The sequence below is a fragment of the Cryobacterium sp. PH29-G1 genome (genome assembly GCF_030063365.1).
Taxonomy (GTDB): Bacteria; Actinomycetota; Actinomycetes; order Actinomycetales; family Microbacteriaceae; genus Cryobacterium.
Window position 1 is genome coordinate 1 of record NZ_JASISY010000006.1, and the last position, 57,671, is coordinate 57,671.

The 57,671-nt window shown below is 63.1% G+C and carries 55 protein-coding genes and 1 rRNA gene (1 of these 56 running past the window's edge); 37 read left to right on the top strand and 19 right to left on the bottom strand.

Features of this window, described 5'->3' with window-relative positions:
* The 18 genes from rrf to QMK22_RS09600 form a co-directional block, all read left to right on the top strand.
* A 5S ribosomal RNA gene (gene rrf / locus QMK22_RS09515) occupies positions 1-96 on the top strand; the annotation flags it as partial.
* A gap of 1,273 nt (positions 97-1,369) precedes the next feature.
* Positions 1,370-2,338 (top strand): hypothetical protein, encoded by a 969-nt coding sequence (locus tag QMK22_RS09520; RefSeq protein WP_283497399.1) that lies wholly within the window; start codon positions 1,370-1,372, stop codon positions 2,336-2,338.
* On the top strand, positions 2,316-3,344 hold the full coding sequence (locus QMK22_RS09525) for an HAD-IIA family hydrolase (RefSeq protein ID WP_283497400.1): 1,029 nt from the start codon (positions 2,316-2,318) through the stop codon (positions 3,342-3,344). The genes QMK22_RS09520 and QMK22_RS09525 overlap by 23 nt, the downstream gene beginning before the upstream one ends.
* Positions 3,345-3,354: 10 nt before the next feature.
* Complete coding sequence (locus QMK22_RS09530) at positions 3,355-3,528, top strand: hypothetical protein (RefSeq protein ID WP_283497401.1); 174 nt, start codon at positions 3,355-3,357, stop codon at positions 3,526-3,528.
* A gap of 122 nt (positions 3,529-3,650) precedes the next feature.
* Positions 3,651-4,451, top strand: coding sequence for a TlyA family RNA methyltransferase (locus QMK22_RS09535; protein ID WP_283497590.1), 801 nt, complete (start codon positions 3,651-3,653; stop codon positions 4,449-4,451).
* Positions 4,452-4,455: 4 nt separating this feature from the next.
* Positions 4,456-5,376 carry an NAD kinase gene (locus QMK22_RS09540; protein WP_283497402.1) on the top strand — a complete coding sequence of 307 codons (921 nt, stop codon included), beginning with the start codon at positions 4,456-4,458 and terminating at the stop codon, positions 5,374-5,376.
* On the top strand, positions 5,373-7,109 hold the full coding sequence (gene recN / locus QMK22_RS09545; RefSeq protein WP_283497403.1) for a DNA repair protein RecN: 1,737 nt from the start codon (positions 5,373-5,375) through the stop codon (positions 7,107-7,109). Before QMK22_RS09540 ends, recN begins: the two co-directional genes overlap by 4 nt.
* Before the next feature lie 32 nt (positions 7,110-7,141).
* Entirely contained in the window at positions 7,142-8,839 is a 1,698-nt protein-coding gene (pyrG, locus tag QMK22_RS09550) for a CTP synthase (protein WP_283497404.1), read from the top strand.
* On the top strand, positions 8,832-9,467 hold the full coding sequence (locus tag QMK22_RS09555; protein WP_283497405.1) for an NUDIX domain-containing protein: 636 nt from the start codon (positions 8,832-8,834) through the stop codon (positions 9,465-9,467). The genes pyrG and QMK22_RS09555 overlap by 8 nt, the downstream gene beginning before the upstream one ends.
* A gap of 17 nt (positions 9,468-9,484) precedes the next feature.
* Complete coding sequence (locus QMK22_RS09560) at positions 9,485-10,498, top strand: site-specific tyrosine recombinase XerD (RefSeq protein ID WP_283497591.1); 1,014 nt, start codon at positions 9,485-9,487, stop codon at positions 10,496-10,498.
* A gap of 161 nt (positions 10,499-10,659) precedes the next feature.
* A complete protein-coding gene (locus QMK22_RS09565; RefSeq protein ID WP_283497406.1) occupies positions 10,660-11,547 on the top strand; it encodes a ParA family protein in 888 nt (295 codons plus the stop codon).
* Positions 11,531-12,355: a segregation and condensation protein A gene (locus QMK22_RS09570; RefSeq protein WP_283497407.1), complete on the top strand. Its 825-nt coding sequence runs from the start codon at positions 11,531-11,533 to the stop codon at positions 12,353-12,355. The genes QMK22_RS09565 and QMK22_RS09570 overlap by 17 nt, the downstream gene beginning before the upstream one ends.
* Positions 12,345-13,007, top strand: a complete 663-nt coding sequence (gene scpB, locus QMK22_RS09575) for an SMC-Scp complex subunit ScpB (RefSeq protein ID WP_283497408.1) — start codon at positions 12,345-12,347, stop codon at positions 13,005-13,007. Before QMK22_RS09570 ends, scpB begins: the two co-directional genes overlap by 11 nt.
* Positions 13,008-13,087: 80 nt before the next feature.
* On the top strand, positions 13,088-13,831 hold the full coding sequence (locus QMK22_RS09580; protein WP_283497592.1) for a pseudouridine synthase: 744 nt from the start codon (positions 13,088-13,090) through the stop codon (positions 13,829-13,831).
* A gap of 25 nt (positions 13,832-13,856) precedes the next feature.
* A complete protein-coding gene (locus QMK22_RS09585) occupies positions 13,857-14,939 on the top strand; it encodes a prephenate dehydrogenase (protein WP_283497409.1) in 1,083 nt (360 codons plus the stop codon).
* 5 nt (positions 14,940-14,944) lie between these two features.
* Positions 14,945-15,652 carry a (d)CMP kinase gene (gene cmk / locus QMK22_RS09590; RefSeq protein ID WP_283497410.1) on the top strand — a complete coding sequence of 236 codons (708 nt, stop codon included), beginning with the start codon at positions 14,945-14,947 and terminating at the stop codon, positions 15,650-15,652.
* Positions 15,649-17,160: a ribosome biogenesis GTPase Der gene (der, locus tag QMK22_RS09595; RefSeq protein ID WP_283497411.1), complete on the top strand. Its 1,512-nt coding sequence runs from the start codon at positions 15,649-15,651 to the stop codon at positions 17,158-17,160. Before cmk ends, der begins: the two co-directional genes overlap by 4 nt.
* 232 nt (positions 17,161-17,392) lie before the next feature.
* The gene (locus QMK22_RS09600) at positions 17,393-18,715 is read left to right on the top strand and encodes a right-handed parallel beta-helix repeat-containing protein (protein WP_283497412.1); all 1,323 of its coding nucleotides are present in this window, start codon (positions 17,393-17,395) and stop codon (positions 18,713-18,715) included.
* Positions 18,716-18,968: 253 nt separating this feature from the next.
* Here the strand turns inward: QMK22_RS09600 and QMK22_RS09605 are convergent, their stop codons facing one another.
* Positions 18,969-19,361, bottom strand: coding sequence for a RidA family protein (locus QMK22_RS09605; RefSeq protein ID WP_283497413.1), 393 nt, complete (start codon positions 19,359-19,361; stop codon positions 18,969-18,971).
* An 88-nt stretch (positions 19,362-19,449) separates the two neighbouring features.
* A complete protein-coding gene (locus QMK22_RS09610; protein ID WP_283497414.1) occupies positions 19,450-19,650 on the bottom strand; it encodes a hypothetical protein in 201 nt (66 codons plus the stop codon).
* Positions 19,651-19,737: 87 nt separating this feature from the next.
* Between QMK22_RS09610 and QMK22_RS09615 the strand changes: the two genes are divergently transcribed.
* The 5 genes from QMK22_RS09615 (at position 19,738) to QMK22_RS09635 (ending at position 25,040) form a co-directional block, all read left to right on the top strand.
* Positions 19,738-22,527 carry a winged helix-turn-helix domain-containing protein gene (locus QMK22_RS09615; protein WP_283497416.1) on the top strand — a complete coding sequence of 930 codons (2,790 nt, stop codon included), beginning with the start codon at positions 19,738-19,740 and terminating at the stop codon, positions 22,525-22,527.
* Positions 22,528-22,656: 129 nt separating this feature from the next.
* Positions 22,657-22,884, top strand: coding sequence for a DUF8691 family protein (locus tag QMK22_RS09620; protein WP_283497418.1), 228 nt, complete (start codon positions 22,657-22,659; stop codon positions 22,882-22,884).
* Positions 22,885-22,895: 11 nt separating this feature from the next.
* Complete coding sequence (locus QMK22_RS09625) at positions 22,896-23,591, top strand: DUF4386 domain-containing protein (RefSeq protein WP_283497419.1); 696 nt, start codon at positions 22,896-22,898, stop codon at positions 23,589-23,591.
* A 59-nt stretch (positions 23,592-23,650) separates the two neighbouring features.
* Complete coding sequence (locus QMK22_RS09630) at positions 23,651-24,040, top strand: ribosomal maturation YjgA family protein (RefSeq protein WP_283497593.1); 390 nt, start codon at positions 23,651-23,653, stop codon at positions 24,038-24,040.
* A gap of 166 nt (positions 24,041-24,206) precedes the next feature.
* A complete protein-coding gene (locus QMK22_RS09635; RefSeq protein WP_283497421.1) occupies positions 24,207-25,040 on the top strand; it encodes a pseudouridine synthase in 834 nt (277 codons plus the stop codon).
* Between the two features lie 96 nt (positions 25,041-25,136).
* Here the strand turns inward: QMK22_RS09635 and catA are convergent, their stop codons facing one another.
* The 9 genes from catA to QMK22_RS09680 form a co-directional block, all read right to left on the bottom strand.
* Entirely contained in the window at positions 25,137-25,988 is an 852-nt protein-coding gene (gene catA / locus QMK22_RS09640; protein ID WP_283497422.1) for a catechol 1,2-dioxygenase, read from the bottom strand.
* A 165-nt stretch (positions 25,989-26,153) separates the two neighbouring features.
* The gene (locus QMK22_RS09645; protein ID WP_283497423.1) at positions 26,154-27,440 is read right to left on the bottom strand and encodes an NAD(P)/FAD-dependent oxidoreductase; all 1,287 of its coding nucleotides are present in this window, start codon (positions 27,438-27,440) and stop codon (positions 26,154-26,156) included.
* Positions 27,441-27,445: 5 nt separating this feature from the next.
* Positions 27,446-27,766 carry a 2Fe-2S iron-sulfur cluster-binding protein gene (locus QMK22_RS09650; RefSeq protein WP_283497424.1) on the bottom strand — a complete coding sequence of 107 codons (321 nt, stop codon included), beginning with the start codon at positions 27,764-27,766 and terminating at the stop codon, positions 27,446-27,448.
* 88 nt (positions 27,767-27,854) lie between these two features.
* Complete coding sequence (locus tag QMK22_RS09655; RefSeq protein ID WP_283497425.1) at positions 27,855-29,363, bottom strand: glutamine synthetase family protein; 1,509 nt, start codon at positions 29,361-29,363, stop codon at positions 27,855-27,857.
* A gap of 196 nt (positions 29,364-29,559) precedes the next feature.
* Complete coding sequence (locus QMK22_RS09660) at positions 29,560-30,195, bottom strand: type 1 glutamine amidotransferase (protein WP_283497426.1); 636 nt, start codon at positions 30,193-30,195, stop codon at positions 29,560-29,562.
* Positions 30,196-30,281: 86 nt separating this feature from the next.
* Positions 30,282-30,572 (bottom strand): hypothetical protein, encoded by a 291-nt coding sequence (locus QMK22_RS09665; RefSeq protein WP_283497427.1) that lies wholly within the window; start codon positions 30,570-30,572, stop codon positions 30,282-30,284.
* A 9-nt stretch (positions 30,573-30,581) separates the two neighbouring features.
* Positions 30,582-31,175, bottom strand: coding sequence for an aromatic-ring-hydroxylating dioxygenase subunit beta (locus QMK22_RS09670; protein ID WP_283497428.1), 594 nt, complete (start codon positions 31,173-31,175; stop codon positions 30,582-30,584).
* Complete coding sequence (locus QMK22_RS09675; protein WP_283497429.1) at positions 31,172-32,497, bottom strand: aromatic ring-hydroxylating oxygenase subunit alpha; 1,326 nt, start codon at positions 32,495-32,497, stop codon at positions 31,172-31,174. Before QMK22_RS09675 ends, QMK22_RS09670 begins: the two co-directional genes overlap by 4 nt.
* Before the next feature lie 149 nt (positions 32,498-32,646).
* A complete protein-coding gene (locus QMK22_RS09680) occupies positions 32,647-33,435 on the bottom strand; it encodes an IclR family transcriptional regulator (RefSeq protein WP_283497430.1) in 789 nt (262 codons plus the stop codon).
* Between the two features lie 131 nt (positions 33,436-33,566).
* Here QMK22_RS09680 and QMK22_RS09685 point away from each other — a divergent pair, with 131 nt between their 5' ends.
* The 11 genes from QMK22_RS09685 (at position 33,567) to QMK22_RS09735 (ending at position 47,551) form a co-directional block, all read left to right on the top strand.
* On the top strand, positions 33,567-34,751 hold the full coding sequence (locus QMK22_RS09685) for a M24 family metallopeptidase (RefSeq protein WP_283497431.1): 1,185 nt from the start codon (positions 33,567-33,569) through the stop codon (positions 34,749-34,751).
* Positions 34,735-36,492, top strand: coding sequence for a hydantoinase B/oxoprolinase family protein (locus QMK22_RS09690; RefSeq protein WP_283497432.1), 1,758 nt, complete (start codon positions 34,735-34,737; stop codon positions 36,490-36,492). The genes QMK22_RS09685 and QMK22_RS09690 overlap by 17 nt, the downstream gene beginning before the upstream one ends.
* A gap of 22 nt (positions 36,493-36,514) precedes the next feature.
* Positions 36,515-38,611, top strand: a complete 2,097-nt coding sequence (locus QMK22_RS09695) for a hydantoinase/oxoprolinase family protein (RefSeq protein ID WP_283497433.1) — start codon at positions 36,515-36,517, stop codon at positions 38,609-38,611.
* Positions 38,612-38,722: 111 nt separating this feature from the next.
* Positions 38,723-39,748, top strand: coding sequence for a sugar ABC transporter substrate-binding protein (locus tag QMK22_RS09700; protein WP_283497434.1), 1,026 nt, complete (start codon positions 38,723-38,725; stop codon positions 39,746-39,748).
* A complete protein-coding gene (locus QMK22_RS09705) occupies positions 39,748-41,241 on the top strand; it encodes a sugar ABC transporter ATP-binding protein (RefSeq protein ID WP_283497435.1) in 1,494 nt (497 codons plus the stop codon). The genes QMK22_RS09700 and QMK22_RS09705 overlap by 1 nt, the downstream gene beginning before the upstream one ends.
* Positions 41,225-42,259: an ABC transporter permease gene (locus QMK22_RS09710; RefSeq protein ID WP_283497436.1), complete on the top strand. Its 1,035-nt coding sequence runs from the start codon at positions 41,225-41,227 to the stop codon at positions 42,257-42,259. The genes QMK22_RS09705 and QMK22_RS09710 overlap by 17 nt, the downstream gene beginning before the upstream one ends.
* Positions 42,260-42,487: 228 nt before the next feature.
* Complete coding sequence (locus QMK22_RS09715) at positions 42,488-43,891, top strand: styrene monooxygenase/indole monooxygenase family protein (RefSeq protein WP_283497437.1); 1,404 nt, start codon at positions 42,488-42,490, stop codon at positions 43,889-43,891.
* A gap of 62 nt (positions 43,892-43,953) precedes the next feature.
* Complete coding sequence (locus QMK22_RS09720; protein ID WP_283497438.1) at positions 43,954-45,108, top strand: LuxR C-terminal-related transcriptional regulator; 1,155 nt, start codon at positions 43,954-43,956, stop codon at positions 45,106-45,108.
* Positions 45,105-45,908, top strand: coding sequence for an SDR family oxidoreductase (locus tag QMK22_RS09725; protein WP_283497439.1), 804 nt, complete (start codon positions 45,105-45,107; stop codon positions 45,906-45,908). The genes QMK22_RS09720 and QMK22_RS09725 overlap by 4 nt, the downstream gene beginning before the upstream one ends.
* Positions 45,909-45,940: 32 nt before the next feature.
* Positions 45,941-46,492 carry a flavin reductase family protein gene (locus QMK22_RS09730; protein ID WP_283497440.1) on the top strand — a complete coding sequence of 184 codons (552 nt, stop codon included), beginning with the start codon at positions 45,941-45,943 and terminating at the stop codon, positions 46,490-46,492.
* A 180-nt stretch (positions 46,493-46,672) separates the two neighbouring features.
* Positions 46,673-47,551, top strand: a complete 879-nt coding sequence (locus QMK22_RS09735; RefSeq protein WP_283497441.1) for a hypothetical protein — start codon at positions 46,673-46,675, stop codon at positions 47,549-47,551.
* 46 nt (positions 47,552-47,597) lie between these two features.
* On the opposite strand, the gene msrA is transcribed toward QMK22_RS09735, so the two are convergent.
* The 4 genes from msrA to QMK22_RS09755 form a co-directional block, all read right to left on the bottom strand.
* The gene (msrA, locus tag QMK22_RS09740; RefSeq protein WP_283497442.1) at positions 47,598-48,113 is read right to left on the bottom strand and encodes a peptide-methionine (S)-S-oxide reductase MsrA; all 516 of its coding nucleotides are present in this window, start codon (positions 48,111-48,113) and stop codon (positions 47,598-47,600) included.
* A gap of 133 nt (positions 48,114-48,246) precedes the next feature.
* Positions 48,247-48,870 carry a LysE family transporter gene (locus QMK22_RS09745; RefSeq protein WP_283497443.1) on the bottom strand — a complete coding sequence of 208 codons (624 nt, stop codon included), beginning with the start codon at positions 48,868-48,870 and terminating at the stop codon, positions 48,247-48,249.
* A 117-nt stretch (positions 48,871-48,987) separates the two neighbouring features.
* Positions 48,988-50,835, bottom strand: a complete 1,848-nt coding sequence (locus tag QMK22_RS09750) for an AMP-dependent synthetase/ligase (protein ID WP_283497444.1) — start codon at positions 50,833-50,835, stop codon at positions 48,988-48,990.
* Between the two features lie 62 nt (positions 50,836-50,897).
* On the bottom strand, positions 50,898-51,554 hold the full coding sequence (locus QMK22_RS09755; RefSeq protein WP_283497445.1) for a hypothetical protein: 657 nt from the start codon (positions 51,552-51,554) through the stop codon (positions 50,898-50,900).
* Positions 51,555-51,623: 69 nt separating this feature from the next.
* Here QMK22_RS09755 and QMK22_RS09760 point away from each other — a divergent pair, with 69 nt between their 5' ends.
* Positions 51,624-52,295 (top strand): TetR/AcrR family transcriptional regulator, encoded by a 672-nt coding sequence (locus QMK22_RS09760; RefSeq protein ID WP_283497446.1) that lies wholly within the window; start codon positions 51,624-51,626, stop codon positions 52,293-52,295.
* Between the two features lie 54 nt (positions 52,296-52,349).
* On the opposite strand, the gene QMK22_RS09765 is transcribed toward QMK22_RS09760, so the two are convergent.
* The 3 genes from QMK22_RS09765 to QMK22_RS17570 form a co-directional block, all read right to left on the bottom strand.
* A complete protein-coding gene (locus tag QMK22_RS09765; RefSeq protein WP_283497447.1) occupies positions 52,350-53,006 on the bottom strand; it encodes a M23 family metallopeptidase in 657 nt (218 codons plus the stop codon).
* A 426-nt stretch (positions 53,007-53,432) separates the two neighbouring features.
* Entirely contained in the window at positions 53,433-53,795 is a 363-nt protein-coding gene (locus QMK22_RS09770) for a hypothetical protein (RefSeq protein WP_283497448.1), read from the bottom strand.
* Positions 53,788-53,913 carry a DUF8730 family Cys-rich protein gene (locus QMK22_RS17570; RefSeq protein WP_502857443.1) on the bottom strand — a complete coding sequence of 42 codons (126 nt, stop codon included), beginning with the start codon at positions 53,911-53,913 and terminating at the stop codon, positions 53,788-53,790. Before QMK22_RS17570 ends, QMK22_RS09770 begins: the two co-directional genes overlap by 8 nt.
* Positions 53,914-54,263: 350 nt before the next feature.
* Between QMK22_RS17570 and QMK22_RS09775 the strand changes: the two genes are divergently transcribed.
* A complete protein-coding gene (locus QMK22_RS09775) occupies positions 54,264-55,088 on the top strand; it encodes a hypothetical protein (RefSeq protein ID WP_283497449.1) in 825 nt (274 codons plus the stop codon).
* A 16-nt stretch (positions 55,089-55,104) separates the two neighbouring features.
* The gene (locus QMK22_RS09780; RefSeq protein WP_283497450.1) at positions 55,105-55,245 is read left to right on the top strand and encodes a hypothetical protein; all 141 of its coding nucleotides are present in this window, start codon (positions 55,105-55,107) and stop codon (positions 55,243-55,245) included.
* Between the two features lie 32 nt (positions 55,246-55,277).
* On the opposite strand, the gene QMK22_RS09785 is transcribed toward QMK22_RS09780, so the two are convergent.
* Positions 55,278-57,671, bottom strand: partial view of an FAD-dependent oxidoreductase gene (locus QMK22_RS09785; RefSeq protein ID WP_283497451.1) — the 3' portion only. 135 nt of this gene lie beyond the right edge of the window; 2,394 of the gene's 2,529 nt are visible here — the last part of the coding sequence; its start codon lies off the right edge, out of view — the gene reads right to left on this strand; the stop codon is at positions 55,278-55,280.

Genomic DNA, 57,671 nt, shown 5'->3' on the forward strand with positions numbered 1-57,671 from the left:
GAAACGCCCGGTCACATTCCGAACCCGGAAGCTAAGACTCTCAGCGCTGATGGTACTGCAGGGGGGACCCTGTGGGAGAGTAAGACACCGCCGGACTTAACTTAGAAACACCAGAATAGCCACCCCCAGGGGTGGCTATTCTGCTTTAACACCACCCCACGCGCGACCGCATGCCCCACCACGGCCACCCACGGGTGGCCTTTTCTCGTTAACCCGACACGCATCCTCCAACGCACACTGCAACGCATCCAGCCGGCCAAGTCCACGACCAGGACTCCACCAGCGTGGGATCGCCACAGTCAGCGCACGGGCTGGAAGCGCGTGGGCGCGGCATCCTGTTTGCTGAGCACTCAGCGGGGTTCTGCGTAAAGGTTTAGGCTGGGTATGTCTGTCGAAATGGCGGACTAATTACACAGGAGATACAGTGAGCCCTTCAGGACCCCGCGACGGCGATTCCCGTAACAACGGTCAGGATGACCGTCGTTCGAACCAGAGCGGCCGACCCTCGAACGGGCGACCTTCCGGCGGTCGTGATGGCGCTAAGCCTCCGTACCGTGGCAATTCTGATCGCCCGCAGCAGGGTGGTGAGCGCCCTCCGTATCGGGGTAACCCGGATCGTCCTTCGCAGGGTGAGCGCCCTCCGTATCGTGGCAATTCCGACCGACCGCAGCAGGGTGGTGAGCGCCCGCCGTACCGTGGCAATTCCGACCGACCGCAGCAGGGTGGTGAGCGCGCTCCGTACCGTGGAAATTCTGATCGTTCTTCGCAGGGTGAGCGTCCTCCGTATCGGGGAAATTCTGATCGTCCTTCGCAGGGTGAGCGTCCTCCGTACCGTGGCAATTCCGACCGACCGCAGCAGGGTGGTGAGCGCCCTCCGTATCGGGGAAACTCGGATCGTCCTTCGCAGGGTGAGCGCCCGCCGTACCGTGGCAATTCCGACCGTCCTTCGCAGGGTGAGCGCCCTCCGTACCGTGGCAACTCTGACCGTCCTTCGCAGGGTGAGCGCCCTCCGTACCGTGGCAACTCTGACCGTTCCGCGCAGGGTGAGCGTGCTCCGTACCGTGGCAATTCCGACCGCCCGCAGCAGGGTGGTGAGCGTGCTCCGTACCGTGGTAACTCCGATCGCCCGCAGCAGGGCGGGGACCGCAAGCCTTGGGCCAAGGATGGGGCGCGGCCTGAGCGCAGCGACCGGCCCAGCAGCGACCGGCCCAGCAGTAACCGGCCCAGCAGCGACAGCAAGCCGTGGACCCAGCGGGGCGGCTCGCCGAACCGCGCCGGCGCTCCGCGCCCCGATGCCGGCAAGAAGCTGTGGACCCGCGATGGCGCTCCGGCCCGAAACGATCGTGATGCCCGCGTCGTCGAAGAGGAGATGACCGAAGAGCAGCGCATGCAGCGGGAGCTGCGTTCGGTGCGTCCGCGTCATGACGACCCGGAACTTCCCGACGATATTACGGCTAACGACCTTGACCGCATCGCGCGCAACGAGCTCAAGACTCTGACCAAGGAGAACGCCGAAACCGTGGGTCGCCACCTGGCCATGGCCGCTCGTGTCATCGACGAAGACCCGCAGCTTGCCCACCGGCACGTGATGAGCGCCGCCCGTCGCGCCGGCCGCATCGGAGTGGTGCGCGAAAGCCTCGCTATCACCGCGTACGCGACCGGCGACTTTGCCTTGGCCCTTCGTGAGCTGCGCACCTACCGTCGCATTTCTGGTTCGAACGACCAGCTGCCGCTCATGGTCGATAGCGAGCGTGGCGTGGGTCGTCCCGACCGTGCCCTCGAGCTTGGCCGTTCCGTTGACCGCAGCACTCTGCCGCCCGCCGTGCAGGTGGGCCTGGCCATCGCGATGTCCGGTGCACGTCTGGACCGTGGCGAAACGGATGCTGCACTCGTCGAGTTGGAAATTCCGCAGCTCAACCCCAATACGGCTTTCTCGTACAGCCCCGAGCTGTTCGCCGCCTACGCGGAGGTGCTAACCGAACTCGGCCGTGAGGATGAAGCCGACGAGTGGCTCGAGCGAGCCTCCCGTGCCGATGCAGCCCTCGGAGCCTCCGGCGACGATGACGAAACCATCGAGATTGAAGAGATGGACGAGGACGACGACTCTCTCGCCTACTTCGCCGCGGACGCCGGCGACGGCGTCGACGCGGAGGAAACCGTTGCCGCCGGGGAAGCAGCGCGCGTCGTTGCTGCCGCCGGACTGGCTCCGGTCGTTCAGACGCCGGCTGATGCTGATGATGCCGACGACATTGTCACTGAAACGGTCGACACCGCGGAGACCGATGACGAGTCCGACGCCGACGAGACGGAGCCGGATGCTGCATCGCCGAAAGCCTGAATCGGCGACGCCGCTCGAGGGCGTTGATGTTCTGCTGGCTGATCTGGATGGCGTGGTGTACGCGGGCCCGACGGCAATTCCGCTGGCCGTTGAGAGCCTGAACCGTGCCGCCGAAAGCATCCGCGTGGGCTACATCACCAACAACGCCTCGCGCACCGATCAGTCGGTCGCCGACCACCTCACCCAGCTGGGGCTTACGGTGGCGGCAACGGATGTCGTCACCTCCCCGCAGGCGGCCGTGCGGCTGCTGGCTGAGCAGGTTGCTCCGGGATCGAGCATCCTCGTGATTGGTGGCGATGGCCTCGTCGACGAGGTGATCAAGGGCGGATTCGTGGTGACTCGATCGGCCGACGACAAGCCGGCCGCCGTTATTCAGGGCTTCGCACCGGATGTCGGCTGGGTACACCTGGCCGAAGCGGCGTTCGCGTTGAACGCCGATGGTGTGGGCACGGGCATCCCGTGGATTGCGACCAACACGGACTGGACGATTCCGGTTGCCCGCGGTATCGCGCCCGGGAACGGCACGCTCGTCTCGGCCGTGCACACGGCCGTCGGCCGGCTGCCGCTCGTGGCTGGTAAGCCGGAGGCGGCCATCTTTCTGGAAGCCACACGACGTTTCGGCGCGCAGAACGCGCTCTTCATCGGTGACCGACTCGACACCGATATTCTCGGAGCCAATCGGGCCGGAATTGCTGCCGTACTCGTGCTGACCGGCATCGACCGGGCCAAGCAGGCCCTGGCCGCCGACAAGGAATCGCGGCCGGCGTTCATCATTGAAAACCTGCAGCAGCTGCACGAGCCCTACCCTGAAACCGTGTTCTCCAAGGATGGTTCGACGGCGACGGTGAACGGTGCGAGCGTGCGCATCAACGGCAACGACGTACAAATCGTCAAGGAGGGCGACGGCGGAATCAACCTATTGCGTGCCGCCTGCGCCGCGATCTACCGATCCGGGCGGGCGATTTACGGGCTGAACGTTCCGGAGCGACTGTATCTCGCGCAGTAGCCTTGACAGTGTGAACTCCGAGCCTGTCCTGCCCGAACCCGAACCGGTCGATCTCGCCGCCCGCGCGGCCAACATCGAGGCCCAACCGCTCGAGCGGCGCGCCGAGGCCTTCGGAGAGTTACACGAGCAACTGCGCGTGCAACTCGAAGATCCCGGCACCGACGTGACAAACGGCCAGGCATGACCGGCGACCGCATCCCCGGCGCCGATACCCCACACGACCCGGAAACAGACGCACCTATGCCTGAGCACCTGAACGATGCCGACCTGAACGACGCAGGCCCACTTGACGGCCCCCCAGAACGGATGCCCGACTCCCGTCTCGACGCAGCCCTGGCCGATCGCGGATTGGTCCGTTCCCGCACCGTCGCCGCCAAACTCATCGCCGACGGCCTCGTCACGGTGAACGGCATCCCGGTCGTGAAAGCCAGTACCAAGGTCGCAGCGAACGCCGTTCTCGAGGTGGCAGCCACCGACCACTACGTCAGCCGGGGTGCGCACAAGCTCAATGCCGCCCTCGATTCCTTCAGCATTAGCGTCGCCGGCCGCACCGCGCTCGACGCCGGTGCCAGCACGGGTGGTTTCAGCCAGGTGCTGCTCGAACGCGGCGCCGCTCAGGTTATCGCCGCCGATGTCGGCCACGGCCAGCTCGCCGCGCAACTGAAGACCGAGCCGCGGCTCAAGCTGGTCGAGGGCTACAACATCCGCTATGCGACTCCGGAAACGCTCGCCGGGGCATCCGGAATCGTCACCCGCCCCGATCTCGTCGTGGCCGACCTGTCGTTCATCTCGTTGACGACAGTGCTGCCGGCTCTGGTCGCTACGGCCGCGCAGGGCGCCGACTTCGTTTTGCTGATCAAACCGCAGTTCGAGGTGGGCCGCGGCGGAATACGGGAGGGAATCGTGCACGACAAGGGGCTGCGCTCCGACGCCGTGGCCGGTGTACTCTGGGCCGGCTGGGACCTCGGCCTGAAGACCTGCGGTGTCATCGCCTCACCCATTATTGGGGCGGCTGGAAATCACGAGTATCTGTGCTGGATGAGTGCCACGGCCGGCACTAATCCGACAGAATGGATGGATCGGATCGAAACCGTGGTGGGGGCGTGACGCGTTGAGTGAGACCCCGCGGTACTTTCTGATTGTGGCGCACACCGGCCGGGCCGATTCGCTCGAGGCTGCTGCCACGGTGTGCGAGCAGCTGATCGCGAGTGGCGCCGTTCCGGTGCTGGCCCTCGACGAACGCGCCGATCTGCTCGCCTCGTCACCCGAACTCAACGGGCACATCGCCATTCTCGGCGAAAGCGTGTCGACCGCTGACCTGGAATTGGTCATCGTGCTCGGCGGCGACGGAACCATTCTGCGTTCCGCGGAACTCGTGCGCGGCTGTTCAGCACCGTTGCTCGGCATCAATCTCGGCCATGTCGGATTTCTCGCCGAGAGTGAGCGCGACGACCTCGGTGAGGCCGTGCGTCGCGCTCTCAAAGGCGACTACGAGGTTGAAGAACGGCTCGCCCTGTCGGTGCGGGTCAAAGTCGCCGACAAAGTCGTGTACGAAACCTGGGCCCTCAACGAAGTCACCGTGGAGAAGGCCAGTCGCGAACGCATGATTGAGGTCGTCGTCGAGGTTGACGGTCGCCCGCTGTCGTCGTTTGGTTGCGACGGCGTTGTGCTGTCCACCCCGACCGGATCGACCGCCTACTCATTCTCGGCCGGCGGTCCGATCGTCTGGCCGGGCGTGGAAGCCCTGCTTCTGGTGCCGCTCAGCGCCCACGCCTTGTTTGCGCGCCCACTCGTTGTCGGCCCCGAATCATCCCTCGCCGTGGAGGTTCTGTCCCGTACCGGCGCCAGCGCCGTGCTCTGCGCCGACGGCCGACGCACCCAGGATCTGCCCAAGGGCGCCCGGGTGATCGTGCGTCGTTCCAGTGTTCCGGTGCGTCTGGCGCGCCTGCACATCGGCCCGTTCACCGACCGACTGGTAAACAAATTCAACCTGCCGGTCACCGGCTGGCGTGGTCCGGTGGGTCGCGAGTGATCGATGAACTGTACATCCGCGACCTCGGCGTAATCGCCGAGGCGACGCTGCCGCTGGGCCCCGGATTCACCGCCGTCACCGGTGAGACCGGCGCCGGAAAGACCATGGTGGTCACCGCGCTGGGACTGCTGCTCGGCGACCGAGCGGATGCCGGCACCGTGCGCCAGGGCCAGCCCAACAGTTTTGTTCAGGGGCGGTGGGTCATCGACCCCACCAGCGCTGTCGCCGACCGGGTACGGGACGCCGGGGGAGACCTCGACGGTCCCGAACTCATCCTCGGTCGTTCCGTCTCGAGTGAGGGGCGCAGCCGCGCGGTTGTCGGCGGTCGTGGCGCGCCGGCCAGCGTGCTCGGGGATCTGCGCAACGACCTCGTTGTGGTGCACGGTCAAAGCGACCAGGTGCGCCTGCGCTCCGCCGCCGCTCAGCGTGATGCCCTCGACCGCTTTGCCGGCCCCGACCTCGCTGCCGTGCTCGAGGACTACCAGCACGTTTTTCACCGCTGGCAGGCCAACCAGGCCGACCTCGACCGGCTCCAGACTCAGCAGGACCTGCGCGCCCGCGAGGCCGAAGACCTGCGCGCTGCGATCGCCGAGATCGAAACTGTCGCCCCGCAGCGCGGCGAGGACGCCGAGCTCGGCGAACGCGCCGAACGACTCGGAAACCTCGAAGAGCTGCGACTTGCCGGAGAACAAGCCCGCCAGCTCATTTCCGCTGAAGACAACCCCGACGACGTGCCCGACGTCGTCGCCCTGCTCGAAACGGCTCGACGCGCGCTCGACCGGGTTGCGGTGCACGATGTGGCCCTGCCGCCACTGGTTGCGGCCATCGCGAATGTCGGTTTCGTCGTCGCGGACATCGCCGCCGAACTCTCCAGCTATCTGGCCGGCCTCGACGCGGACGGTGCCCGCGAACTGGAAATCGTTCAGGAACGCCGTGCCGAATTGGGCGTCCTCGCCCGCAAATACCCGGGCGGCCTCGAAGAAGCCATTGAATTTCAGACCGAGGGCAGCACTCGTCTGCTCGAGCTGGACTCGGACTCGGACCGCATCGAAACGCTCACGGCACAAGCGGATGCCGACCGAGCGCTGGTCACCGATCTCGCCGCCGCCCTCACAACGTTGCGCGCAGCGGCCGCTGTGCAACTCGGCGCGCGGGTGACCGCAGAGCTCGGTGCGTTGGCGATGCCGGACGCCGTTCTGCTCGTGGAGCTGGAAGGTGCAGCGGAGTTCACCGTCACCGGAAGCGACCTGGTTCGCCTGCTCCTGCAGCCGCACGTCGGTGCCGAACCGAGAGCGCTGGCGCGCGGGGCATCCGGTGGCGAACTGTCTCGGGTGATGCTCGCCATCGAAGTTGTCATCAACGCGACCGATCCCGTGCCCACCTTCGTCTTCGATGAGATCGATGCCGGAGTGGGCGGCGCCGCGGCGATTGAAATCGGACGCCGACTGGCTCGACTCGCCGAAACAGCCCAGGTGATCGTGGTCACCCACCTCGCCCAGGTGGCCGCCTTTGCCGGCAACCACCTCAGCGTTGTGAAAGACAGTGACGGATCCGTCACCGCGTCGAGTGTGCGCCAATTGCGAGGCGACGACCGTGCCGCTGAGATGGCGCGTCTGCTCTCGGGCCTGCCCGATTCCAAGAGCGGCCTCGAACATGCCAGGGAGCTGCTCGATCTTGCGCAGCCCCCGCCAGCCGCAATCCCGCCCGCACCGAAGAGCCGTACCGAAGAGTGAGTGACGAAATCGAAGTGATAGCATTGAAGCCCGTGGTGGAAAATATAAACGCGGACAGATCAAACGGCACAACAAAGCATATTTTTGTGACCGGAGGTGTGGTCTCCTCGCTCGGTAAGGGCTTGACGGCGGCCAGCCTCGGAAACCTACTCACGGCACGCGGCCTGCGGGTCGTCATGCAGAAGCTCGACCCCTATCTCAACGTCGATCCGGGAACGATGAACCCGTTCCAGCACGGCGAAGTCTTCGTGACCGACGACGGTGCCGAAACCGACCTGGATATTGGGCACTACGAACGTTTTCTCGACATCAACCTCGGTCAGTCGGCAAACGTCACGACCGGTCAGGTCTACTCCGAGGTCATCGCCCGCGAACGTCGCGGCGAGTACCTCGGCGACACCGTGCAGGTTATCCCGCACATCACCGATGAGATCAAGCGCCGCATGCGCCTGCAGTCCAGCGACGTACCGCGGCCCGACGTGATCATCACCGAGATCGGCGGTACCGTTGGCGACATCGAGTCGCAGCCGTTCATCGAGGCCGCACGCCAGGTGCGTCACGAACTCGGCCGCAATAACGTGTTTTTTGTGCACGTCTCCCTCGTGCCGTTCCTCGGTGCGGCCGGCGAGCAGAAGACCAAGCCGACCCAGCACTCCGTTGCGATGCTGCGCTCGATCGGTATTCAGCCCGACGCGCTCGTGCTGCGCAGCGACCGCCCCGTCTCCGAGTCGAACAAGCGCAAGATCGCGCTCATGTGCGACGTCGACGAAGACGCGGTCGTGAACGCGGTCGACGTCGCGTCGATCTACGAAATTCCCACCATGCTGCACGATCAGGGCCTCGACAAGTACATTGTCAACGCCCTCGGCCTCGAGGCCGACACCGTCGACTGGACCGGTTGGGAGAACCTGCTCGAATCGATTCGCCACCCCAAGCACGAGGTCACCATCGGCCTGGTCGGTAAATATATTGACCTTCCGGATGCCTATCTGTCGGTCACCGAGGCGCTGCGAGCCGGTGGGTTCGCCAACCAGACCAAGGTGAAAATCGTCTGGATCGGATCAGACGACTGCGAGACAGAAGAAGGTGCTGCCCGGCTGCTCGGCGAGCTCGACGGCATCTGCGTGCCCGGCGGCTTCGGAATCCGTGGGATCGAGGGCAAGCTCGGCGCCCTCAAATTCGCGCGCGAAAACGGAATTCCCGTGCTCGGCCTGTGTCTGGGGCTGCAGTGCATGGTCATCGAATATGCCCGGAACAAGGCGAACCTGCCGTTGGCTTCGTCGAGCGAGTTCGATCCCGATACCGAGTTTCCGGTCATCGCGACCATGGAAGAGCAGGTAGAGATCATTGCCGGCGGTGACCTGGGCGGTACCATGCGTCTCGGCCTGTACCCGGCCGATCTGGCCGGAGGGTCCATCGTCGCTGAACTGTACGGTGCACCGGTCGCTTCCGAACGTCACCGTCACCGCTACGAGGTCAACAACGCCTTCCGCGATCAAATCTCCGCCGCCGGCCTCTCGTTCTCGGGAGTCTCACCTGACCGCAAGCTTGTCGAATACGTCGAACTGCCCCGCGATGTACACCCGTTCTACGTGGGCACGCAGGCGCACCCGGAGCTGCGCTCTCGGCCGAACCACGCGCATCCGCTGTTTCGCGGGCTCATCGCTGCGGCGTTGGAACGCCAGGAATCCAGCCGGTTGTTCGAGGTGAAAGAAGAACTCAGTGCCTGACGGCTCGTTGCAGGATGACGTCGCACCGGTAAATGTCACGGCGACTGACGTCGTCTTCGACGGCGCCATCTGGAATGTGCGCCGCGACACGTTCGACTACAACAACGCGAGCATCACCCGCGAATACATCGACCACCCTGGCGCGGTCGCCGTGCTCGCCCTCGACGAACACGACCGCGTGCTCTTGATCAAGCAGTACCGGCACCCGACCGGTCTGCGCGGCTGGGAATTACCGGCCGGGCTGCTCGATGTGAGCGGCGAGCAGGCGCTGATCGGCGCCCAGCGTGAATTGGCCGAAGAAGCGGATGTCGTGGCCACCGACTGGGCGCTGCTGACCGAGTTCTACACCTCGCCCGGTGGCAGCAACGAAGCGATTCGGGTCTACCTGGCCCGCGGTGTCTCTGCGGTTGCCGCGTTCGAGCGCACCGACGAAGAAGCCGACATCGAACTGCGCTGGGCGTCGCTCGACGATTGCGTTGATGCCGTGCTGGCCCGCCGGATCGAGAACCCCATCCTGGCGCTCGGGGTGCTCGCTGCGCACGCGAGCCGTGCGCGCGGGTGGAGCACTCTCGCGCCGGCTGACCTGCCGTGGCCGCGGCATCCGCTGAACCGGCACGCCACGGTCTGAGAGCGATCGAACCGAGCATGCCGGATGCGGGCAACGTGCCGGCGGGCAACGTGATCGCCGCGGTGGACTCGTACCTGCGGCACGTCGCGGTCGAGCGCGGCCTGGCCACCAATACTGTCGCCGCGTACCGCCGTGACCTGGGGCTGTACACGGCGTGGTTGGCTGGCGAAATGAGTGTCGGCGAAACGGATGCCGGCGAGACCGCGAACGAGACGACCCCAGACGGCGCTGCACGCCCGTCACGACCGATCAGTGACCTGCGGGCCATCACCCGGCCGCACATTTCGGCGTTCGTGCAATATCTCAGCTTGCGTCCCGAATCGCCGCTGACGGCCGCGTCAATCGCCCGAATACTTTCCACCGTGCGCGGTTTTCACCGGTTTCTGCAGGCTGAGGGCCTGGTCGACGTGGACGTCGCGCACGACACCAAACCGCCACGGCTGGCCCTGCGCCTGCCCAAAGCGATCTCGATCGAGCAGGTCACCGCGCTGCTCGCCGCCACCGATGGGGACGATATCCAGCGCCTGCGCGACAAGGCGCTGCTCGAATTGCTCTACGCGACCGGCGCGCGGGTGAGCGAGGTGGTCAACCTCAACGTTGATGACGTGATCATGGAGGAATTCGACTCGGTGCGACTGACCGGCAAGGGCGACAAGCAGCGCATCGTGCCGGTCGGCAGCTTTGCCCGCGCCGCCGTCTCGGACTATCTCGTGCGGGCCCGGCCGATGTTATCGGCGCGCGGCCGGTCGACGCCGGCCCTCTTCCTCGGCCTGCGCGGACAACGGGTCAGCCGGCAGAACGCGTGGCTGATCATTCGCGCCGCCGCCGGACGGGCCGGTCTCACCGTGGCCGTGTCGCCACACACCCTGCGCCACTCTTTTGCCACTCATTTGCTCGCCGGTGGCGCCGACGTGCGGGTGGTGCAGGAGCTGCTCGGTCATTCCTCGGTCGCCACCACACAGATTTACACCCTGGTTACCGTTGATACCCTGCGCGACATGTACACGACCGCCCACCCGCGGGCGCGCTGACCGGGTTCAGTTTTTCGGTTCTGGGTGGGCGCCTGGCGGCGGGTCCGGCGGCGAGTCTGGGCGGCGCGACCGTCCAACGCGGCGATCCTTGCGCCGACCAGCCGTTCCACTCGCTAGAATCGACCAAGTGATGGGTGCAGGACAAAATCAAGGGCGGGCCAGTGACGCGTAAATTGAGCGAGCGGATTTCGCTTCCCGGTTTCGACGACATTCCGGTCGGTCCGACCGGACGCGAAAAACATGAGTTTGCCGAACCGGAGCCGCTGAAAAGCCACGGTCCGGCCCGCATTATCTCCCTGTGCAACCAGAAGGGTGGCGTCGGCAAGACCACGACGACCATCAATCTGGGTGCTGCTTTGGCCCGCTACGGGCGCCGGGTGCTTGCCATTGACTTCGACCCGCAGGGTGCCCTCTCAGCCGGACTCGGCGTACCGACCCACGACGTCACGACCATCTACGACCTGCTGCTGAACGGCAAAGTCGACCCGAAAGAAGCCATCCAACCGACCTCGGTCGAGGGCCTCGACGTTATCCCGGCCAACATCGACCTGTCCGCCGCCGAGGTTCACCTGGTGAACGAGGTTGCCCGCGAGCAGATTCTGACCCGCGTGTTGCGCAAGGTCTCCGGTGACTACGACGTCATCCTCATCGATTGCCAGCCGTCACTGGGAATTCTCACCGTGAACGCGCTCACCGCCAGCCACGGCGTGCTGATTCCGCTCGAGTGCGAATTCTTCGCCCTGCGTGGCGTCGCCCTGCTCATCGAAACCATCGACAAAGTGCGCGACCGGCTCAACCCGGCCATCGAACTCGACGGAATCCTGGCCACCATGTACGACTCCCGCACCCTGCACTCCCGCGAGGTACTCGAACGCGTCGTTGATGCTTTCGGCGACAGCGTGCTCGAAACCGTCATCGGGCGCACCGTGAAGTTTCCCGACGCGAGCGTGGCTGGTGTGCCCATCACCGACTTCGCACCCGAGCACGCAGCCGCCAAGGCCTACCTGCAGGTGGCCCGCGAATTGATTCACCGTGGCGCAGTCGCCTAGCGCGGCCGAGAAGCCCGCGTTTTCGGTCGCCCTCGGCAACTTCGAGGGACCGTTCGACCTGCTGTTGAAACTGATTACCCGGCACGAACTCGACATCACCGAGATCTCGCTCAGCCGGGTCACCGATGAGTTCATTTCCTACCTGCGCGGACTCGACGCGGCCGAAGAACTCGACCAAGCCACCGAGTTTCTCGTGGTCGCCGCGACCCTGCTCGATCTTAAGGTGGCCGGCCTGCTGCCGCAGGGTGAACTCGTCGACGCCGAAGACGTGGCCCTGCTCGAAGCCCGCGACCTGCTGTTCGCACGCCTGCTGCAATACCGCGCGTTCAAAGAAGCCGCGACCTGGTTCGAGGGACGACTCGATATCGAGACCCACCGGCATGTGCGCTCGGTGCGCCTCGAGGAGAAGTACCGTCAAAAGACGCCCGAGCTGGTCTGGACGCTCTCGCTCGCCGACTTCGCCGCGCTGGCCGCCGTTGCGCTCGCACCGCGTGAAAAACCCGTTGTGGGGCTCGAGCACCTGCACGCGCCGCTGGTCAGCATCCGCGAACAGGCCGCCTACGTCGTAGCGATGCTGCAGCCGGGGCAGCCGGTCTCGTTTCGTGCGCTCATCGCGGGAGCAGACCAGAAGGGCGTCATCATTGCCCGCTTTCTCGCGGTGCTCGAGCTGTACCGCCATGGTGCGCTCTCGTTCGACCAGATCGAGCCGCTCGGTGAACTCACCCTGCGCTGGAACGCCGAGTCCCTCAACGGCGAGGCCTGGACCGACCAGAACCTGGCCTCTCTCGGAGCCGACTATGACAATTAGAGACCAGAGCACCGAGAGTCGAGCAGCGGTTTCACGAGCGGATGCTGCGGCATCCATTTCCGCCGACACGCGTGCGCACGACACCGCTCGCGCCCTCGACCGCCAGCTCGAAGCCGTGCTCATGGTCGCCGACGAACCACAGAGCCTCGTTCATCTGGCGACTGCCGTTGGTCGGCCGATCACGGAGGTGGCGGCATCCATCGCCCGGCTCGTGGCCGATTTTGACGGTCACGCGGCGCCGGACGGAGTGCGCACCATTCGCCGCGGTTTCGAGCTGCGTGAGGTCGCCGGCGGCTGGCGCATTTACGTGCGCGCCACGCACGACGAGCTCGTGACTGATTTTGTGCTCACCCAGAATCCCAGCCGGCTCAGCCAGGCCGCCCTCGAAACGCTCGCCGTGATCGCCTATAAACAGCCGATCAGCCGCGGCCAGGTCGCGAGCATTCGCGCCGTCAACGTCGACTCCGTCGTGCGCACCCTGCTCGGTCGCGGCCTCGTCACCGAAGCCTCCACCGATAGCGAAACCGGCGCGATCAACTACGCCACCACAGACTTGCTGCTCACCCAGCTCGGAATCAATTCGCTCGACGAATTGCCCCACCTATCGCCGTTGCTCGACGGCGGCACCGACGGATTTGAGGATCTACTGTGACCCACGACAACACCGGCTTTTCGCCGGACGCTGCCCGCGACCCCAATTTCAACCCCGAGGCCGCGGCCGACGGAGTACGACTGCAGAAGGTGCTCGCCTCCGCTGGCGTCGCCAGCCGTCGTGTCTCCGAAGACCTCATCACGTCCGGTCGCGTGCGCGTGAACGGCAAGGTCGTCACCGAGCTAGGCCGCCGGGTGCACCCCGAAACCGACCAGGTGGCCGTGGACAACGTTGCGGTGCAACTGGATACCTCGCGCCGTTACCTCATGCTCAACAAGCCCGTCGGCGTCGTCTCCTCGATGCAAGACGAGAGCGGTCGCCCCGACCTGCGCGAATTCACCGACCAGTTCGACGAACGACTGTTCAACGTCGGCCGGCTGGATGCCCAGACCAGCGGCCTGCTGATCCTCACCAACGACGGCGACCTGGCGCACGTGCTCGCCCACCCGTCTTTCGGCGTCTCGAAGACCTACATCGCCAAGGTTGAGGGTCGCGTCTCGCCGCAGACCATCGGTCAGTTGCAGAGCGGTATCGAACTCGACGACGGACCCATTCACGCCGACAAGGCGCGCATTCTCACGAGTCCTCCCGGCGGTGGCTACAGCATGGTCGAGCTCACCCTGCATTCCGGGCGCAACCGCATCGTGCGACGGATGCTGGACGCCGTCGGTCATCCTGTGGTCGACCTGGTGCGCCGTCAGTTCGGGCCGTTGAACCTCGGCACTCTGCAGCAGGGTGCCGTGCGTGAACTCACCCGCGAGGAACTCGGTCAGCTTCTCACCGTCTCCCGCCAGGCGCCCTCCGCGCGCCCTGACGCCGACTAACAACCAGCGATTTAGGGACTGAACCATGGCTGAAAGCCGCCTCGTCGGCCCGGTGCGCATCGTCGGCGTCGGCCTGCTCGGAACGAGCGTTGGCCTGGGCCTGCGCAATCGTAATATCGAGACGATCCTCGCCGACGCCTCGCCGACCAACCTGAGCATCGCCATTGACTACGGTGCCGGCCGTGCGGCTACGCCGGGTGATCTGCCGCAATTGATCGTGGTGTGTGTGCCGCCCGACGTCACCGCCGAGATCGTCGCACGTGAGCTTGAGGCTTACCCGGGCGCGATCGTGACGGATGTCGCGAGCGTTAAGCTTGCCCCGCTCGCGCAGCTGCGCGAGCGCGGGGCCGACGTCAGTCGCTATATCGGATCGCATCCACTCGCCGGCCGAGAGAAAGGCGGCCCGCTCTCCGGTCGCGCCGATTTGTTCATCGGTCGGCCCTGGGTCGTGGCCGCGCACGACGCCATCAGCTACCAGCAGGCCGGTGCCATCGACGACCTCATCCTCGATCTCGGCGCCATTCTGGTGGAGATGACACCCGAGGAGCACGACCTCGGCGTCGCGCTGGTCTCGCACGTGCCGCAGGTCATCTCAACTCTGATGGCCCGTCGCCTGACCACGGCCACGCACTCCGCGCTCAACCTCGCCGGCCAGGGCCTGCGCGATGTCACCCGGGTCGCGGCGAGCGACCCCGACCTCTGGGTGCAGATTCTCGGCGCCAACGCCGGTCCGGTGCGCGACGTGCTGTTGGCCTACCGTGAGGACCTCAACCGGTTCATAGATGCCCTCGAAGATCCCGCCGCGCCCGGTGCGCAGCGGAGGGTGGCCGAAGAACTCGCCGGCGGCAACGCCGGGGTGGCCCGCCTGCCCGGCAAACACGGGCAGGACCGGCGATTCTCGTCGATGGTGGTCATGGTCAACGACAGGCCCGGTCAAATTGCGGCCCTGCTCAACGACATTGGTGACCTCGGTGTCAACCTTGAAGACTTACGCTTGGAACACTCGCCGGGCGCCCAAATCGGCCTCGCCGAAATTGCTGTCCTGCCCGAGGCCGTCAATCGCCTCACTGAAGAGCTGGCCGCCCGCGGCTGGCGGATTGCTGGTTAACGCACATGGCTCGTCCTTCCCTTCCCACCCTCGTCGCCATCGACGGGCCGGCCGGCAGCGGCAAGTCCAGCGTGAGCCGTGCCGTCGCACGGCGCCTCGGTCTGGGCTACCTCGATACGGGTGCCGCCTATCGTGCCCTGGCCTGGCTGGTACTCGAGCGCAATATCGATCTCACCGACCTGACCGAAACGGCGCACGCGGATGCCATCGACACCCTCCTGAAAGACTTCGACTATACGATCGGCATCGACCCCGACGAATACTTCGTCACGGTGGGTGAGACCGACGTGACCGACGCCATCCGTTCGCCCGAGGTGAGCGCTGTGGTCAGCTCCGTGGCTCGCGTTCCGGCGGTGCGCACCGCTCTCACCGAGCTGTTTCGCAGCATCGCCGCGAACGCCGATCGCCCCGGCGTGGTGGTCGAAGGACGCGATATTACGACCCGGGTTGCCCCCGAAGCCGAGGTGCGCATTCTACTCACAGCTTCCGAGGAGGCTAGAATGGGGAGACGCTCTGCGGAAATAACGACCCAGTCGGCTGAAACCGTGGCAGAACAGCTGCGATCGCGTGATCGCGCTGACTCACAGGTTGTCGATTTCATGAGCGCAGCAGACGGCGTGATAACCGTCGACTCCACCCATCTCGACTTCGAGCAGACCATTGAAGCGGTCATCGACGTCATACAAACACGCACGAAGCGGGCTTTTGAATGAGTAACGAATACGACGAAACGAGCACAGCGCTCGACACCGAGCTGGCGGAACGACTCGCCAACCTCGATGAGGAACTCGCCACCCGGCGTTCCGCCGCGCTACGCACGGACCTCGACAACTACGACCTCGACGAGGAAGACCTCGACGTACTGCAGACCGTCACCGACGACCCCGACGCGATCCAGTACCTGCCGGCCGTTCCGGTGATCGCCATTGTCGGTCGCCCGAACGTGGGCAAGTCGGCGCTGGTCAACCGTATCCTCGGCCGCCGTGAGGCCGTCGTCGAGGACACCCCCGGCGTGACGCGTGACCGCGTCGCGTACAAGGGTGATTGGAACGAGCGCAAGTTCAGTCTCGTCGACACCGGCGGCTGGGAGCCCGACGCCAAGGGCATCGACGCCTCCGTCGCTGCCCAGGCCGAGATCGCCATCGACCTGTCCGACCTCGTCATGTTCGTCGTCGACTCGAACGTCGGCCCGACCTCCACCGATGAGGCCGTCGTGCGCATGCTGCGCAAGAGCGGCAAGCCCGTCTTTTTGATCGCCAATAAGGTCGATGACGTGCGCCAGGAGCCCGAAGCGGCCAGCCTGTGGTCGCTCGGTCTTGGTCAGCCGTGGCCGGTCTCCGCCCTGCACGGTCGTGGTGTTGCCGACCTGCTCGACGCGATTCTGCTCGTGCTGCCCGAAATTTCCAACGTCGCCAAGCAGGAGGTCGGCGGCCCGCGCCGCGTAGCCATCCTGGGCCGTCCGAACGTCGGCAAGTCCAGCCTCCTCAACAAGGTTGTGGGGGAGGAGCGCGTTGTCGTCAACGAGCTCGCCGGCACGACCCGCGACCCGGTCGACGAGCAGGTTGAACTCGGTGGCAAGGTGTGGCGTTTCGTCGACACCGCCGGCATCCGTCGACGCGTGCACCTCTCGCAGGGCGCCGACTTCTACGCGTCGCTGCGTACCAGCGCCGCGCTCGAAAAAGCCGAGGTAGCCGTGGTGCTTCTCGACGTGACCGAGGTCATCAGCGAGCAGGATATCCGCGTCATCGACCTCGTCATCGAGTCGGGCCGTGCGCTCGTTCTGGCCTTCAACAAGTGGGACCAGATCGACGACGACCGTCGACGCTACCTCGAGCGTGAGATCGAGCAGGACCTGGCACACGTGGCCTGGGCTCCGCGCGTGAACATCTCCGCTAAGACCGGTCGCCACATGGAGAAGCTGGTCCCGGCCCTCGAGCTCGCGCTCGAGTCGTGGGACACCCGCATCGCCACCGGCAAGTTCAACGCCTTCCTGGCCGAGCTCGCTGCCGCGCACCCGCACCCGGTGCGCAGCGGCAAGCAGCCGCGCATCCTGTTCGGCACCCAGGCCTCGAGCCGCCCGCCGACGTTCGTGGTGTTCACCACGGGCTTCCTCGACCCTGGATACCGTCGCTACATCCAGCGTCGTCTGCGCGAAATCTACGGTTTCGAGGGCAGCCCGATCAACCTCAGCATGCGCGTGCGCGAGAAGCGCAAACGCTAAAGTCGTAAAAAAGTTTCAATCGGATGCGGCTGGGCCTGGAAAAGCAGGTCCGGCCGCATTTTTTTCACACGTTCGGGTAATTATGTCTACCCCAAATCGGGGGGCGAAGCTGGCAAACCCATGTGCCAGCTTGCATCAATGCCATTAGTGGGGAATGCTCGGGAAGTCATCGAGGCCCCTTACGCCTCTCGCTAGCACCTTCCGAACTTGTGCAATACACGAAATGTGATTTATGTCTTTAGTTTCTACTTCCGCTTCGCGCCCCGCCGTTCGTTCGCCCCGCCGACTGGCACTCATCGCCTCGGCTGGCGCTTTCGCCGTAGCACTGGGCGGACTGGCTGTTGTCCCCGCTCACGCCGCAGAAAACACAACAACGCTCGGCGTGCCCGCCGGCAACAAGGTCGCCACTGACCTTGGTACCGTCCCATCCGACGCCGTTTCGGTCGATGTCACGTTTGACACCACGGCAGAGGCCAGCACTGATATTAAAGTACTTGTCGGCCCGGAGAACGTCCAGCGCTACTACTTCACCGCTCCCGCCGGCGAGGGCCCCGAGCGCACCTACACCGTGCCGGTCACCAGCCAGTCCGACGGCACCCTGACCGTCGCGAGCAGTGACGCCAATGTAAAGGTCGACATCACCGTCGTGGGATACACCAAGGAATCCGCTTCCGTTGTGGCTCCGGTTCCCGCTCCGGCTCCGGCTCCGGTTCCCGCTCCCGCTCCCGCTCCTGTTCCCGCTCCGGAACCGGCGCCGGCTCCCGCGCCGACGCCACCTACGAGTGGTACTCCCACGGGCAGCAACACCGGTGTTCCGGCCGGTACCGCCCTCGAGGTCGTCAATGGTGACATCAATGTCACGACTGCTGGCACTGTGCTCAATGGTCTCGATGTGCGTGGCCTGGTTAAGATCAGTGCTCCGAACGTGACGATCAAGAACTCGATTATTCGCGGCCGCACGATGAATGGTCCTGGTGCGCTGATCAACAACCTCGGTGGTTTCAGCAATCTCGTGATCACCGACACCGAGCTGTTTCCGACCGTTGCCTCGCCGGACACCAACGGTATCTATGGGTACAACTTCACCGCGACCCGCCTGAACATCCACAACGTGATTGATGGTATCCATGTCACGGGCAGCAACGTGCTCATTGAGGAGAGCTGGATTCACGACCACATGCACTACACCAACGACCGGAACCAGGGCGGGTCGGCCAGTCATGACGACTCCATCCAGATTCAGGCCGGCAATAACGTGAAGGTCATCGGAAACCGCCTGACTGACTCGCACAGCGCTGCTGTGCAGATCACCCAGGACACGGGTAAAGTTTCCAACTTCGTCTTCAGCGGTAACTATGCCAATAACGGTGCGTGCACCGTGAATATCGCGGAGAAGTCCTATGGGCCCCTGGCTGGAACCGTCATCACTGACAATGAGTTCGGCCGGGACACCAAGGTCGCCAACTGTGCCGTGATCGCCAAGACCACGACGAAGATCGACTTCCAGCGCAACTTCTACACCGATAACACCGCGGTCGTGATTAAGAAGGGCTGACCAGTCCGCTCCTAATTCCCTCGCAGGACCAAAGCGGGCCCCACGTGCACCAGCACGCGGGGCCCGTTCTGTGCGTGCCTGACCGTGTGTCGTTACGGGTGATCGCCTGCGGGCCCAGGTTAGACAACCGGGCCCATGATCTATCGTGGGCCCGGTTTCCGGGCCCGGGCCCGGGCATGGTGGCAGGGTCGCACGGCACGGGACGGAGGCGTCTGGGGTTCTTCTGTGCCCAGGAACTCCGTGAGCGCCGGCCCTAGCGGTTGGGGATTGCGGCTATCGCCTCGACCTCGACGAGGGCGCCCGGTCGCGCCGGCGTGACGGCGAGCACACTCACGGCGGTGCGATGATCACCCCAGACCGCACGACTGGCGGCAAAAGCCGCCGTGGGATCGATGCCGGCGGCGAGGTAGATCGTGAGTTTGGCAACGTGCTCAGGACCGGCGCCGGCCTCAGCGAGTACGGCGAGCACGTTACTCTGGGCCTGTGCGGTTTGCGCTTCGAGCCCGTCGAGCAGCACGCCCGTGCCGTCTATCCCGTTCTGCCCGCCCACAAAAAGTGTGGGGCCCGCGGGCACAATCATGCCCTGGGCAAAGGCGGGGCTTCGATACAGCTGCGGTGGGTCGACCGGCGTGGGCAGATGGGGCATCGTGGCATCCTTTCAAAAATTTTCCCCAGTATGCTGCGGATCTCTGACACTTGACCACCCTGATTCATGCGGGGTGCACGTTCGTTGGTCAGGCACCGATTTGCTGCAAGACGTGAAACACGACGTAGACCGGCCAGACGATGGCCTGCAGTAGCCCGAATATGACGCCCCGAAACGTTCCCTCTGACTGCCCAATGAAGTAAATTGCCGCGCCGATATACGCCAACAGAAAGACGAAACCCCACGGGCCGTCCCGCACGATCACCCGCCCTCGACCGTTCCCAGCCATCGATTCTCCAATCCCTGCGATTCATCCGCTTTGTGGCGACAACCTACTACGCTGTGACCACCCCCGGCAGATTGATGTGAGGTGGTCATGGCAGGCCCATTGCTCGAGACCAAGCTGCATCTGCCGTCGCGGCGCCCCGGACTGGTCACGCGCACGCGTCTGAGTGCCCGACTCAACTCCGAGGTCGCGTTGGTGCTCGTCTCCGCGCCGGCGGGGTTCGGCAAGACGACTCTGTTGACCGAGTGGCTGGCCGCTGATCCCCGACCCGTTGCCTGGGTCTCGCTCGACGCCGGCGACAACGACCCGGTGGTGTTCTGGGCCTACCTGGTCGCCGCGCTGAATCGGGCGACCGGGCTGGCCCTGGACGCGACCACCGCGCTCGCCACACTGCTCAACGCACTGCAGTCGCTGTCGACAAAGGTCGTATTGGTGCTCGATGACTTTCACGTTATCGAATCGCCCGAGGTGCAGCGAGACCTCGCTTTTCTCGTTGAGCACCTCCCCACACCGGTGCAGTTGGTCATAGCGACCCGCTCCGATCCGGCCCTGCCCCTGACGCGGATGCGGGTGCGCCGCCAACTCGCCGAGATTCGCGCCGACGATCTGCGCTTCAGCGTCGCCGAAGCAGCGGAATACCTGGGCGAGGTGATGGGTCTCACCCTGACCCCGGCCGATGCCGCCGCTCTCGACGGCCGCACCGAAGGATGGATTGCCGCCCTGCAACTGGCCGCACTGTCAATGCACGGGCGCGACGACCTGACCGGGTTCATTGCCGAATTCTCCGGCGATGACCGCTACATCGTCGACTACCTGCTCGAGGAGGTTCTGCAGCGCCAGAGCGCCGCGGTGCAGACGTTTCTGCTGCACACCTCTATATTGGGTCGGCTGACCGGCCCGCTGTGCGATGCAGTGACCGGGCAGACTGGCGGCGGAGCCCGACTACGTGAGCTTGAGCGTGCCAACCTGTTTCTGGTAGCGCTGGACGACCACCGCCAGTGGTATCGCTACCACCATCTGTTCGCTGACGTGCTGCGTGCCCGCCTGCTCGATGAGCAACCCGAGCGCATGCCGGAGCTACATGCGAGGGCCAGCGAATGGTTTGAGCAGAACGGGGAACCACACGAGGCGATCCGCCACGCTCTGGCCGGCGGCCAGTTCGAACGCGCCGCCGACCTGATCGAACTCGGAGTGCCCGCTCTGCGCGCACTCCGGCAGGAGATCACCCTGCTGCACTGGCTTAACCTCCTGCCGGGTGACCTGCTCGCCGCCCGACCCTCGTTGAGCGCTTTCTTTGCGGGGGCGCTGCTGATCACCGGCCAGACCGAGGGGGTCGAAGCCCGGCTGCAGGATGCCGAGCGTTGGCGTGGGCACATAACCGCAGCGGCGCAGGAGATCGATGTCGATCTGCTGTCCGGGCCCGGGCCCGGAAACACTCGGAGGGCCGTTGCCGTGACCGCTCCAGGCCCCGACCCCGACCCCGACCGGCGGAGCTTACTCAGCAAGATCGCCATCTACCGTGCCGCCCAGGCGTGGGCGCTCGGCGATGTTCCCGCCACCATCCGCTTCTGTGGTCAAGCTCTCGACCTGGTCGGTGATGCCGACATCGCTGAACGCGGCGCGGCCTCCGGCATGCTGGGGCTTGCCCACTGGACCCGCGGTGATCTATCGACGGCGTACGACTGGTGGGCGGCATCCGTGCAGCATTTGCGGCAGGCCGGACACCTGTCGGACGTGGCCGGATGCTCGCTCGCGCTGGGTGACATCCGCTTGACGCAGGGTCGACTCAGCGACGCACAGGCCGCCTATCAGCGGGGATTAGCGGCCGCGACCGCCCTCGACGGGTCGGCATTGCGCGGGGCGGCCGACATGCGCGTCGGTCTGGCCGACGTGTGCCGCGAGCGGGACGATCTAGATGCGGCCCGCGAGCACCTGCGTGCCGGCAGGGAGTTGGGGGAGTCGAGCGGGCTGCCACAGAATCCGTATCGCTGGCGGGTGGCGATGGCACGCATCCAGTGGGCTGACGGCGAAGTGGATGCCGCACTCCACTCGCTCGACGACGCCGAGCGGGTCTATGTGAGTGATTTCTTTCCGAATGTGCGGCCGGTGTCGGCGGTGCGGGCGCGGGTGTGGGCGCAATCGGGTCGCCTGAACGAGGCCCTGGCGTGGGCGCGCGAGCGCGGACTGCACAGCGACGACGAGCTGTCCTACGTGCACGAGTATGAGCACGTAACTCTGGCCCGGGTGCTGCTGGCCGAGTATGCGGCCGGGCCTGGCCGGAGCGGCGGGCGAGCCGAGCGTGCGGAGAGGTACGGGAGCGGCGGCCCAGACCGGAACAAGTGGCACGAGCGGATGCTCGTCGAGGCGACCGGGCTGCTGGCGCGGCTGTTGCAGGCGGCCGAGATGGGGGAGCGGACGGGGACTGTGATCGAAATTCTGGTTGTGCAAGCGCTCGCTGAACAGCTTCGCGGCAACAAGGCCGCGGCGCTCCAACCGCTGGGGCGGGCGCTCGCGCTCGCCGAGGCGGAGGGCTATGTGCGCATTTTTATCGAGGAGGGCGCTCCGATGCTCGCGCTGCTGCGGGCCGCGGCTACGCAGGGGGTGGCGCAGCGCTATGTACGGCGACTGCTCGCATCCGCTGACGGAGGGTGCAGCATTCCTACCCAGTCGGGCCTGATCGAGCCGTTGAGTCGGCGCGAACTCGACGTGCTGCGGCTTCTCGCGACCGATCTGACCGGCCCGGCGATCGCCCGCGAACTGGTGGTATCGCTGAACACGATTCGAACGCACATCAAGAATATCTACGCCAAGCTCGGCGTCGCCAGCCGTCGGGCCGCCGTGCGTCGCGCCGCCGAGCTCGGGCTGCTCGCCCGCCGCTAGCTGTACTGCCAGCCCTCGGCCCAGGACACCGAGTGCGCCGATTCACCACACTAATCACCACATCGGGTGATGCCCGCTCACCCGATCGGCTTCTACGTTTCAAACACCACCGAAACCAAGGAGACCACCGTGACAGAAATCGGCCGTGAACCGCACTGGTTTGAGATCCGTGTGCGTGGGCACCTCGGCCCGCGCTGGGTCGCCTGGTTCGACGAGCTCAGTCTCGCCCCACAGAGCGATGGAACCACCCTCATCCGCGGTCTGATTCACGATCAGGCGGCGTTGCACGGTGTGCTGCAGAAACTGCGTGACACCGGGCTGGCACTCGTGTCGGTCACCCAAATTGACGAACAGTAAAGGAGAACATCATGACTACGACCATCATCACCCCACGCATGACCGCGCTGCGAAAGTCCGCGCTCGCCGCGGGCATCTGCTACCTGATCACCTTTGTCTCCATCCCCACTCTCGCCCTCTACTCCGCCGTACGCGCTGACCCCGGGTACATTGCCAGTGCCGGCACTGTCACCCCCGTCGTCATCGGTGTCGTACTGGAAATCATCGTGGCTCTGGGCTGCATCGGCACGGCCGTGGCTCTCTACCCGGTGGTGCGGCGGCAGAATGAGGGTGTCGCGCTGGGTTTCGTCGCGGCACGCACGCTCGAGGCGGCCACCATCTTCGCCGGAGTGGTGGCGCTGATGGCCATTGTGAGTCTCCGCCAGGCCGGAGCCGGACCCGATTCGATCGTCACCGGTCAAGCCTTGCTCGCGCTGAACACCTGGACGACGGTGCTCGGACAGGGCTTCATCCCCGCGCTGAATGCCCTGCTGCTCGGCTCGCTCCTGTACCGTTCGCGGCTGGTTCCCCGGGTTCTGCCGGTGCTGGGTTTTATCGGAGCGCCCATCCTGATCGCCTCGGTGATCGGCGCGCTGTTCGGGCTCTGGGGCCCGTCGTCGCTGCCCTCGGGCGTAGGCTCACTGTTTCTGGCCAGCTGGGAATTCTCACTCGGCCTCTGGCTGGTCGTGAAGGGCTTCAAACCATCGCCCGTCACGGCGGGGCTGTGATGTTGATCACGCCCCGAGCGACGTCACCGGGCTCGGTCCCCTAGTCTCAGACGGTGAACATGTTTAAAGCGCGGCGGCGGCCGATAGTCGCCGCCGCTGGCGTCGCGGTCGTGTGTGTTGGGCTCATCGTGCACTTCACAGCGGTCGGAGCGGCTGCAGATTTTTTCGCCGACGCTCTCTACGCGGTCTTGATCTATCTCCTGTCGATTTTCTGCCTTCCGCGAATCGCACCGACCGCCAGTGCGGTCCTTACCTACGGCTTCTGCCTGCTGATCGAACTGGCCCAGCTGACGGGTGGGCCCGCGGCATTGGCGGTAGCGTTCCCGCCCGCCCGACTCATTCTCGGCACGACGTTCGCGCCCGTCGACCTCATGGCGTATGCGGTGGGAGTGGCCGTTGTGTGGGCTGGGGACGCGCTCGTCGCGGCGCGGGGCGTTCGTCGAGCTTGAGGAACGGCGATCAACTCCTCGCCGGTCGTGTCCCTACCGGCGGGCAACGCGGTCGGCCAAGTACGATCAAGGGGTGCCTCCGCGTTCACCCCTCGTCCAGCGCCACGGGCTAGATGCTGCGTGGGTGTGCACCCCCGAGCGGATAGAGCCCCAGCCCTGGCTGACGATGGGGGGCTGGCTGGATGAACGGCTCTCGGAATTCGTGGACGTCGCCGGGTTTCTGAGTGACGCACGCTTTGTCTACGAGACCGGGATGCCCGTGGCGGGCCGCGACCCGTATCGGCCGCATACCTTCGTCTGGTTTCACCGCGACCTTGCCGACGAGGTCATCGTGCCGGGACCGATCCACCTGATCTACCGTGACGAACGAATCGTCGTTATCGACAAGCCGCCGTTTTTGTCGACGATTCCGCGGGGCCGACACGTCGTGCAGAGTGTCGTGGTGCGCCTGCGCGCCGAGCTGGGACTGCCCGAACTCTCGCCGCTGCATCGGCTCGACCGCGTGACCAGTGGACTGCTCATCCTGGCGACCGAACGACGCTGGCGTGGGGCATATCAGTCCCTGTTTCAACACGGCGCAATCGACAAGACCTACCGGGCGCTGGCCCCGCTGCGGCCGGGGCTTAGGCTGCCGATCACCGTGCGTAACCACCTCGCTACCCGGCGCGGGCAGTGGCAGGCCGAGGTCGTGCCCGATGCCCCGGTCAATGCTGAGACGCTGGTCGAACTCGAGACCGAGCGGGGCTCCCAGGGGATCTATCGGCTGTCGCCGCGCACCGGGCGCACACACCAGTTGCGCATGCACCTGCTGGGCCTTGGCATACCGATCATCGATGACCCGCTCTACCCCGCAGTAGTGGATGTTTCCGTGCACGATTTCGCGCGCCCGTTGCAGCTGGTGGCCAGCAACGTGAGCTTTACCGACCCGATTGACGGGGGAGTGCGGGCGTTCGAGAGCGTGCGGCGATTGCCGCTCCTGGCTGAGATAGCCGGCGCCTGAGCGCGAGGCTGGAGTAGGCGGCCGAAGAAGCCAGCTGCCGAGTGCCGCGACGAGGAATCAGCGCAGGCATCCCGGCAGCCTTTTTGCCTTCGACTCTTAGGCGGGATCGAGTAGGAAGTCGTAGGTGACCTCGCGACCGCTGTCGGTGGGGGTCGGACGAAGAATCAGCTCAGGTTTTACGGCCGAGGCGATGTCGTTGGACAGATAGGAGTCTCCCTCAAAATAGAGCTGGGCGGTGAGCAGCTGGCGGCCGGGAGCCGAGACTTTGAGGTGTAGGTGGGCTGGCCGCCAGGCGTGCCAGCCGGCGGCAGTGATCAGATTGCCGCAGGAACCGCCCGTCGGAATCTGGTACGGGGCCGGCTGGACAGTGTTGATCTCATAGTTGCCTTGTTCATCGGCTACAACGATGCCGCGCAGGTTCCACTGCGGCAGTCCCGGCGCAAATTGCGAATAAAAGCCGTCATCATCGGCGTGCCAGATTTCCACGTGCGCACCAGCCTGCGCGGTTCCATCAGTGCCGGTAACGGTACCGCGCAGCACGAGTGGGGTTCCTGGCTCGTCATCGCGCATGGGGAGGGTCGCGGGGGTCGCTTGCTGCGGCGCGTTCGGTACGTAGTACGGTCCCTCGATCGTGCCCTTGGACCCTGTGCGGCCACTGGTAGCAACCTCCTCGATGACGTGCTCGACCCACACATCAAGAAATAGCGGCCATTCACCGTCTTCGCCGACTTGAATGAGCCACGCTTTGAGCGCGTTGAACTCCTCGTACGTCACCTCATGCTTGCGTACTGTTTCATACACGGCCGCAAGAACTTCGTTCGCGAGCAGGGAGACGCGCTCAGTCGATGCGGTCGCTCCGCCCGTTTTCCCACTCTGGCGAAATAGGTCGGTAGCGGCATTGCCAGAAGCGGCAGCCGAGGGTTCGAGATCGGTAACTTGGTGAGACATGTGGTGCTCCATTTCTATTTTCTGTCCACATCTGGGCGATGTAGAGGTCGTGTAGGTAGCCAGGGGATGCCTATTTGGTCAGGTGCTAGGTGCCAGCGGAAATTTCACTGGTCGAGGCAGGGGACCTGATGATGGTGAACGGTATGGATTCAACCCGAGTGAATCTCACGGGCGCCTACCCGCCGGAAGGGGGGCGTCAACCGCGCGGATCAGAGCTTTGAGGGTGAAGTCCGTATTCGTCGCTTCCTCGGACGGAATAGTTGACCCGAGCGATAGCGCACGCTTAACAGCCATGAAATCGTGCGGCCGGTTGACCGCGTCGGCGGCGATCAGGTGTCCGTCTCGGTAGTACAACACAGAGAAGGATTCGCTGTCTGGTTCTCCGCGCACGACGAAATCGTCGAAGCCAGTCGACAAACCGGCGATTTGCAGTTTGAGGTCGCCCTGATCAGACCAGAACCAGGGCACGGTTGTCGGCGGGCGGTTCCTGCCAAGAAGCGTCGCAGCGGCCACTTTTGCCTGGTCAACGGCATTCTGTACGGATTCTAGGCTAACCAGGGTGTCGGGATGCTGAGGGTGCGGCTGCACGGTGCAGTCACCAGCGGCAACGACAGTCGGGTTGCTGGTGCGCGCGGATTCGTCTACAACGATCCCGCGCGAGCAGGTCAGTCCTAGCCGGTGAGCAAGTTCAATGCGCGGTTCGACGCCAATGCCGACGATGACGACATCGGCCGGCAAGACTGTACCGTCGGAGAGCTCAACACCCGTCACTCGTTCGTCTCCGTGGAGGGCGATGACACCGCTGCCTAAACGGAAATGCACGCCGCGGCGGTCGTGGGCACCTCGATAGAACGCCGATACTGGCGGGGCGACCACACGCTGTAGCAACCGTCCGTACGATTCCACAAGCGTCACGTCGAGGCCGCGCCTGCGTGCTGCGGCGGCGGCTTCGAGGCCAATGAAGCCACCCCCGATGACCACGACGGTGTGTGCCACGCCGAGCAGGGTTCGAAGGTGTGTGGCATCGGGAATGCTGCGCAGGTAGCAGACGCCGGTCAGATCGGCCCCCGGAATGGTGAGTCGGCGCGGTCGTGATCCGGTCGTGAGCGCAAGTTTCTCGAAACCGAGGACGCGTCCGTCTCCGGTAAAGGCTTCCCCTCCGCGGCCCGATGCGGCTAGGCGGATGTCCCAGATCCGCGTTCCGATCCGCGCATCAATCGCATTTTCGGTGTAGAAGTCCGTTGCTCTTAAAGAAAGGTTATCTTCGTCTACGTCCCCGTTCAGAAAAGACTTGGACAGGGGCGGTCGCTGGTACGCGCCCCACGGTTCAGCGCCCGCGATGGTGATGGGTGCAGAGTACCCGTTCTCACGCAGGGACACGGCGAGCTGCAGACCTGCCTGCCCGGCGCCCACAATGAGTGTGCCAGTGCACGCCGTGACTGAGTTCGTCAAGAGGGTCATTGTTCCGGGGCGATTTCGGCTTCGAGACCGTCGAGTGCAGCGGTCATTCGGATCTGGCATGACAGGCGGCTATTTGGTTTACGAACTGAGGCGGTGTCGTCGAGCATTTCATCCTCAAAGTCATCGGCTTGACCGGTGAGATCGATGAAGGAGTCGGCGATGTAGACGTGGCAGGTCGCGCAGGACAATGCGCCGCCACACTCCGCGACGATGCCGGGAACCCCGTGTTTGACAGCGGTCTCCATTACGGATGCGCCGATCTGGGCGTCGACGGTGAAGAGTGCCCCGGTGGGGGAGTGAAGGATGATCTTGGGCATGAGAACCTACCTGATCTGTTGACGTGTCGGTTGGTGTGATCCGCCGAGATCGGGCGGATCACACCGGTGACGAAGGGAATTAGAGTGGCTAGTAGAGCTCGAAGTATTCGCGGTGCTCCCAATCGGTCACACCGTTTACGTAGGTATCCGGGTCGGGGTTCGCGGTAACCCAGGCGTCGTACCGTGCCACTTCACTGCGCTTGATCGTGACCAGGTAATCGATGAAGTGATCGCCAAAGGCCCCACGGTAGAAGGTGTCAGTTTCCAGTGCGTCGATTGCGTCGGCGAGCGTACTGGGCAGCGCCACAACATCTGCGGCGTACGGGTCTTCGGACAATGCGCCCGGACTGGTTTTGTTCAGAATTCCGTCCAGGCCGGCAGCGGCCTGCGCCGCAATATAGAGGTAGGGGTTTGCGGCCGAATCGCCGACCCGGTTTTCCACGTGGGACGATACATCCCCCGGCGCGCTGATGACACGCATCATGGCGGCCCGGTTGTCCTGTGCCCAGGTCAGCCGGTCGGGGGCGAGCGAATACGGGCGGCGTCGGCGGTATCCATTCACCGTCGGCGTCGTGAATACGGAGGCGGCCACGCCGTGGGCGAGAGTGCCGCCGACATAGTGTTGGCCCAGCTCAGACAGCGGCTCGTTGAGATCGGTGACCATGAGATTCTCACCGGACTCGATGTCGACGACCGAGGTGTGTAGATGCCACCCGCTCGCGTAGAACCCGGGGACGGCAGGGGTGCACATGAAGGATGCGAGGTACCCGTTTCGCTTAGCGATTTGTTTCGTCGCCATGCGAAACATCACCGCAGCATCGGCGGCGGCCAATGCTTCGAGCACATCGAACGTGGTCTCAACCTGGCTGGGGGCCCACTCGTCGTCGATCGAGCGCAGCGGAAGGCCCATGTCCACGATCGCCTTGCGGATCGGGCGAAGGATGTCGTCGATTTCATCGAGGTGGTCACCGAGCAGGTAGCTATAGCCACGGGCCACCGGGGCCACCTTGGGCGGATCTGCGGGGGAGCCGGGAGCACCCAGAGAGCCGGTACCGAGGAGGTCATCAACGACACGGGTCAGGTACCACTCCATTTCGATTCCGGCGATGAGTTTGTAACCGTGTTCGGCCATCCGCTGCAATGCCTGACGCAGGATGGACCGGGGAGCGAAGGGAAAGAGCTGACCGTTTGACATGTAGAGGTCGCACAGAACGAATGCGGTCTCCGGCACCCACGGCAATACGGTGAATGTGGCAGGATCTGGAACCATTTTCACATTGGGGCTGCCTCCTAGGCCCTCGATTCCGAAGCCGCCGTTGGCGGTAAAAGGATTAAGTACTATCGCATTTGCGGAGTCGAAGAAAAAAGGTGCCATGGTGATGTCCATGCCACTCTCCAAGGCGGACAGATATGCCTCTTTGGTCAGAGACTTTCCGCGCAGGAGACCGTGCTGATCCGGCCAGGCCAACCGAACGACCTCAATGCCCGCGGCGTCCATGGCGATCCGGGAACGCTCCGCAGCTTCCAACTGCTTCTCCGAGTAGAGGCCATGCTTCTCAATGAACTTCGCTCGGGGCAATGTGACTTGGTCCAACATATGACTGCTCCTTGATTGGGCGGCTCCTGCGGAGCCGCGTTCGGGTTGTGCACGTGATGCGGATCGATCGGTCAGTGAAATGAGGTCAGTGAAATGAGGTCAGTGAAATCAGGTCAGCCACTGGGGCTCAGTGACGAGGCCGCAGTGACGGGGACTCAGCGGAATGCGCTGCCGAAACGAGCTCGGCGCAGCGCGTTCAACGGAATGGTTCGGTAGCACTTTCCGAAACCGCCGCAGCGAGCCAACCACCGACAACGCGCTGAGCGCCTCGCCAAGCACGCCCGCCATCGTCAACTGTTGCCGCGAGGAGTTCGGCCGTGTCTACTCCGCTTGCTCGTAATTTGGGCCCTTCAATGGCCAAGAGGTGGTGAATACCGACCGGTGAGATCTCGGGGTGGAATTGCACGGCCAGAGCTGAGCCCAATCTCCAGGCCTGCGGGTAGCGGTCGGAGACCGCTAGAAGCTCCGCGTCAACGGGTGGTCTGAAGGTGTCGCTGTGAAACGAAAAGAACCGACCCTCCAGCCCCGTCAGGTCCGTGACGTGCTGCCCGGGTGCGGGCAGCACGTCGATGAGTCCGTACTCCAAACCCGAAGGGCCGGGGATGGCCTCTCCTCCGAGAGCCCGAGCCAGAATCTGGGAACCCAAGCAGATTCCAAGAACCGGCACCTGTGCCTGAACCGCATCGCGCAGAAAGTTTTCTTCTCGGAGGAGGAAGGGATACTTTTCGGTGTCGTAGGCACTTTGCGGACCCCCCAAACAGATCACGGCGGCAACCGAGGTCACCTCAGGAAGCGCCTCGCCGGCAAAGGGTGAAACGGTTCGTGACGTCAAACCATGATCGTCGATTAGTTGGTGGATCCGCTCAAGATCCGTACGCGCAACATGACTGATAATCAGCACGGTGCCGCCCGCCTGGGTCATGGCTGAGGCCGGGGTTCGATGTTGGAGTGCCAGGGACTCCAATGGTCGGTGCCCGCGAGGGCCTGCATTAGTTCGACCGCGTTCACTCGATCCAAGGCCAGCCAAGAATCATCGAGACTTACACCGTAGGGAGTGAAATCCCAGATCTTCAGGCGTTTCACCTCAGCGATCACCGGTCGCATCGTCGCGATTTCACGTTCCAATCGGGCGACCTTCTCGGTGAGGAGTATGTTTTCTCGTCGGATCAGATCGGTCTGCTCCCCAGGCTCCGGGGCATTCGAATTCATCGTTTCCTCTCAAAAGACCAGGGTGAGATTCTCGTGGCCGTGCTCAGAATCGAGAAGGTTGACCTGTTTGAGGCGAATCTTCCAGCCGTCGCCATCGGGCGCCAGCACGTGGCCATACCAGCCCGGATAGGTTTTGCCGACCCCGGCTCGAAACTCGTGAACAATGAAGTTCGATCGCACCAAGCGGTACCCGGAACCCGGGTCATCAAGCACTTCAACGTTGGTGATCAGGCGTCGGGTGCGCGACTGGGGAATCTGGCTGAATGCCAGTCCGGTGCGCAGCCAGAAGACGCGATCGGTGAGGCGGCGTCGGTCGTCGAACGCGTGGGAAACCTCCAGGCGGGGATTACCGCCTCCCGGGGTAATCGGAACCCAGTAGAGGCAATCGTCGGTGAACAGCTCGATCCAATCGTTGAATCGGGCCTCATCGATGAGACGCGCCTCTCTGGACAGAAAACCTTCGGCTGATCTGGCCACATTGACATCAGCGACAGCCCAGTCCGCGGTGAACAGGTCCGCGAAGCGGTCGAGGTCCGCATAGAAATCAGCGTCCACGTGGTACGACCAACGCGAGGTATCCGAATAGTCGGTCTGCGCGTTCATGCGCGAGCCCCGTTCATCAGGCGCAGCCATTCCTGGAAGTAGCTGCGCATATGGATTTCATCGGTCACGGCTGAAACCACAACACCGGTTTCGTCCATGCTCTGCCACCCGTCGACGTTGAGGCCGCGATTCATGAGGATCCACTCGACTTCAGTGACAGCCAGACCGCGCTGGACCTCTTCGAAATTCGCTTGGTCGTCGGGTTCACCGAATGCGGGAAAGTCTTCCTGGGTACGCATTCGCATAGTGTTGACTTCTTCGGGCACACCGCCAATGCTCGTCGCATTCCACACCAACTGGGTCTTGTCGACGCTCAGGGGCTCGATCACCTGAATCTGATTACCAATGATCAGAAGATTAGGAAAGATGCTCAGGTTGATTTGGGCCCCCGCGCTGATGTCCAAGAGTCGATCGGCATCCTCGGGGTACTTCGTACGAATCAGTTCTTCGAAGCGTTCCCGGCCAGGCTGCGGTCGCTGATTTGCCCAGATGCTACCGGGGCCGTCAAAATTGGGGCGTTGGTCGATGACGCTGTGTCCGTTGCCGAGGGAGTAGATCTTCATCGCTCCGTCATCGGGGGTCTTGCCGAAGTAGGACATGTCCTTACTGTCGCCCAATCGCGACGCCATCTCGAGCAGAGAACGGTGCGAGAACGAGGGGTGGTATCCGTCGCCCCCGTTGTCGTAGGCAAGCTTCCAGTTGCCGCGGTAGACCATGCGGTGGGCTGCGGCGCGCACGATGACCTCACCGTCGGGCGCCCGGTCAATCCAGTAGTCCAGCCACGGTTTGGCTTCACCGAGAAAATCTTCCAGCGATGGCGCGGATTCGTTCAGAGTGCCGAAGATAAATCCGCGGTAACTCTCGACGCGGGAGACCTTGCCGAGACCGAGTTCGGACTTGTTGAAATCCGCGCCGTATCCGCTGGGCCACGGAGCGCCGACGAGCTCGCCGGTGTTCCGAAACGTCCACCCGTGGTACGGGCACTGAAAGCTCTTTGCTACCCCGGCCTCCTCGCGGCAGATGGTTGCGGCGCGGTGAGCGCACCGATTGAAGACGGCGTGCAGTCCACCCTTACGGTCTCTCGTGATCACGATAGGACGTAGCCCCAACGTGCCGGTCACGAAGGAATTCTTCTCCGGGAGCTGGGACTCATGGGCCAGATATGCCCAGGTCTGCCCGAAAACTTTGACCATTTCCTCGGTGAATACCCGCTCCTCGGTGTAGAGCGACCTGTGCACCCGGTCTTCACGCACTAGGTCATCCCAGCACGGTGTCTTCGGATCCTTCACGGAATCCGTCACTACGGAAAGTACGTCCACCATCTGCTCGGCTCCTCAGAAGATCATGGCCTCGATGTTGGGGCCACTGAATTGAGCCGAGCCTATGGATCGCTTTTCGGAGCGTCTATAGAAGCGTGAGGAATTTCGTTAGGAAGAATTCGACGACCTAGATTTCTCTACAAGGAATGTGGCTAGCGATCCTGCAGGTCTGCCAGAGCCACCGAAGTCATGCGCTTCTCGACGGCTGCAGCCGCGGCCAACAGCGCCTGCGCGCACTCCTCGACCTTTTCTTTGCTAAAGCGGATGCTGGGAATGGCGGCGCTGATGGCGACTACCGGCCGCCCCTGCTGGTCGAGAACCGCGACGCCAATGCCGTTGACTCCCTGAGCCGCCTCCTCGATGTTGGTGGCATATCCCTGCTGGCGTACCGTCGCCAAGTGACGTTTCAAGGCCAAAACGCTCGAGATTCGGGTGGAGCGCCACGGCGGAAGACCTCCGCCGTGCAGGTGGTCAATCTGCGCGTTACTCAGCGACGCGAGCATCGCTTTCCCCCCGGCGGAGCAATATGCCGGAACCTGGTCCCACACGCCGACCCTAATTCTCAAGGTCTGGTCGCTCTCCACCCCGTCAACGTATCGAACTTGGGGTCCCTCGAGTACCCAGACCTGCACGGTCTCATCCAGTTGCTTGACCAATGATTCGAGAGTGGGACGCACGATCTGGCGCACGGTACTGATCGATCGCGTGCTGTCACTCCAGGAGGCCAGTTCCGGGCCGGCTCGATAGAGGCGCTCTCGATTCTGCATGGCAAAGCCGCCATGACACAGAGCTGCCAGAAGGCGATGGGCTGTCGAGGGGACCACGTTGAGTCGTTCGGCCGCCGCTTTGACGCTCATAACCTCGCCGTCCCGCAGCGCGACGATCAATTTGAGTGCCCGATCAACTGAATCGAGGGGAGGTTGTGGCTCAAGATTTCGCATAAGAGAATCTTTACACGATGCATTGCGCTAGGGGAAACCTAGTTTATATAGTCCGGGTATCGACTGGCGGTACGGGCCAGCAGAAACTCAGAGATCTTTAACAAATCAATCTGAAGAACGGGACGGTACTGGTGAGTACGAACTTAGATGAGCGGGATCGCCGCTGGGGTTTGCTCAATGATTCCATGCGCGAACACAGCATGGATTGCCTGATCTTTGCGGCCAACGACTACCGCGGTCACAAGGGCGCTTTGCGCTACGTGACCGACTACAACTTATTTCATCGGTCCGGCAATGCGGTCATGTTTAAAAATGAGGAACCGATTGTCGTGTTGTCGGGGAGTTTGGCCGGCTCTCGCCGCCCGACCACGGACTGGGTTGCCGACTACCGTTTTCCCGGCACCATCGCCCAAGGGCTGGTCGACGCCTTCTCAGGGCGCAAGAATGTCAAGCGAGTGGGCATTGTCGGATTCGGCCAGATCATGAAGGTCGACGAATACCTCGCGCTGACCGAGGGGCTGCCCGGGATTGAATTCTTTGACTACACGGCAAACTTCGAGAAGATCCGCGTGGTGAAGAGCCCAGAGGAGATTATTGGAGTTGAAGAATCCGCGTACGTCTTAGACCAATGCTTCACCCGCCTGCTCGAAATTGCCCGGCCCGGCGTGACCGAGCGCGAGATTGGCGCCGAAATGTACAGAGTGGGATACAAGCTGGGCGGGGAAGACCCGCTCTTCCTCACCATGTACACCGAGAACCTCCATGACGGAGTGTCGGCAAGTTTCGCGCCGCCGCGGGGACGAGAACTGAACGCACACGACCTGCACACCTTTTCTTTTGAAATCGTCGGTCCGCGCGGGTACTGGACCGAGCTCTCTCGTATGGTCACCTTTGCGACCCCGCACGACGACGATGTGCGAATGGCGAGGGCCGTCTCCAAGGGGATCACGGCCGCAGCCGCCGCGATGAAGCCTGGAACATCACCCAATGCCGTACAGCAGTCCGTGCTCGCAGCAATCGAATCGGAGGGCGCGGTCTCCTCTTATTGGTCGGGGCACTCCCTCGGCCTGGACGTGCTGGAGCAACCGTGGATCGGACTCGACGTCGTCGAGGACGATGGCGGCCAGGCCAGCGACATCATCGAAGTTGGCAACGTCTTCACTATTCACCCCATGGTCGTCGACCAGGTCAAGAAACGGAGCGGATATATGTCCGACACGTTCGTCATTGAGTCTGACGGCGCGCGCAAACTCTCCGAATTCAGCACGGCTCTGCACTGCCTGACGAAAGGAAACGTCAATGTCATCGACTACTAGTACCCGGATCGATCCAATCACCGCGTCCGTGCTCCAACGCCGCGTCGACGCGATCGCCAAGGAAATGGCTGGAATGCTCATGCGGTCGTCGCGTTCACCAATTTTCAACGAGATTGGTGATCTAGTGACGGTCGTGTTCGATAAGCACGGAAACACGCTTGCTCAAGCCGAATTTGCGGCCATCATCGCGTTCGGTGCGCATCCCTCGCTTGAATTCATCATCAACTATTACGGTGACGACGTTCACGAGGGTGACGTCATTATTCATAACGACGTGTATTCCGGGGGAAATCAGAACGCCGACACCGGCATCTACGTGCCGGTCTTCGTCGACGCCGCCCTCGTGGGTTGGATGGCAGCCAAGGGGCACATGGCGGACATCGGTGGTATGACGGCAGGCGGCTATGACCCCAATGCGAAGGACATTTGGCAGGAAGCACTGCGTATCCCTCCCGTCAAAATCGTGCACCGTGGGGTTCTGCAGCGTGATGTTTGGGACTTCATCTCTGCGAATATCCGCATGGATTTTGTCATGGAAGACATCAAGTCCATGATCGGATGCTGCACGGTAGGGGGGCGACGCCTCATTGAGGTTATCCGGAGGTACACCCTGGAAACCTACGAAGACCACATGAACTACATTTTGGAAAGCTCCGCGCGTCAAGTTCGTGCTGAAGTCGGTCGGTGGGCCGATGGGCATTACTACGGCGAGAGCTGGATGGTTTCCGACGGGTTCGACACCACCAAAAGATACAAGATTGCCTGCGAGATTGAGGTCAAGGGCGAAGAGATCACCTTCGACTTCTCGTCGAGCGATGATCAGGCACCGGGAATCACGAATATGCCTCCCGCCTCGGCCAAGGGAGCCGTACGAATTGCGTTCCTCATGATCATGGCGGCGGGCGGCATCAACATTCCGACCAACCAGGGCCTGTTCGAACCTATCAAGACGGTCTTCCGAGAAGGTTCCCTGCTCAATCCGCGGTTTCCCGCCGCAACCGTCTTCGGCAACCAGATGTGCGATGAAGTTGTTGAATGCATAATGACGGCCCTCTCCGGAATCCTGCCAGATCGGGTGACGGCCGGATGGAACAAATACCTCTGCACATCAACGCACGGAGTTGACCCGCGCACCAACGAGGCCTTTGGTACCCTCACGGTGTTCCAACGCACCGGCCCCGGCGGAATGCTCGGTACCGACGGCTGGGATGCGCTTGGTTTCACCGGAACGGCAGGCCAGATGCGCGCTCCAGACCCCGAGATGTTTGAACTAACTTCTCCTCACTTCCTCGAGTATCTGGAATACCTTCCCGACTCCGCTGGAGCTGGCGAATTTCGCGGCGGAATGGGTACCCGAACGGCGTGGAGCAACTATGGTCTGCACCAGCACGGCGTCACCCTCGGCGATAATGTTCGTCACGAAGGAGCCGTTCCCGCTCAGGGGCTGTTCGGCGGGTCGGATTCTGGCCTCAATGAGATCACGGTCACCTATCCGGATGGCCGGGAACATTTGTGGGGCTCGAAGGAGATCATCGAGCTCCCGGCCGGTACCCGGATGGAATCCATCAGCGGGGGCGGCGCCGGCTATGGCGACCCGAGAAAGCGCCCCATCAAAAAGGTGCTCGCCGAGGTTCGTGACGGTGTCCTCACCCGGGAGAAGGCACGCGAGGACTACGGCGTAGTTATCTTCGCAGACGGAGTGTCCGTCGACCAGGAACAAACCGCGGCTCTTCGAGCCTAGAGAAGAATTGGAAGACGACCTCATGAGCATCAGAATCGGAATCGACGTCGGCGGTACCTTCACGGACTTCCTGGTGATCTACCCGGACGGCAAACGACGCATCCACAAGACCAGCTCCGTACCCTCCAACCCACCGATGGCCGTTCAGATCGGCTTGGCCGAAATCGCCACCGCCGAAAACAAAACCATCGAAGACTTCATGGCCGAGGTCGGGCTCATCGTGCACGGAACCACAGTGACCACAAACGCCCTGCTAACCCGTAATGGACCCACCACGGGTCTGCTGACCACCGAAGGATTCCGCGACGTGTTGCCCATGCGCGACGGCACTCGTGAGGAGGCCTACGACAACCGGCTTGAGCAGCCGGTGCCGCTGGTTCCTCGCTACTTGCGCCAGCCGGTCGCCGGTCGGGTCGACTACAAGGGCGACGTGCTCACGGCGCTCAAAGAGGAAGATGTTTACGCCGCCGCGGAGATTTTCAAGGCGAATGACGTGGAATCTGTGGCCATCTCTTTCATGCATTCTCACGCGGAGACCAGCCACGAAGATCGTGCCGCGGAGATCATCGCCGAGGTCCTGCCGGGGGCTTACATCACGAAGTCCTCAGAACTGCTCGCCCAGGCTCGGTACTACCCTCGAATGAGCACCGCCGTGCTCAACTCCTATGCCGGGCCGATCATCAGCTCGTATCTGTCTACGCTCACCGAACTCCTCGAGGAGGTGCACTTTTCGGGCATCCTGCTTCTTATGCAGTCCAACGGGGGTGTCGCCACCCCCGGTGAGCTCGCGAAGCGTGCCGCCCTGTCCTTGCTCTCCGGGCCTGCTTCAGGCCCAACTGCTGGCCTGCTGGTGACCGCGGCCCACGGCTGGGATTCCTGCCTGACCGTAGATATGGGCGGCACTAGCTTTGATGCCGCCGTGGTCAAAGACAACAAACCGCTCATCATGACCGATGGCATTATCGACCGTTGGAGGATCGCCCTGCCGATGGTTGACATCAACACCATCGGCGCCGGCGGCGGCAGCATCGCCTCGGTCGACGAAGGTGGCCTGCTCCGAGTTGGCCCGCAGAGCGCTGGTGCCACGCCCGGACCTGCGTGTTATCGACGTGGCGGGGTCAACGCCACCGTCACGGATGCCGACGTAGTGCTCGGCTACATCGATCCAGACACGTTTCTGCACGGCCAGATCGGGCTGGATCGCGAAGCGTCGATTCAGGCGATCAAGAACGATGTCGCCGACCCATTGGGCATCACTGTGGAGGAGGCCGCCTTTGGTATTTACCAGATGGTCAACGTAAACATGGCGACGGGCGTGCGGGACATCACCGTGCGCCGAGGCCTGGACCCGCGAGACTTTCCTATCGTGGTCGCTGGTGGAGCCGGCCCGGTGCACGCCGGTGCAATTGCCCGGGAGCTGGAAATTCCGATCCTGCTCACCCCCCGTGATTCCTCAATCTTCTGCGCGGCCGGCATGCTCGTCTGTGACTTCAAGCACGACTACGTTCAAAGTTCCAACCAGCGCTTGGAAAGCCTGTCCGACGAGTACCTGGTCGACACCTGGAAGGGCATGATGGCCGAGGGCCGCAAGACCCTGCACGCGGAGGGTGTGGCCGACGCAGCGATCTCATACGTGCCTTCCGTTGACCTGCGCTACAAGGGTCAGTGGTATGAGATCAACGTGGAAGTTGATCCCGCCAACCTCGTGTCGCCCAACATCGCCGAGTTCTATGCCTCGTTCCACAAACTCCACGACACGCTCTTCGGCTACAGCACCCTCGACATGCCCATCGACCTGCTTAACATTCGGCTGACGGTAGTCGGCACGACACCCAACGATCGGGTTGACCTGGCCGCCACTGCCGCGGGAGCCATTCCCGAGCACCGAAGACGCGACATCTACTCTCCACTCCAGCGGCAAATGGTTGAGGTGGAGGTCTATCAGGGTGCAGCGATGGTTCCTCTCGACGAGATCGAAGGCCCCGCCATCATCGAACTCGGCACCACCACCATTGTGGTGCTCGATGAATACAACACCGTCGTTGACAAGAACGGTTCCTTCGTGATGTATCTGCGCGACCAGAAGGACACGTTGAAGGCCAGGCTCGACCTCTCGTAGCCCGCCAGACCACTCCTGACTCACCCGGTAGCCGCCACCGGTGGCTGCGCCCTACAACCATGCCCGAAAATCCATTTCTATCGCTTTTCCCGAGAGTAAGGACCGATTCACATGCTGAAAAAAACGCTCCTCCTGGCGGCATCCGCAGTATTACTGGTGTCCGTAAGTTCCTGCGCCGCATCCACGGAAAGCGCGGTCACCACCAGCGCCGGCGACAAAAAGATCACCGTCGGCTATTCCGGTGCCATCCAATCCAACCCGAACAACAAAGCAATCGAAGACGGCATCAGGGCCAAGGCCGACTCACTGGGGATGGATCTCATCGTCACCGACGCCCAGTACAACACCAGCAAACAACTCGCTGATATTCAATCGCTCCTCAACCGCAACGTCGACGTTCTCATCGTGTGGCCGATCGACCCGCTTGGCATCCAGCCGGCCATCGAACAGGCCGATAGCCAGGGAGTTCCCGTTATTGTGCAGGACACGACCGACGGGGGGCCGTACACGTCCAATTTCCAGGTCACCAATTACGCCTCGGCTCAACAGGCGGCAACGTTCATCGGTGAGAATGTCGAGGCCACCGCGAAGGTCGTGCAGATTGAGGGCGTGCCCACCGTTGGTGTTCTCGACGCGCGTAACAAGGGTTTCCAAGACGGTGCGAAGGAAACCGGCCTGAACATCCTCGCCAGCGAGGTCAATGGGCTGGACACTGCAGACGGCGCTCGCCCAATCGTCGACGCCTGGAAGTCGCGTTTCGGCACCGATATTCAAGCGATCTTTGCCTACAACGACGACAGCGCCCTCGGGGCAGCCTCAGCCAAGGCAGGGGACTTCAACCCCATGGTCATCGGCATGAATGGTTCGCAGGAAGGTATCGACGGGGTTAAGGACGGTCGCTTGGCGGCCACCTTCGATTTTCACCCCGTGCAGCTGGGCATGGGTTTAGGCTGGGCAGCTCATGAGCTTGCCGAGGGGCGCAGTATCCCGAAGACCGTGGTGATGGAATCGACCCTAATCACCGCCGCGAACGCTTCGAGCTGGATTCCGATCAAAGCCTTGCTCGGCTCGCAGACCAGCGTCGATATCACCACGAAGGACGGGGTCTCCACCCTTAATGTAACCGCGAGCAAGTAATGATCTCGCTGGCCGGCATCACGAAGACCTACGGCGCTGTCACGGCGCTGTGCAACATCGACCTCACGGTGGACCGAGCAGAAGTCCTCGCCCTTGCGGGCGAGAACGGGTCGGGTAAATCCACCTTGGTAAAGATTCTGTCGGGTGTCGTGCTGCCGGACAGCGGAACGATCAGTATCGATGGTAGACCGGTCACTTTCACAACCCCGCTCGATGCGCTCGACCACGGCATCGCATTGGTGGCCCAGGAACTGACTGTTCTACCTCACCTCCCGGTTTATGAGAACGTCATGTTACCTTTTCTGCGACACCGCACTCGCCGGTTGATTTCCCGCAGAAACCTCATCGCTCGCACCACCGGCATCCTCGACGCACTCGGAGTCCAGATTGACCCGTGTATACCGGTGTCTCGGCTCGGCCCGGTACAGCAGACCTTCGTCGAAATCGCCAAGGCGCTCGTTGTCGAGCCAAAACTGTTGATTCTCGACGAGGCCACGAGCCGACTCGGGGAGCAGGAGGTTGAATTCCTGTTGGCACTAATCAAACGGCTGAAGGTTCAAGGCTTGTCCACCATCATGATCACCCACCGCATCGCCGAAATGACATCGACCGCAGACCGGGCCTTCGTGCTTCGCGACGGAAAATTCGCCGGGCAGCTACTCCACGCAGAGCTCAACGAACACGAGTTAGTCAACCTGATGGTGGGTCGTACCATCGTGCCACGGGCTAAGAAACACGCCGTCTCCGTGGCCGCACCCCGGCTGCAGGTGCAGGACCTACAGCTGCAGGGGAGCCGGAAGCGGCTGACTCTTGAGGTGCAGGCGGGGGAGATCGTAGGACTGGCTGGCCTCGTCGGAGCCGGACGCACGGAACTACTCGAGGCCCTAGCCGGGGTTCGGCGAACCGGCGGCGGTACCGTTGCCGTTGACGGGCATCTGGTTCCGCCGAACAACACCCGACGTTCCCTCCAACACGGCCTCGCTCTCGTACCGGAAGACCGTCATACCCAGGGGCTCATCGTGAGCGACAGCATCCACGAGAACTATGAGCTGGGAGCAGTGCCCTGGCACGGTCTGGTCAACCGAAAACGTGGTCGGGCTCGCACCCGAGACGCGGTCGCCCGATTCGGAGTGAAGACGGGAAACGTGCTCGCACCCGTCACCTCGCTCTCAGGAGGAAACCAACAGAAGATCGTCATTGCCAGAGCACTGTCTAAAAATCCGACCGTGCTCCTTCTCGACGAACCCACCCGAGGGGTAGATATCGGCGCCCGCGACGAGATTTACCAGATCATCGAGGAGCAAGCGCGCACGGGTATGGCAGTGCTTATGGCTTCATCGGACATGCTCGAAATTCTCGGCGTCTGTGACCGGGTCCTGGTCATGCACGAAAACGAAATTGTCGGAGATCTGCACGGCGCACTCATCACCGAACACACCATTGCACTGCTCTCAACGGGCGGAAAGTTGGAGACCCATGTCAAAGCTCACTAGCCAGACCGCTCCAGCCGAACCAGCCAATCCGGTCGGCCGTGTCGGCTCGCGACCCCTCGGCAGAATCTACGAAAACACGCGCGTGTATATCGGAATCGGAACAATGCTCGTTCTGTTGGTGGTGTACCTCTCCGTCACCCAACCGACTTTCGCCACTGCACAAAACCTCATCACCATCCTCGAAACTAACTCGGTACTTCTCCTAGTGGCCGTCGGACTCACCTTCGTGCTGTTGACTGGCGGGTTTGACCTTTCTGTGGGTGGGATGCTCGCCCTCTCAGGGATACTCCTGGCCAAGCTCATCGAAAGCGGCGTGAATTACTACTTCGCGGCCATCCTGGTGATCGTTGCCGCAGCCATTCTCGGTGGAGTGCTCAACGGGCTACTGATCGGAAAACTCGGGCTTTCCTTTTTCGTCGTCACCCTCGGAACGATGTCGCTCTTTCGTGGCGCCGGGCAGGTTGTCACTGAGGGTCATGGTCTCTCGCTCTACGACGTGGAAGCGTCAAGGCTCATCGGGAGTGGCCGATTCCTTGGCATTCCTTGGCTGGTGATTATTGCGTTGACTGTACTATTGTTGGCCATATTCGTTACGCGTTACACCGGTTTTGGCCGCATGCTCTATGCCGTCGGCGGCAATGCGGAGGCAGCACGTTTGTCCGGAATCAAAGTCTGGCTGGTTCGGGCGGTGGCCTACGGTATCTGTGCGGGGCTCAGCGGTCTGGCCGGCATTCTGGAATCCAGCCGGCTCGCCTCAGCCTCGCCGACAGCGGCTACCGGACTGGAACTGATCGCGGCGGCGGCCGTGCTGCTCGGGGGAACAAGTTTCGCCGGCGGCGCTGGCAGCATGATCGGTACCCTGCTCGGAGCCCTCTTTTTGGGCATCATCTCCAACGGCATGACCATCAGCCAGATTTCGTCGTTCTGGCAGAGCGTAGTGACCGGTTTCGTGCTCTTGGCGGCGGTGCTGCTGGATTGGTTTCGGATGCGCAGGGATAAGCGAATGGCCGGCGTCTAAGCAGCGAAACCTCCTGTGAATGCCGCTTGCTATACGCCACGGGCGGTGAACTCCCCTCCCGGGGCGGCGTTGCTGCGTGTCGGGGCGGCAGCATCCCTCGAAGGGGGGAAGCGAATCTTCGACCCGATCGAGTGATGTTGGTGAAGAATCGCACGAACCTACACTTGCAAAAATCCTGACGGCATCCCGCACAGGAGACAAGCAGTCCCCGTAGCAGGAGGAAAAGCCATGAAGCAGATCTCGATCATCGGAGCCGGACACGCCGGAACGTTGTTGGCTGTCGGTCTCGTCAACGCTGGTTATGACGTGCAGCTGTTCAGCGACAAGGATGCCGAGGGCATTCGAGATCAGACGTCACCGACCGGTACTGCCGCGATCTTCGCCGATTCGGTTGCCACTGAGCTGCGCCTCGGTGCCGCTGACTACTCGGGGCAGGGCGCCCCGATGGACGCGATTCATTTGTTCTTCAGCCCCAAGGTTGGGCAGGAACTTATCGGATTCGGAAGTGCACTTGAGGAAGCCACCGGATTGGCAACGGATGTGCGGCTCAAGTCGTACGACCGCATGAAGCAGCTGGAATCTTTCGGCAGTGAGGTGCACGTCGAGACGGTGAGCATGGACCGCCTCGATGAGATTGCGGACGAGAGCGCCCTGACCGTTGTGGCCACCGGCAAGGGAGGCTTCTCTTCGCTGTTTCCTCGCGACGAGAAGCGCAGCGTGTATAACGCGCCTCAGCGCAAGCTCGCCATGGTCTTGGTGCGGGGTATAGCTTCCGATGGCTCGGCGTTCAGTAACCGTCTCCCGGGAATGACCCCAGTCTGCTTCAACCTTTTCGGTGGTGCCGGAGAGATTTTCTGGGTTCCCTTTCTGCATAAGAGCGGCGAGATGGTGTGGTCTCTCGTCTTCGAAGCCCGTGCGGGCGGACCGTTTGACCGGTGGGACGACGTAACGAACATTCACGAGGCCTTTGCGACGGCGCAGAGCCTGATCAAAGAATTTGTCCCCTGGGATTGGCCGTCGATGAAGGACATGGAACCTCTTCTTGACGATCCGTTCAGTTGGCTTAAGGGATCGTTCGCTCCGTCGGTGCGCACCGGTTCGGGCGTCACACCCGGCGGCCATGTTGTGATGAGCCTGGGCGACACCTCGGTCAGCTACGACCCGATCTGCGGCCAGGGTGCCGGCTCGGGAATCCGTCAGGGTGGCCAGTACTTCGATGCGATCCTCGCCCGAAGCGGGCGACCGCTCGACCGTGAATGGATCGATGGTGTCTTCGAGAAGTTCTATTCCAGCCATGTCGAAGGCACTTACCGTTTCACGAATACCTTTCTGGAACCCCTCACTTCGACGGGAGTGCGTGTCATGACGGCCGCGTTCGCCGACCCTCGTCTGCGTGGTCCATTATTGAAATCCTTCAATCGGCCTTCGACCGCATTTCCATGGCTCTCGGAACGGAAAGATACCGATGCGTGGATCAAGACGCACACAGGGCGTTCGGCTTCATCGGTGGTGGCTCGCGGAAATGCCAAAGCCTTGGGTGCCATGATCAAGAATACCCTTACCGGTGCGAACTTTCCCCGAGCCGAGGCGACTGTGCCCAAGCCGGCGCTATTGGCGAGTCGACCACTCTGAGCGCCAGGTACCAGGACCGCCCGTAACTGCGTGCAGTTCTAGACTTCTAAAGGAGATACCGCATGGGCACCTCACCGAACGCTCTCGACACAGCGAATCAGCGCGACGCGTTTGCCGGCGGTCTGGCCGCATTCACGAATGCGCTCACTGAGGCTGCCACCCGCGGCGAGGTTCGAGACGTGTGCGTGGCTGCGCTGCCCGGCATGATCAGAACGAAGGCGTTCGGTCTTTACCTGTTCGAGGTTCCATTCGAGGCACCATCGCTGGCGGCGGCCAGCGGGGTGAGCGATCGTTTTCTGACGCTCTATGAGGACTTTGGACGCGATGCCGATCCAGTGCTGCGAAACGTGGTCGCCAGCAAGAAGCCAGTGCACAGCTCGGGGCTGATGTCGGAGACTGAATGGATTGATTCGCCGTTCTTTCGGGAGGTACTTGCTCTGCACGACATGCGCATGGTTCTCGAAGCGCCCATCCTTTACCGCGGGAAAGTTCTGGGAACACTCAACTTCGCGGATCGTGACCAGAATGCTATGTCTACGTCGATGGACCACGCTCTGGCAGTTGTTTTGGGCAATATGGTCGGGCTAGCTGTTGGCGGAATGACGGAGCGCCAAGAAGTAGTGACGGATCGAGACCAATTGCTCGAGGCATTCGAACTGTCCGATCAGGCGATGGTTGTCAGTGATACCAAGACGGGAAAACGGCGCATGAATTCGGCCGCGCTCGACATGCTGCGGACCTTGGACCCGCGCAATCCTGAACTGTGGTTTGAAGAATTGATGGCGGCTGCTCGGACGTCGACGGAGAGTCACTGCCAGGTTTTTTCCAGCGAAGTACTCGTGGCGGGTGAGGAACGCCGGGTCATACTTCGCAACTACCCGTCGATTTTAAAGGAACGCAACGTCTTAGTCAGCGTCCTACATCTGAGCGCGTCATTTCAATCGCCGACTGCGCTCCCCGCCGCATGGGTACGAGAACTTACTCCACAGGAGAGCAAGGTCACCGGCCAGGTGGTGTTCGGTCGTACAGACGAAGCGATCGCCAAACAGCTCTCCCTGAGCCCGTACACGGTCAAGCAACATCTCAAGGCGGTTTATCGCAAACTTGGTGTGCACTCACGAGTTGAGTTGACGCGGCTAGTACTCGGGGCGGTTGAGAGCTCCTACGCGACACCGTTCACCCGTCAACACAAATCCAACGATCGGAGCCAACCATGAGCACGAATCCAGCAACCCCGGCGAGCGGCAGAAGTGTCATCATCACCGGTGGCGCAACGATGATCGGCGCTGCCGTCGCCGAGAATTTCGTTCAGAATGGCGACTCGGTCGCGATTTTCGACATCGATACCGAGGCGGGGGAGGAGGTTGCGCTGCGACTGGGCGAGCAGGCGCGCTTCTACGCGGTAGACATCACAAACGATACCGCGCTCGCCCAAGCAGCGGCTGACGTTGCCGCCGAACGCGGGGGAGTAGATATCTTGGTCAACCTGGCTTGCGTCTATCTCGACAACGGCTTATCGACCACGCGCGCCGACTGGATCGCGGCGGTGAATGTCAACGTCGTGAGTGCGGCGATTGCCGCACAAGTGCTGGTGCCGTACCTCCAAGTTCGACGCGGCGCATCCATCGTAAATTTCACGTCGATCTCGGGCGACGTGGCACAGGCTGGACGGTGGGTGTACCCGGCGAGCAAGGCCGCCATGGCGCAGCTAACTCGCAGCATGGCGATGGATCTGGCGCCGCACGGTATCCGCGTGAATTCGGTGTCTCCTGGGTGGACCTGGTCCTCGGTGATGAACAATCTCAGCGGCGGTGACCGCGCACGCACGGACGCCATCGCGGCGCCGTTACACCTGTCCGGACGCACCGGCGACCCAGCTGAAGTGGCGGCAGTGGTGGCATTTCTGGTCTCGCCGGGCGCCTCGATCGTGACCGGCGCTAATTACACGGCCGACGGCGGGTACTCAGCGATGGGCCCTGAACGGGCCGATCAACTTATGGCCGCCCTGGCCGATTGACACTTAACCAATTCAAAGCGGAGGAAGACACAATGGTACTTTCAGCTGAGACGGCCACGCCGTTTGACACGATCGACTTGCGGAACACCCTAGGCAAATTTGCCACGGGCGTCACCGTGATTACGACTCGAGGCGCAGATGGGCGGCACGTCGGAATCACCGCAAATTCATTCACATCCGTCTCGCTCGATCCGCCGCTTTTGCTGTTCTGCTTGGCCAATTCGTCGCCGATCTTGCCGGTCTTCGAGACGGCAGAGCACTTCGCCATTCACGTGCTCGCCGTGGATCAGCATCAACTGTCACGACAATTCGCGACGCCGGCGATCGATAAGTTTAGCGGGCTTGCCGTGACCGAGGACGACGTGGGAACCCCCGAGATCCAGGATGTGCTGGCGCGATTCTCGTGCCGCACAGTGTCGCGCACCACCGAAGGTGATCACACGATCTTTATCGGACATGTGCGGTCGTACAAGCGACTCGAAGGAGACCCGCTCGTGTTCTTCTCTGGAAAATATCGGGTATCCCAAGACCACCCGGCGATTCTGCCCCGCCGCGCGGAAGGAGCCGCCGGGCACGTGGCCTGACGCGACGATCGCCAGTGGGGCATCCGCTGGCTAGGCAGCCGCATCCGGAACGCGAGACCGACAGCTGCTCGGTAACGGGGGCGATCTGCAGCCCCAGCGCGCATTCTCACCGGCGGAGTCCGCACGGCTAGGCTCGACAAAAGATGGGGGGTGCCGGGGATGCGTGCGCGAATGAATGTAGTGGCACTAAGTCTGCTCGTGGGAATGGGCTCGGCGATCGTCGGGCTACTGCCGTGGCTGATGACGGGCATGGTGCTGCCACTGCAGAATCTGTGGGCGCTCGATACGGCAGCCGACGAGATGCCGATGGCTTTGCTCCCGTTCAGTCAATACCTGATCGGGCTCATTGCGGGGTTGATCGTGACGGGCTCGGCGATCGCCGGTGGCGTGGCGCGAGTGACGCGCGCGCGGCATCCGCTCGACCCGCGTGCGCTCGCCGTGGGTATGCTGATCGTTCAGCTGGGTTCGCTGGTGCAGACCGCAATTACGGTATTCCGGGGGCTGAGCGACGACTGCGAATCCTGGATCTACCTGGCGGCATTGGTGGCCGGAACGCTCGTCGCCATTCTGCTCGGGCAGCTACTGCTGCTGCTGATCGCCCGGGCGGCAAGACCTGGCGCGGCAATCGCAGCCAGTATCGCCGCGGTTGCCTTGGGGCCGTGGCTGAATGCACTGGTGATTCAACCGTGGAGTCTGGTGACCCCGTCGAACCTGGCGCTGCTCGGCTTGGTGCGCTGGGTTCCCGCCGTGATCGTTGGAATCACCTTGGCCTGGTGCGGCCTCGCCACGATCAGGCGGGTCGTCGCTGCAATCGTGTGCCTACTCGTGCTCTGGATCGGGTCGGCGGCAGTCCCGGCCGTCGGCGCGGCCGTGGGAAGTCGAGTGCTCGCCCGCAATCCCGGGGAAATGCTGCACTACGCCGGGCGAGTGTTCGTGAACGTGCTCATCGATGCGACCGCCTCGGCGTTGTTCGTGATCCTCGCGGTCGCCGTGATGGCCGGGGGGCTGGCGGTGCGCTGGGTAATCCAGCGGCGCAGGGTCACCGCCCTGCCCGCGTAACGGGCAACCCTCACGGCGCGGCCTGCGCGGCCGGCGGGGCGTCGGGTCAGTTAGCGGATGCATCCGCTCGGGTGGGCAGACGCCAGCCGGGACGCACAAAGTGGCAGGTGTATCCGTTCGGGTCTTTCTCCAGGTAGTCCTGGTGGTTGTCTTCGGCCTCCCAGAAGGCACCGGCCGGCTCAAGCTCGGTGACAACCGCGCCGGGCCACAAGCCGGAGGCATCGACATCCGCTATCGTCTCTTCGGCCACCTGTTTTTGGGCGGGCGACAAGTAGTAGATGGCGGAGCGGTAGCTGCGCCCCACATCATTGCCCTGACGGTTGAGGGTCGAGGGGTCGTGAATCTGAAAAAAGAACTCGAGCACCTCGCGATAGCTGATCACCGTGGGGTCGAACTCGATCTCCACGGCTTCGGCGTGGTCGCCGTGGTGACGGTATGTCGCGTTCGGGGTGTCGCCGCCGGAGTAGCCGACCCGGCTCGAGAGGATGCCGGGGCGCTTGCGCAACAGCTGCTGGGCTCCCCAGAAGCAGCCGCCGGCCAGAATTGCACGTTCCGTGTTCATGGTTCTCCTTCGAGGTCGCGTGGTGTCGGCCTGAGTCGACACCTAGGGTGCAACGCTACGCGTCGTGCGAATGTTCCGAGTGCAGAACAGGCATTTTCCCGGACTTTGTAAGGAATTGTACGGAGGTGAACTATTAGTGGATGACGGCGAGCAGCACGCCGACACCGACGAAGAGCGTGCCGAAGATTCGGTTCAGTACGCGCTGGCCTCGAGCGTTGCGGGTGAAGCGCTGAAACGAGTGCGCCGTTCCGGCGAAGAAGAACCACATCACCACAATGTCGATCGCGATCACGGTCGCCGCGGCGATCAGATACTGCGGAAGCATCGGCTGGTCGACCCTGATGAATTGAGGCAAAAACGCGAGAAAGAAGACGATCGCCTTGGGGTTGAGAATATTGACCCAAAACCCGCGGCGAAACATCGACCAGCGTGGTTCATTGCGCAGCGCGTGCACACCCTCGCCGTCGACGGCTGGTTTGGCGAGAAACTGACGGATGCCTAGATAAACGAGATACGCGGCGCCCGCGTAGCGAATGATATTGAACGCCAGTGGCGAACTGGACACGAGTAGCCCAAGACCGAGCGCGACGACCACGATGTGAATGACAATCGCGGCTTGCTGGCCGAGGACACCCCAAAGGGAGCGCCGAAACCCGGAGTTGATTGCATTGCTCATGGTGTTGATCGCCCCGGCGCCGGGCGTGAAACTGATCAGGGTGCCCGCGCCGAGAAGGGCCAACCACAAAGAGAACTGCACCGGCCAAGTTTAGGTTGTGCGGGGCTGGCTATATCGCCTGTGAGCGAGGACATGGACGTTTCGGTGTTTGCGGTGGAGAACGATCTCCCGCGCACACCGGGTCTATCGAGAGCAGCCCTAGGCCGTGATGGTGTTCTTCGAGTCTTGCTGGGGCGCGGCGTCGATGTGGCCAGGGGCGCCCGCGTAGAGGAGCTCGATCTCGCCCGCGAAGTCGTCAAGGATGACCGAGCGTTTCGTGGAGAGTTTCGGGGTGAGATGCCCGCTCTCTTCCGTGAACTCGGTGGGCAGGATGACGAAAGTGCGAATCGATTCTGCTCGTGAGACGTGCGAATTACCGTAGTCAATTGCTCGCTGCACCTCGGCACGAACTTCAGGGTGTGCCGCGGCCACGTCGCGCGCCATCGCCGGGTCCAATCCGTTGTTACGAAGCCAGACCGGCAGCATCTCGACATCGAGCGTAATGAGAGCTGCGATGAAGGGGCGGCGGTCGCCGACGACCACCGCCTGCCCCACGATCGGGTTGCCCCGGATCGGGTCTTCGAGAGCTGCCGGGGCCACATTCTTGCCACCGGCCGTAACGATGATCTCCTTCTTGCGGCCGGTGATGGTGAGGTTGCCCTTGTCATCGAGTGAGCCGAGATCTCCGGTGCGGAGCCAGCCGTCGTCGAATGCGGCAGCGGTGGCAGCGGGATTGCGCCAGTATTCTTTGAACACATTCACGCCGGTGATTTCGACTTCACTATCGTGCGCGATGCGCACGGAGACACCGGGCAGGGGCGGTCCGACCGTACCGATCTTGACTGACCCCGGCCGAGACACGGTGGCTGGGGCTGTTGTCTCCGTCAACCCGTACCCTTCGAGAATGCTCACGCCGAGACTGCGGTAGAAATGTCCGAGCCGCTCCCCGAGCGGGCCGCCTCCGGACACTGCGAACTGCATTCTTCCGCCGAGAGCGGTGCGCAGCTTGGATAGCACCAACCGGTCGAGTACGGCGAAGCGCACGCGGAGTCCGAATGGGACGTGGCCGTGGTCCAGAGCTTTCGAATAGGCGATCGCCGCTTCGGCGGCTTGTCGGAACAATTTTCCACGCCCGCCGGCTTCGGCGCGTTGCTCGCTCGAGTTGTAGACCTTTTCGAACACGCGTGGGACGGCGAGGAGGAAGGTCGGTTTGAACGCCCCGAGCGTCTCGATGAGCTTGTTCGTATCTCCCTGGTGGGCGATTCTCACGCCGGCATACACGCACACGACAGCTATGAAGCGTGCGAACACGTGGGTCAGTGGGAGGAAGAGCAGCGTGGATGCGCCGGGTGCCAATACTTCCGGGATGTCGGCTGCCGTATTGCGGCTCAACTCGACGAAGTTGCGGTGGGTCAGCACGCAACCCTTCGGGGTGCCGGTCGTGCCCGAGGTGTAGATGATCGTCGCGATGTCACCTTCGTTCGCGCGACTGCGTCGGCGTTCGAGCTCGATGTCGTCGATCCTGGTCCCGTGCGCGGCGAGCACGTCGAGATCACCGTCGTCGATCGTCCAGACCAGTTCGACATTCGGCAGCTCCGGCAACACGTCCCCCACGCGCGCACGCAGCGCCGAGTCCTCCACGATCACCGCAACCGCCTCGGAATCACCCAGATTCCAGCGGATCTGGAACGGCGACGACGTTTCGTAGATCGGGACCAATACGACGCCGGCGAACCACGCCGCAAAATCGATCAGGCTCCACTCGTAGCGGGTGCGAGAGAGCAACCCGATGCGTTGCCCCGGCTCGATGCCGGCCGCGATGAATCCCTTTGCGAGACCCTGCACTTGCGCCAGAAACTCCGCTGCCGTGATGTCCGCCCACCCGGACTCCGTGGCGCGGGAGAAGAGCACCAGATCGGGCGTTGCGGCGACTCGCTCCAGCAATAGGTCGCTCGCGTTCGCGGTGGGGGTCGCGGTCGTGCTGGCGGGTCGGTCGATCTGGTGCATGTGAACTCCTTTGTTCGTCGTAGCAGCCCTACCTAGGCCAGGGCGTTATGGAAAAGCGTGGATCAGGCTGCTGCCCCGACCAGCGAGGTGCGCACAATCGGAGTCGTCATTCGGCTTAGTAGCGTGGGAAGGGTGCGTGTGACATACGACGACGTGTGAAAGTCACGTTCGTCACCGCCGCCGAATACCCACGCCTCGAACGAGCGCTCATAGGTCTCGATAATGATGCGGGCGGCCAGCGAAGTCGGCCACAAGGCATCGCGGTTCAACTGACCGATCAGCTCGGCCACAACAGCACTGAGGGCGTCGAGTTGACGGTGCTCGGCGGCCAGGAGAGCGTTCGCGTCGTTCGGTGAGCGCAATGCGCGCAGCCGACGCTCAGATCGAATAATCACCGCGCCGCGATCAATCGGCCGCGACCGGGCGAGAGCAACCGCGGCAGCCTGCAACATCTGCACGTCTTCGAGTCCCGCGATCGCACCGAAACTTGAACGAAGCCGTTCCGCGCACTCCACAGCTAAAGTTTCCTGCACGGCGTCCAGAAAGGCGTCGTCCGTGGCGTAGAGCGTCCGAAACGATCGGGGGTGGATGCCGGCTTGGTCGCAGACATCGGCGATCAGCTGGGGGGTCACCCCTCCACCACCGGCAAGCGCAATGCGCCCGGCAAGCGTCAGACGACGGCGCGCCCCGTCGCGTTGCGATTCGGTCTTATTCTCCATCGATTCGACCCCTCTGGTTTAAAGAAACATTAGTTGCTTTAATCCGAGAAGGTCAAATAAAATATCCACATGAGCGAGCGCATCGACGAGCCGCGGGCACATATTACCGACGGAGTCTTCTTCACGATGCCGCCCGTCCTCAGCCGCGGCCGTCACGAACTGAGCCGTGATGAGGTCCTGGCGGTGCACCGGGAACGCCTGATGATCGCTGCGACCGAGTTGCTCGCATCCGATGGTTATCGCGGCGTCGGGGTGCGCGAGATCACAGCCCGCGCCCGCATTTCCCGGTCCGCGTTCTACGAGACCTTCGACGACAAAGATGCCTGCGTTTTTGCAGCCTACGACCGCTTCATCGAGGTTCTCCTGGGCCGACTGACGGCGGTCATTGCATCCTCCTCCACCGCAACGGCCACCGTGAATAGTCTTCTCGAGGCCTACCTCAGCACTCTGCAGCTTGACCTTGTCGCGGCCCGTGCGTTTCACGTGGAATTCGAATCTCTCGGTGCCGCCGCTCGGGCATGCCGCCGCGCGGGAACCACCCGCCTTGCCGCCCTCATCCGCGATGCGCAACTAGCGATCAGCGACACTCCGCCGGCCCCGCTCAGCGATCACATTGGGGGCGTCTATGCAGTGCGTGATCTGGTTTCCGATGCCCTCGACCAATCTGTCGCACCGGAACTGCTCAGTCTGCTGCCCGTGATGTCGTTGTGGACCACGCGGCTCCTCACCCTCCACCGCTGAGCCCGGCACCGCGCGAGCGCAGACGGATGCGCAGGACCGCCTGGCCGGTGCGAGCTACGGGCGGCCGGCCCGCGCGCTGACCCAGGCGTAGGGATTTGTGGGGGTGACGCCGTCGAGGAGAATCTCAAAGTGGAGGTGCGCGCCGGTGCTCTGACCCGTGCTGCCCACGCGTCCGATAATCTGACCGACGGACACAGTCTGCCCCTCGCGCACGGCGAGGCTGCCGAGCTGCATGTGGCCATACAAGCTGCTCACGAGCCGCCCGTTGATTGGGTGATCGATGATCACATGCACGCCGAGGCCGGTGTTGCCGTGTGGAGTCGCGAAACGGATGACCCCGGCAGCGATCGCGTGCACGGGTGTCCCGGCACCGGGGTTCATGTCGAGCCCCTTGTGAAAGCCGGAGCATCCAGCGCAAGGCGGAACACGGGGACCGTAGCCGCCGGCGATCGGCACGCTACCGTCGAACGGCCACCGGATCGCCGGGCCGGCGGAAAGGCTGGCAGCGGCCGCCGGCGCGGCCGGCTTGGGCGGAGCGGCCTGTGACGCGTACCCATCGCGCACGATGGTTTTCGCTGTCGTGCCAACCGGAAGGCTCTGCGAGGCGAGGGGAGTCGAGGGCGCTGCCGGCTCGATCGTCGGGGAAGCGGCGACGTCGACGGCGTGGGCCGGCAGCGAGATGCTGACGGTCAGAAGCGCGGTCAGAACCATCGCGGCGGCTTCGAAAGAGCTCTGTCGCAGTGGCGTCTTCGTGCGGCTACGCAATGGCGCTCGGCATCGGTTCGGTACTGTGCGGTGGCATGAGTGTAGGCATGGACGTCATCCTTCATGGTCGTGACGAGCGCCGTGCGCCGGTCAGAGGTGTGCATCCTCGAGCTGCCCAGAGGGCAATCCCAGCCGCGTCGGGGGCTGGATCGCTGCGCTCAAGATCAGGGAGGATCCGTGGATGCGACGAGGGAATCTTCGTGAAGCCAAGCGCATTGCCGTCTACGCTATATTTCTAAGCTGTAAGAATGGTGATCAAGCCTCACCTTCTTGCGTAGGTGAGCTCAGGGCTAGGGCGCACTCGACGCGGCCACGGTCGCCGACTGGCTGGATCAGAATGCGTACGCTGATTCGATAGCCGGTGCCGGGGTGTCAGGAAACCGCCCGCTGCACGGTAGTGATCTCCGTCATGGCCTGGATTCCTCCGGCGAGGTAAGCCTCCCAATCACGATCGGGTCGCGTCCCGGGCCGGACCTGGTCTGCCCAGCGCATCTTCACGGCGGTGGCCGAGGCCGAGATCAGCCCGGCATCGGTGTCGTCGGTTATTCTTCGTGACAGCTCGCCGAGTGCAGCCACCTTCCCCTCCTGAAACTTGGCGGCGGGGTGTGAGCGGCCGTCTTTGGCCAAGGCGCACGAGGCGACGTCGCCCAGGGACAGCGACCATTGGTGAGCAGCTTCGGTACGGGCCTGTAGAACGCCGATTCTGGTGATTCTGGAATCAGACTCGTCAGGCACCGGCAGCGCACGTGCAGCGATCGGATTCCGCTACGCCGTAGAGCGCGTCCTCGATGTGCTGACCGCAACCGTCCCATGTCGCTTTTTTACAGGTTGAACATATGATCTGGTAGCACACGGTGCTCCTCCTTCTATTCGTTATGAGGAGAATAGCATACCCCTAGGGGTATCTTCTCTACATCGCGGTGAGCGGATGCAGCTGGTACCAGCTGTAGCATCGTCGCCGCCCAGATGTGAGACCAGTGTGAGACCCCTGAGACTCGACGCTTTTCTTGACCACAACGGATGCCCCGGCACAGAACCCAGAGCCAGCCCACGAGCGCTCCGCACCCCAGTATCAAGCCACAAGGCGAACCTGTGTACTCAGCCGCCGGGGAGCTTGAGTAACGATTGGGTACATATGCTCGGGCCATGCCCAAGTGGCCGCCGACCCGGTCGGAGGTCACGAGCTATCGAAAGGAATTACAAATGCCCCAGAACCACACCCACAAGGCGTTCAACACTCCGCTCAAGAAAAAGCTGTTCGGCGGCGCCGTCACCGTGATGACCGCAGGATCCCTGCTGGGCCTCGGTGCGGTCGGAGCCCAGGCAGCCCCGCTCGATCAGGTCGCCGACACCAGCGGTACGTCCACTCAGACCAGCGCCTCCGCCGAAGGCGAGGCCAGCACCACCGACGACGTGATCGCCGCGGTCAAGCAGCAGCTGCGCGCCGACATCCGGTCGGGCGGCAGCGTCGGAGAGATCGCACAGAACGTATCCATCACGCTCGAGAGCCACTCCGAGATCTTCGCCGGCCTGCCCGCAAACCTGCAGGCCGACCTCACCGACTTCAACGCGGCCTCCGACACTGAGCGTGAAGCGCTCGCCGAACAGATCGGTATCACCGCCCTCGATGGCGGCTACGGTGCGGATGCGCAGAAGGTCGCGACGGCCGTACAGGACAACCCGAAGCATCCGCTGGCCGCGGCCGTGCGCGCACTCGTGTCGGCGGATGCCGGCCAGATCGATGAAGGTCGCGGTGCCAAGGCCGAAACCACGGCCGAAACGGTGACGAGCGCGCTGCTGAATAACCCGGAGCTCTTCGCGAGCCTGCCGACCGAACTGCAGGACGACCTGACGGCGCTCAAGGATTCCCCAGCCGCTGACCGCGCGGCCGATGCTGATGCCATTGAGGCCAAGGGTCTTGCGGGAGAGTACGGTACCGAGATCCAGAAGATCGCCGAGCACCTGCAGGCCGGCGGTGACGCGCACGCCGGCGGCAACGCCGGCGCCAAGGCCGACGCTGGCCGCTAGCTACACCTGCACGACGATGGCCGGGAGCACACGCTCCCGGCCATTTCTGCGCCTCGACGCCGACGCCGCCGCGGACGAGGAGGCCGGCACAGACACACCGCCCGCCTGGACGGAGCAACCCACTACGTCCCACCCCGACCAGGAAGCAAACGACTAACTGCTGACCGGAGCGCTCCGCGCCGCCCTCCGCTATATGAACAGGGTCGTGGTCGACTCGGCCGCCTCGCCGAGGAAGGTGGCAACCCCGCCGAGTTCGACACCGTCGATGAGATCAGACTCCGCGATCCCGAGCAGATCCATCGTCATGGTGCAGCCGATCACCCGCGCACCGTCCGCCATGGCGGATTCCATCAGCTCGCGCAGGGAATGCACGCCGTTCTTCTTCATAGTTTTCTTGATCATCGCTGTGCCCGCGCCCATCATATGCATCTGCGAGAGGGTGAGCTTGTCGGCTCCGGCGGGCATCATCCCGGCGAACAGCTTGTCCATGGTCTTGCGTTGACGCTTCGGCGGCTTGGCTTTGCGCAAGGCATTGAGCCCCCAGAACGTGAAGAACATCGACACTTCTTCGCCCATCGAGATGGCACCGTTGGCGATAATGAATGCGGCGATGAGCTTGTCCAGATCGCCGGAGAACACGACGAAGGAAACCTTCGGGGTGGCGGGGGGTGCAACCGTTCCTGACGATGCCGCCCCGGCAAGGGCGAGTGCTTCCGGCCCGGCCTTGCGGAAGGTGGCAACGTAGCCGGGACCTTCCGGTTCGATGGACAGCAGTTCGTGGCCGTTGCGTCGTACCCACGCGGGGGCATCGCTGGCGAAGCCGGGGTCAGAAACGTGGACCACGATTTCGTCGCCGGGGGTCAGCCCCTTCATCTCGGTGGCGAGCTTCATGATCGGACCAGGACAGGCCAGGCCGGTGCAATCGAGGTTGACGGAGACGCCGGTGCCATTGGCCACGTGGGCGGCGACGCGAGCGGCGTTGAGAGTGTCGGCCGCTTCGGCGTAGGAAGTTTCCGGCTCGACCGGACCAACCGCGAGCGGTTCGACCTCGTGCCAGGCCCGGAACGTTTCAGACCCGCCCGATAGCGTCGCGACGTTGGTGAAGCCGAGCTGAACCAGGATGCGGTAGGCGAGGTAGCTGCGGAAACCAACCGAGCAGTACAACCTCAGCCCCGCTGCCTTGTCCCAGTCGGAAGTGTCGGTACGGATGGTTGCCAGAGGCACGTTCTCGGCGCTGGGCAGGTGCCAGATTGAGAACTCCTCGGCCGTGCGCACGTCGATAATGCGTGCGCCATCGGTTGCTTGCGGATAGTCCTGCGCGTACCAGAGGTTCAGGTCGCCCAGCAGCACGTTGCTGGCGACAAAGCCGGCCATATTGACCGGGTCTTTCGCTGACCCGAACGGCGGAGCATAGGCGAGTTCGAGCTCCTCGAGGTCCCACACGGTGAGCCCTGACCGCAGGGCTGTGGCAAACACGTCGAGGCGCTTATCGACGCCGTCAAATCCGGTGACCTGAGCGCCGAGCACCGCACCGGAGGTCGGCTCGAACAATAGTTTGATGTGCATCATGGCTGTGCCCGGATAGTAGCCAGCGTGACCGGACGGGTGCACGTGCACGGCACGGTACGGAATCTTGGCTGCGAGCAGTTGCCGTTCGGTGGCGCCGGTGCCGCCCGCGACCATCTCGAACACTTTCACGATCGAGGTGCCTTGGGTGGACTTGTATTCGGTGTCACGGCCGCAGATATTTTCTGCGGCGACGCGCGCTTCCCGGTTGGCAGGGCCAGCCAGGGGAGCCAGCCAGGATCCGGGGAGCACGGTATTGGGGGTTTCGACGGAGTCGCCAGCCGCCCAGATGTGTGGATCGGAGGTGCGCATGTGGGTGTCGACGGACAGCCCGCCATGCTCGCCGAGCTCTAGGCCGGCAGCGCGGGCGAGGTCGACGTTGGGCCGCACACCAACCGAGAGGATGACGATATCCGCGGCGAGGTTCGTCGAGTTGGTCAGTTCTACCGTGATCCCGCCACCGCCACGACGGGTGAATGCCGCGGCCGCTGTGGCGAGGTGAAGGCTGATGCCTCGACTGCGCAGGTGGTGTTCGACCGGCACAGACATCTCGTGGTCGAGGGGTGGGAGGATCTGGTCGCTCATCTCGACGACGTCCACGATCGCGCCGCGGTGTTTGAAGTTTTCGGCCATCTCGAGACCGATGTAACCGGCGCCGATGACGACGCAGCGCACGGGCCCGCGCGCGCCGCTGGCCGCCAGCACGAGGTCGCTGTCCAGTTCGGCTTTGATGACGTCCATGTCACCGATGCGGCGCAGCACGTGGAGTTCTGGCAGATCGATTCCCGGCAGGGGCGGGCGGATCGCTTCTGCTCCAGTGCACAGAGCGAGGTTGTCATAATTTTCGACGTATTCTCGGCCGGTGTCGACTTCACGTACGGTGACGGTCTTGGCGACTCGGTCGATCACGGTGACCTCGCTGGCGATGCGCACGTCGATGTTGAGAGACTCGCGCAAGCTCTGGGTCGTCTGCAGCAGCAGTCGATCGCGCTCGGTGATGACTTCTCCGATGTGGTA

Coding starts and splice junctions, on each gene's coding strand:
- QMK22_RS09630 (WP_283497593.1), top strand. CDS start 23,651: ATGTTTAAAGCGCGGCGGCGGCCGATAGTCGCCGCCGCTGGCGTCGCG.
- QMK22_RS09750 (WP_283497444.1), bottom strand. CDS start 50,835: ATGCACCAGATCGACCGACCCGCCAGCACGACCGCGACCCCCACCGCG.
- QMK22_RS09560 (WP_283497591.1), top strand. CDS start 9,485: ATGCCGGATGCGGGCAACGTGCCGGCGGGCAACGTGATCGCCGCGGTG.
- QMK22_RS09725 (WP_283497439.1), top strand. CDS start 45,105: ATGAGCACGAATCCAGCAACCCCGGCGAGCGGCAGAAGTGTCATCATC.
- QMK22_RS09615 (WP_283497416.1), top strand. CDS start 19,738: ATGGCAGGCCCATTGCTCGAGACCAAGCTGCATCTGCCGTCGCGGCGC.
- QMK22_RS09700 (WP_283497434.1), top strand. CDS start 38,723: ATGCTGAAAAAAACGCTCCTCCTGGCGGCATCCGCAGTATTACTGGTG.
- QMK22_RS09775 (WP_283497449.1), top strand. CDS start 54,264: ATGCCCCAGAACCACACCCACAAGGCGTTCAACACTCCGCTCAAGAAA.
- QMK22_RS09655 (WP_283497425.1), bottom strand. CDS start 29,363: ATGTTGGACCAAGTCACATTGCCCCGAGCGAAGTTCATTGAGAAGCAT.
- QMK22_RS09675 (WP_283497429.1), bottom strand. CDS start 32,497: ATGGTGGACGTACTTTCCGTAGTGACGGATTCCGTGAAGGATCCGAAG.
- QMK22_RS09680 (WP_283497430.1), bottom strand. CDS start 33,435: ATGCGAAATCTTGAGCCACAACCTCCCCTCGATTCAGTTGATCGGGCA.
- QMK22_RS09695 (WP_283497433.1), top strand. CDS start 36,515: ATGAGCATCAGAATCGGAATCGACGTCGGCGGTACCTTCACGGACTTC.
- QMK22_RS09760 (WP_283497446.1), top strand. CDS start 51,624: ATGAGCGAGCGCATCGACGAGCCGCGGGCACATATTACCGACGGAGTC.
- QMK22_RS09605 (WP_283497413.1), bottom strand. CDS start 19,361: ATGCCCCATCTGCCCACGCCGGTCGACCCACCGCAGCTGTATCGAAGC.
- QMK22_RS09610 (WP_283497414.1), bottom strand. CDS start 19,650: ATGGCTGGGAACGGTCGAGGGCGGGTGATCGTGCGGGACGGCCCGTGG.
- der (WP_283497411.1), top strand. CDS start 15,649: ATGAGTAACGAATACGACGAAACGAGCACAGCGCTCGACACCGAGCTG.
- catA (WP_283497422.1), bottom strand. CDS start 25,988: ATGTCTCACCAAGTTACCGATCTCGAACCCTCGGCTGCCGCTTCTGGC.
- QMK22_RS09720 (WP_283497438.1), top strand. CDS start 43,954: ATGGGCACCTCACCGAACGCTCTCGACACAGCGAATCAGCGCGACGCG.
- msrA (WP_283497442.1), bottom strand. CDS start 48,113: ATGAACACGGAACGTGCAATTCTGGCCGGCGGCTGCTTCTGGGGAGCC.
- QMK22_RS09765 (WP_283497447.1), bottom strand. CDS start 53,006: ATGGTTCTGACCGCGCTTCTGACCGTCAGCATCTCGCTGCCGGCCCAC.
- cmk (WP_283497410.1), top strand. CDS start 14,945: ATGGCTCGTCCTTCCCTTCCCACCCTCGTCGCCATCGACGGGCCGGCC.
- QMK22_RS09535 (WP_283497590.1), top strand. CDS start 3,651: ATGCCCGACTCCCGTCTCGACGCAGCCCTGGCCGATCGCGGATTGGTC.
- QMK22_RS09730 (WP_283497440.1), top strand. CDS start 45,941: ATGGTACTTTCAGCTGAGACGGCCACGCCGTTTGACACGATCGACTTG.
- QMK22_RS09665 (WP_283497427.1), bottom strand. CDS start 30,572: ATGAATTCGAATGCCCCGGAGCCTGGGGAGCAGACCGATCTGATCCGA.
- QMK22_RS09670 (WP_283497428.1), bottom strand. CDS start 31,175: ATGAACGCGCAGACCGACTATTCGGATACCTCGCGTTGGTCGTACCAC.
- QMK22_RS09755 (WP_283497445.1), bottom strand. CDS start 51,554: ATGGAGAATAAGACCGAATCGCAACGCGACGGGGCGCGCCGTCGTCTG.
- QMK22_RS09525 (WP_283497400.1), top strand. CDS start 2,316: ATGCTGCATCGCCGAAAGCCTGAATCGGCGACGCCGCTCGAGGGCGTT.
- QMK22_RS09585 (WP_283497409.1), top strand. CDS start 13,857: ATGGCTGAAAGCCGCCTCGTCGGCCCGGTGCGCATCGTCGGCGTCGGC.
- QMK22_RS09635 (WP_283497421.1), top strand. CDS start 24,207: ATGGGGGGCTGGCTGGATGAACGGCTCTCGGAATTCGTGGACGTCGCC.
- QMK22_RS09710 (WP_283497436.1), top strand. CDS start 41,225: ATGTCAAAGCTCACTAGCCAGACCGCTCCAGCCGAACCAGCCAATCCG.
- QMK22_RS09780 (WP_283497450.1), top strand. CDS start 55,105: ATGGCCGGGAGCACACGCTCCCGGCCATTTCTGCGCCTCGACGCCGAC.
- scpB (WP_283497408.1), top strand. CDS start 12,345: ATGACAATTAGAGACCAGAGCACCGAGAGTCGAGCAGCGGTTTCACGA.
- QMK22_RS09600 (WP_283497412.1), top strand. CDS start 17,393: ATGTCTTTAGTTTCTACTTCCGCTTCGCGCCCCGCCGTTCGTTCGCCC.
- QMK22_RS09705 (WP_283497435.1), top strand. CDS start 39,748: ATGATCTCGCTGGCCGGCATCACGAAGACCTACGGCGCTGTCACGGCG.
- QMK22_RS09520 (WP_283497399.1), top strand. CDS start 1,370: ATGACCGAAGAGCAGCGCATGCAGCGGGAGCTGCGTTCGGTGCGTCCG.
- QMK22_RS09715 (WP_283497437.1), top strand. CDS start 42,488: ATGAAGCAGATCTCGATCATCGGAGCCGGACACGCCGGAACGTTGTTG.
- QMK22_RS09650 (WP_283497424.1), bottom strand. CDS start 27,766: ATGCCCAAGATCATCCTTCACTCCCCCACCGGGGCACTCTTCACCGTC.
- QMK22_RS09690 (WP_283497432.1), top strand. CDS start 34,735: ATGTCATCGACTACTAGTACCCGGATCGATCCAATCACCGCGTCCGTG.
- QMK22_RS09625 (WP_283497419.1), top strand. CDS start 22,896: ATGACTACGACCATCATCACCCCACGCATGACCGCGCTGCGAAAGTCC.